The following is a 56,472-nucleotide window of genomic DNA, read 5'->3' as shown; positions in this document are numbered from 1 at the left end:
GAAGCCTTTATGGAACAGGATGAATCTTATCGCGAATCTGTATTGCCCTCTGCTGTGCGTGCTCGTGTAGCGGTTGAAGCCAGCCATAAAGACTATTGGTACAAGTTCATTGGCTTTGATGGCGAGATTATCGGTATGAACACCTTCGGAGAATCCGCTCCGGGCGGCGAGCTGATGCAACACTTCGGCTTTACCGTAGACAACGTAGCCGCAACCGTCGAGAAGCTGGTGAAGTAACTCAGCGCGCTAGCTGGTCGCTCCCTGCTATTGTTTACCGCAGGGAGCGCTCGGTACCTTCCACAATTCCTATCTGGCAGTACTGCTATGACAACCCGACTCGCTATCAATGGTTATGGCCGTATCGGCCGCTCTGTTCTGCGTGCTCTTTATGAATCCGGTGCCCGAGATAACCTACAGATTGTCGCTATTAACGAGCTGGCTGACTGCGCCACTATTGGACACCTGACAAAGTACGATTCCGTACATGGGCGTTTTGCCGGTGAAGTCTCGGTGGAAAATGACATTTTGGTGGTCAATGGTGATTGCATTGCGGTGACACACCACGAACAGCTTGAAGATCTAAATTGGAAGCAGGAAAGAGTCGATATCGTGCTCGAGTGTACAGGCAGTTATAAGGAGCGTAAGCACGCCGAAACCCACTTGGCCACTGGGGCAAAAAAAGTTTTATTTTCCCAACCTGCCAGCCGCGATGTAGATGCCACTATTGTCTACGGCATCAACGACCACACTCTAAACGGCTCCGAAACTATTATTTCTGCAGCCTCCTGCACTACAAATTGCAGCGTGCCAGTGATCGCGGCACTCGACCGGGCATTTGGTATTGAAGCTGGGGTTTTAACCACAATCCACTCCGCCATGAACGACCAGCCAGTAAGCGATGCCTACCATCACACCGATTTGAGAAAAACACGGTCCGCCGTTACCTCAATAATTCCTGTCGATACGGCTCTTGCCCGAGGTATCGAACGCATATTGCCGCATTTATATGGAAAATTTGAAGCCCAGGCTATGCGCGTACCCACAGTCAATGTCTCCGCCATTGATCTGTCTGTTCAATTACAAAAGAATGTAAGTCAAATTGAAGTGAATGCTTTGCTGAAGTCCATAGCCGCAACAGAATTCAAAGGCGTCCTCGGCTTCACCGAAGAACCACTTGCCTCTTGCGACTTTAACCACGACCCTCGCTCAGGAATTATTGATGCCAGCCAGACACGGGTTGCCGGTGACAAATTAGTAAAAATATTAATCTGGTTTGATAATGAGTGGGGGTTTGCTAATCGCATGCTGGATGTCACAGGAGTAATGGCAAAATAAAATTTTATTAATACTCTACATTAGAATATAGGAACATAGCTAAAGTCTAAAATATATCATATATTCCTAGATTAAAACTGATCCGATAAAATCGACTAAGAATTCTATTCCTAGTATTAAACAATACTTTCTAGATATCTATATAAATAAACATTTTATGGTGAGCACTTAAATTACATAATTAACTTTCATACAACCCTTAATGGTATTTAAGGCCTGGAGGTTAACATCTTTAGAATGTCTACTGTACTCCTCTCCAAGCTGATACAACCTCTCTTCTCGATCATATTTATCCAACTCTCCTAACCATTGAGCCGCGTTGTAAAAATTTTCCCAACTACCGCTCTCAACATACAATTGCTTAAAAGCTGGCACCTGAGATTCATACTCAGCGGCTAAGGCAAGAGTGGCATTATTAGTCTTTTCTACATAGGCTTGGTAGCGCGCTGGATTGGGCCAACTTACGGATATTTTCCGATAGCACTGGCGCAGACGTGAAAGCACTAAATTTTTTTGTCCGAGCTTAAAACTATCCGGTTCAGGGGATTTATAAATGGGTTCGAGCTGCTTGCGCGCCATATTCATCAATTGACGCACGGCCATTGTCTCGGCACGGGCTTGGGTAGCTGAACCGGTCAGGCCCTGGCTGGCAAGCCAACCCGGTAGAGCAAGTTCCGAGACGGCAGTTGCGAAACTTTCATTGAATTGTGTATCACCAGAAATATATACACGCCTGTGTGCCAGTTCATGGAATAGCAATTCGGCTAATCTCTCTGGTGACCAATTTACAAAACTAGAGAGTACTGGGTCATCAAACCAGCCAAGGGTGCTATATGCAGGTACCGGCCCCAGATAAGTATCGTAACCCTGCGCCCTTAGACTATTAACTTTTGCAATTGCAGCAGACTTACGAAAATAACCTCGATAGCTGGCGCAACCAGCAACAGGGTAGCACCAGCGTTTTGGGGTTAAAGAAAATTCAGGAGCAGCCAAGACATTCCAGATGGGATATTGATCTTCCAGCTGTACATAAGAGCTGTAAGCTTGACCAACTGGTAAATTCAACTGCTGGGCAGCATAGGCCCGTATCTCCTGCACCAACATTAACTGTCGCCTCAGCTTTTCACTAGTGCCGGGCTGCTGTACCACTTTTTCAATTGGCTGTCGCGCGGACAGAATCCGCAACTGGCCCGCAGCAGCTTGAGCGTAATACCCCACCGTCTCACAACCACAAAGAAACAATGTGATGACTAACAGCCAAATATGCCTGCCATAAGCGCTTAATACTGACCTTAAGGCTCCAATGCTGATATACACTTTTGTCCTATTTTCCTTTTTGTTTAGTATCGTGCCTGTGGATCTATCCAGCTTCCTACAGACCTTCAATGGGTTATAGCATGCTGCCTGTTAGTGCAATCCTAATAGTCTTTGCTTTGGCATTTGCCGCTATAGCCTGGGGGCGGCTCCTGTATATCTGCTTTTCTGATGGGCCTCTAGCGGGCTTCCTTGCCCTGTTTTTACCACCAGTGGCGTTGTTTTTGCTCTTACCCAACTGGCGTGAAGAAAAGGAGCTCTATCAGTTGCTGGGAGCGGCCATAATCTGCCTGATCTTGGGCCTGGCACTTTAAGATTCCCTTATTGAATTAACTCAATTCCGGTTGATTTAGGTCAAGAGACTTACTTCCCAGGCCCATAGACTATATAGGTGAAGCATTGGCGTACTGGAGAGAAAGATGGATGCCTTAATTGATCTATTTACCAGCTTTTCCGGCTTGCTCAGCCTGGCCGTAATCGGGTTTATATTCCTGATGGCATTCTATTTTTATCGCCTGGTTCAAAACAATGTGGAAAAGGCAGTGGCGGAGCAGGAAAGGAAAGAACAAGCGGCAGTTTCCCATAGGAATAAGCCGGCCTGAACTGGAATATCCCGCTTAAGCCCAGGATCTTAGGGTAAATATTTTTGCCGTTAATACAGGCGGCAGCAGGCAATTATGCAGGGTTAACTCCAAAGCGAGCCCGGCACAATTGTCCATTTCCCGGGCTGACCGTCTGGTTTTTGTCGCGATGGGGGCTTGCTAGTAGTGGCACAAAAACCGGAGTCGATCAGCTTCTTTTTGCATGGAACGCAGACTGCCCATATACCTGGGTAACTCTTGTCTTGAGAGCAAAGGGTTACAATCAGGGATAGGGTAGACAAAACAACAGGGCTATTGCCCCGGCAGCTTCGGCTGCCGGGGCACTTTACAGCACAGGGAGGTGCTTATTACGCTCCCGGCTAACAGGCAGCTTATTCGGTTTGCTCTTTCTTGGAACCCCTTTTTATCCAGCGCCCAAATAAAATACCCACCTCAAATAAAAGCCACATTGGCACTGCCAGAAGTGACTGGGAAATCACATCAGGTGGCGTGAGTAACATGCCAATCAGGAAACACCCCACAATCACATAGGGACGCTTGCTACCCAGGGTTTTTGCATCTACCGCTCCGCTCCAGATCAACAGCACAGTGGCGATGGGTATTTCGAAAGCAAAACCAAATGCAAAGAATAATTTCAGCACCAGATCCAAGTAGCTACGCATATCCGGCATCACTTTGATATCTGCATGGGCGGAACCGACAAAGAAATCAAAGAGAATTGGAAATACGACAAAGTAAGCAAAAGCAACACCCGCATAAAAAAGAAAAACGCTGGTGATCAGAATAGGTACCGCAATACGCTTTTCATTTTTATACAGGCCCGGTGCAATAAACGCCCAGGCTTGGTAGAGCACAAAAGGAATCGCAATAAAGAAAGAGACTATAAACGTGGTCTTAAATGGGGTGAGGAACGTTGAAGTCACCTCGGTGGCGATCATCCCAGCATCCCCAACCAGTCTCTCCTGCAGAGGGTTGGCAATAAAATTATAAATCTCTGAAGCGAAAGGCACGAGGCAGGCAAACAAGACGACCACGACCAATAAAGTACGTAACAAGCGGTCGCGCAACTCGATCAGGTGATCGATAAACGGCTGATGACTGTCTTGTGCTTTATCACTCATGGTTGCTTATCTTTTTCTTGTTGTGATTCTTTTTCTTCTTCATCCAATTCGACATTTTCCGGGTGATCGGGGTTCATGTCCGGGTCGCCAAAATCATGCCAGTGCTCCGGATATTCGGGGTCCTGCAACTCCTCCACAGTCTCATCCTGTTCAGGCAGGTAGTCCTCTTTTTCCGCACGGGGGGGCTGGGGTTCTTCGGGGCGCTTCGGGAGGGCATTATCTTTAAGCTCCTTGACCTCCCCCTGTTTGGCATGCTGCTCTGCAGGAGGCTTTTCTTCCGTATCCTCGGTAACCTTCTGCAATGATTCGCTCACTTCACGATTGGTCTCAGTAAAGGTGCGCTCCATTTCCCGGCGACTTTCCTCAATCTCGCGAAGGATGCGCTCATTGTGTAATTCCCGACGAATATCATCCGCACCCACCTCTTTTTCCAACTCTTCACGGGCGCTATGTAAAGTGCGCTTTAAGCCGGACCACCAACGGGCTGTAGTGCGGATGGCATCGGGTAGGCGCTCAGGCCCAACCACGAGCAAGCCCACTACAGCGACCAGCAGCAGTTCAAAAAAGCCAATATCAAACACAGAGCATTACTCGCGTTAACGGTTGCCGAATTATTTATCCTGGGATTGCTTATCTTTTTCCTTGGCGGTACTGCCTTGGTCTGGCTTTTCTTCTTCATCATGCTGCAGGCGCTCGGGATCTTTCTCCTCGTCGGCTTCTTTTTTCTTGTCTTCATCCTTGATCGCTTTGCGGAAGCCCTTAATAGCCCCACCGAGATCGCCACCAAGGTTTTTCAGGCGCTTGGTTCCGAACAGCAGTAGGACAATGACTAGAATAATCAACAGCTGCCAAATGCTAATTCCACCGAATCCCATAATTGTCTCCATGTCATTTAATGCGATAGCCAGACGCTAAGCTGCCACGGGCTATCATTGGTAAACTGCAATTTTGGAAGCCTTCAACTACTACAGCAAAGACTCCTGAATACTTTCGATAAGCGCTTGTTAGCCCTTTTTGGGTCGCGCGGCTTTCTCCACCAGACCTGAAAGGCCAAAACGCCGGCCCAATTCCTCCAGCACATCCTGCGAATCTGCACCCAGATGAGAGAGCATCACCATTGAGTGAAACCATAAGTCCGCCGTCTCGGCGATCATATCCTGATTATCGCCGCTGGACTGTGCGTCTTTCGCAGCGAGAATGGTTTCCGTGGCCTCTTCGCCGACCTTTTCCAGGATTTTATTCAGGCCTTTTTTGTGCAGACTGGCCACATAGGATTTCTCTGCGTCTTCCTCACGCTTGCGACTTTCTAAGACGGCGTCGAGCTGCTGTAACAGGTCACTCATGCAGGGGCTCACTTGTAAATGGCTTTGGGGTCTTGAATCACAGGTTGATTCACCTGCCACTCACCATCCTGTAGTAGGTTGTAGAAGCAGCTGCTACGCCCAGTATGGCAGGCTATACCACCTTCCTGTTCCACCATCAGGAGAACGGTATCTCCATCACAGTCGAGGCGCACCTCGCGCACTTTCTGTAGAAAACCGGAGGTTTCGCCCTTGCGCCATAGGTTCTTGCGCGATCGCGACCAATAAACCGCGTAACCCTCGCTGGCGGTAAGGGCCAGAGATTCGCGATTCATCCATGCCATCATCAATACCCGGCCACTTTTATAATCCTGGGCTATGGCTGGTACCAGGCCGTCACTATTCCAACTGACCTGGTCAAGGAAATCGGTTGTCGCTTTTGCTTGAGTCAATGTCCCTTCCTTCAGAGTTCCAAGTGTAGGTCGGCCCAGACATATCTAGGGCCAGAGCAACAGTACCAGGGCAGCGATACCCAGGGCCCAACCCGAGGGCGGTAACTGCTCCAGCCACTGGGGCTTGCTCAAGACGAGAGCTCCTGCAGCAAGGATTACGCCGCCTACACGGCGCAAGTACTGCCAACGCCCACGACGCTGGCCACTCGCCAGTTTCTCGCCGATATTCTCCAACTGTGGTGCCAGTTCCCGTGACTGCTCCAAGGCGGAATACACCAGTTGCGGCATCTGCGGGAATTTCTCCAACCATTCGGGACCGTAACGCTTAATTTCGCCCACAATGGTTTTCGGGTGGATGCGGTCACGCATCCAGCGTTCCAAAAATGGATGGGCAGTCTTCCACAGATCCAGCTGCGGATAAAGCTGCCGACCCAGGCCCTCGATATTCAACAGCGTCTTTTGCAGCAATACCAATTGTGGCTGCACTGCCATATCGAAACGTCGCGCGGTCTGGAACAGGCTGATCAGCACCCGCGCGAAAGAGATCTCTCCCAGCGGTTTCTCAAAAATGGGTTCGCATACGGCGCGGATCGCCGCTTCAAAAGTATTCACCGGCGTATCGGCCCGCACCCAACCACTCTGTACGTGCAGCTCAGCCACCATTCGGTAGTCGCGGCGGAACATGGCTAAAAGGTTGCGTGCCAGATAGTACTGGTCCTCACGCGAAAGGCTACCGACAATTGCAGTGTCGATGGCAATATACTGAGGACGTTGTGGATGCTCGCGGGAGACAAAAATATTGCCAGGGTGCATATCGGCATGGAAGAAATTGTATTCAAATACCTGTTTGAAAAAAATTTCCACGCCGCGCTCAGCAAGCAGTTGCATATTAGTATCCTGAGCGCGCAACTGTGCCAAATCGGTAACCGGGATGCCCTCAATACGCTCCAGTACTAACACGCTCTCACGTGTGTATTCCCAGTACACTTCAGGGATATACAGCAGTGGAGAGTTATTGAAATTACGCCGCAACTGGGTGCCATTGGCCGCCTCACGCACCAAGTCCAGCTCTCCCTCAATGGTGTGGCGATAGTCCTCCACTACCTCCACCGGGCGCAGGCGTCGCCCATCGGGCACAAAGCGCTCAATACCGCGGGCTAATACCCCCAACAGACGCAAATCTTCCTGGATTATTTCACCAATACCTGGGCGCAGCACCTTTACAACCACTGATTCACCAGTGGTGAGCACCGCAGCATGTACCTGTGCCACCGAAGCCGCAGCCAAGGGCTCGCGCTCAAAGCTCGCGAAAACTTCGTCGACACTGGCCTCCAAGGCCTCTTCAATCAACGAGATACACTGGTCGCTTGGGAAGGGAGGCACCTTGTCTTGCAGGTAATCGAGCTGCTCGACAATATCTGGCGGTAACAGGTCAGGGCGGGTAGAAAGCAACTGACCAAATTTGACGAAAATTGGCCCCAGTTCCTCCAGGGCTCGACGCAGGCGCTCACCGCGCTCCATCTTTGGCTGTGGCAATAGCTTCAGGGGAGCCAGTATCCCTCGCAGCCACAAAGGGCGGCGCTCGGCGGGCAATAGCTGATCGAGACGATAGCGCAGGAAAACCCGCGTGATAGTAAAACTGCGAAAGAGCGGCAAAACTACTCAGCCTCCCTGCGGGAGAACTGCTCTTGCAGCAAACGCACCCGTGCTTCCAGGCGCTCAGTGGCCAGAGACAGCTCAGCGAGATCATCGGCAAAGGCCTCAAATTGCGCCTGTGGTGGGGTCAACTGCCACTCTTCGCTGATGGTTTCCGCAGCCGCAACAGGTGCGCGACTGAGACTGGCGCTCAACCAACTGCCGGCATTGCGCAATACATTGCCGATGGAGTGAGCGGGAATATCGCCTATCAATTGCGCCAGCGGCGCCTCCCAGTCGATATCCAGATCACTCATCATCCACTGCAATTCTGCCAGCAGAGCACTAGAACCACTGATTGAGACCCCCAGGGCCGCGGGCGTGGCATCCGGGTCTTTTAGAAGACGCACAAGAGAAATAGCCGAACCACTGATAGAAGTGGTGACATCTCCCTCCCAATGCTGGCGGACAAATACTTGATCGCCCTCAATGCACAAACAACACTGTAGTTTTGGAGCGGTTAGATCGAGCGCCATAACTTTACCATCCAGCTCCTGCAGACGAGCGCGAGTAGCCGGGTCATATTGCAGGGCGGTATTAATGGCGGTTTCCAGCGCAGCATCAAAACCCGCGCGATAAGTGGGATCGCTCATGGCAGTTATTGGCCTCGTGCCATCACTTGCAGGTAAATCACGTCAAACGCCAGTTAGGGCTTGATGCCACGGTGCAACGCAACAATACCGCCAGTCATATTGTGATATTCACAATCGACAAAACCGGCATCCTCCATCATCTGCTTGAGGGTTTCCTGGTCTGGGTGCATACGAATGCTCTCCGCCAGGTAACGGTAACTTTCCGCATCATTGGCTACCAATTTGCCCATAAATGGCAGTAGGCGGAAAGAATATTGATCGTAGACTTTTTCAAGCAGTTTCGACTCTGGCTTGGAGAACTCGAGCACTAGCAAACGCCCGCCGGGTTTGAGCACCCGTAGCATGGAGCGAAGCGCTAGGTCTTTGTCAGTGACATTACGCAGACCAAAGGCGATAGTTATGCAGTCGAAGGTATTATCCGGGAAAGGGAGGTATTGGGCATCTGCCTGCACTGGCACCACATTGCCGGCGATACCGCGGTCCAGCAGGCGATCGCGACCAACCCGCAACATCGATTCATTGATATCCGCCAGTACCACCTGACCACTGTCACCCACAATACGCGAAAAGCGGGCGGTGAGGTCGCCAGTTCCCCCAGCAATATCCAAAATTTTCTGTCCCGGCCGCGCGCCGGATAATTCGATGGTAAAACGCTTCCAGAGGCGGTGAATCCCCCCAGACATTAAATCGTTCATTACATCGTAGCGCGCTGCCACTGAGTGGAACACTTCTGCCACACGACCGGCCTTTTCCTCCACCGGGACCTCTTGGTAGCCGAAGTGGGTGGTCTTGCGATCCTTCATGCTGTGCTGCCTACTGAGCCAAATTCTGGGGAGCCATTGTACATCTACGAAGCCGGCGGAACACAGCCCATCATCACCCCCTTTGGAAACTCGCTAAAATTGATCCATAGAAACCGGAACGAAATACTGGTCAGGGCTCATGAGTTATCGGCTCGATTGCAACGTACTTCCAGAGCATGGACTTCGGCAAGTTGCCCTGGCGGAAATCAATACTGCAATCAGCCATACAAAACAGCTTCCCAGTGAGCATGCAGTGCACGAATTGCGTAAGCACTGCAAGAAATTACGCGCTCTACTGCGCCTCGTACAACCAGTTTATCCACTCTTATTCCAGAGTGAAAACATTCACTACCGCAACCTGGCCCACAGCCTCGCTCAGAGCCGCGATCCGGTTTCTATTCGAGGAGCCCTACTTGCGATAGCCCCGCCACACCACTTTCCGACAATGCACACACTGCTGCGCCATATGCTGCATTTAAAAATAGATAAAAGGGCCCTGGCACAGGTCGAACCGTTTCTGATTCAAAGACGGGGGCGTATCGGTAACTGGTCATTAGAGGATGTTCGCTGGGCTCATTTAGAACGCGGATACTGTCGAGGTTACCGGCGAGCGCGAAAAGCTTGGTATCAGGTGCAAAAATTGGATAGCGCGGAGAATCTGCACCAATTGCGCAAACGAGTAAAAGACCACTGGTACCACAGCCGACTGCTTGAAGAAAAATTTCCACAGCCAGCCGCATTACGCTGTGAGCCACTAAAACAATTGGCCCAAGTTCTTGGCGATTGGCGCGACGCCTATTTACTTTGCCGCTTGGCAATTGCCACGGGAGAGAGCCTCGGGAAAGAGCTGATACCAATCTTGGAACTGGGTGACTGGCGCAAAATGAGGCTTCGTCGGGAAATAGAGACTCTTTGCTCTGCGCTCTTCATTAAGGCAAAGTTGAAAGTCAGATAGAAAGTAAAACAGCGCAGGGAAATACCTGCGCCATTGCATTGAAACAAATAACCTCCGAATTTATTCGGCGTCCTGCTCCAATAAACCACCTGAGCGTGCCATAACGTGGAATAGGTAGTTCTGCTCATTGGTACCACTCACCAAGTGTGCACCCGGCCCGCGAGCCCATACGCCTACATCCTCTCCAGCGTGAGACTCGCTGCTCATGGGCACCAGTGCATCCTGCTGGTAATCAAGTGCGACAGTGTCAGTGCTTGTGAGATCATGCCGGCTACCGTCATCATTGGAGCTGTAACCCGGGCCATTGGCATAGGTCAAGGTTGTGTAGGGCAGGCCATCTTCAGCTAATGAAGGAGAGGTTTTAGCCTCACCACTGCTGTCATTACCAATCACCTTGCCAAGAATCGGGTTGCCGCGGGTGGGATAACCGGCAATCGTCATCACATGGCTGTGGTCCGCAGTAACGACTATTAGAGTATCTTCTGCACTGGTGTTATCCATTGCATACTGGATAGCCTCTGCAAATTCCACAGCATCGGTCAGTGCGCGGTGGGCGTTGCCAGCATGATGGCCATGGTCAATACGACCGGACTCTACCATAAGGAAATATCCCTTGTCGTTTTTCTGCAGGAGTTCGAGACCTTTAGATGTCATCTCAGTGAGGGAGGGCTCACCCGCAGTATCTTCCTCACGAACAGCTTCATACTCCATGTGGGAAGAGTTGAACAAACCCAGTAACTTGTCGGTTGCAGCGCTGTCTACAGCATTAAAGCCTGTGGTGTCTTCTACGTAAGCAATATTATTCACACCGTCGTTGTAACGTGTCTTCCACTCATCCACCAAGTTGCGCCCGTCTTCTCGACGCCCGGCTTCCCCCTCGATATCTGTGACGTCACTGGGCAAGAAGTTACGGCGGCCCCCTCCCATTACCACGTCGATACCATCACCAGCCTCCAGCTCAACCAGCTGCGCGGCAATATCAGTGCAACCATCAGGAGCAGACGCTTCCCAGCCACGCTCAGGCACCTTGGCATAGGTGGCTGCCGGAGTAGCGTGGGTAATTCTCGCGGTACTGATAATACCGGTGCTTTTGCCCAGATCCTCTGCCAGCTCAATGGCAGTGGTAAGAGGACGCTCCAGACTGGCGGCACAATCGCCGCGCGCTACATCTTCGGCAACACTTAATACGCCGGCCTTGGTTTTAACCCCGGTAACTAGAGCCGTCATAGTGCCAGCGGAGTCCGGAGTTTGCTGGTTGGTATTGTAAGTTTTCACCAAACCAGCAAAAGGCATTTTTTCAAAGCTCAGCTGGTGCTCCTCACCGGCGAGGCCCTGCTGTTGACCGGCGAGGATACGCGCTGCAGTCACTGTAGAAATACCCATGCCATCGCCGACAAACAGGATGATATTCTTTGCTGCGCCAGGAGTATTATTAATTGCCTGTGCCTGCGCAGCCTCTACAGCCTCTTGGCCCTCTTTGAACCAGTCGCTATCGAGCTGCCCCTGGGGAAGGTTCAACACATCTTCTGGCTCTGGCAGTTCAACCGGATTCGAGCTGGACTTGTCATCACTGCAACCAGCGGCCAGCAGGGCTACGGAGAAAGCCAGCAGGGTCTTTTTAAAATGTCTCATGGTGAATTACCCCAATTATTCTTCTGTCAACGACAGGTCAGTCGCAGCAGTCATCACATGGAAAAGCGCACTTTGCTCCAGGCTACCCTGTACCAACTTGGCTCCAGCACCAATGGCATGCAGGCTGATATCTTCACCCGCGTGACTCTCTGATTCCAGGTGAACTAGAGCCTCCTGATGAAAACCCGGTGCCTCGGTGTCTACGCCAGAGAGATCTTTACGGCCGGTATCAACAGCTATGCCATAACGTTCATCCGCATCGGTATTCTCACCCAGGTCGGCAAAGCCCAGACCATTGGCATAGGTCAGCGTGGTAAAAGGCAAGTCGTCCGATGCGGTTTCCAGTTCCGCCTTGGCTGCGCCGCTACTGTCATTCTCAACCACCTTGCCGAGAATGGGGTTACCACGGGTTGGATAACCGGCAATGGTCATCACATGGCTGTGGTCCGCAGTCACCAGGATCAGGGTGTCCTCAAGATCCACCTTATCCAGTGCAGCTTGTACCGCATCCGCAAAGGCAATCGCATCGTGCAATGCGTTGTAAGCATTACCTGCGTGATGGCCGTGGTCGATTCGACCAGACTCCACCATCAGGAAATAGCCATCGCTATCTTTCTGCAGGAGTTCAATAGCAGTACCGGTCATCTCGGCGATACTCGGCTCGTCGCTCTCCTTAGCAATACGGTCCGCATCGTAACTCATATGGCTGCTTGTGAAGAGCCCCAACAGCTTGTCTGTAGAGGCGAGATCCACGCTCGCCAGTTCAGCTCCAGTCTGCACATATTCAGCATTCTGTTCACCTTCATAGCGCTGTAGCCACTCATTGGTAAGATCGCGCCCGTCTTCACGCTTGCCACCTGTATCGGTCGTTGTAAAACTGCGACGGCCGCCACCGAGCATCACGTCGATGCCATCCCCATATTCCAGTTCAATCATTTGCGTGGCGATATCCACACAATTTCCTTCAGCTTCGTACTCCCAGCCACGCTCTGGACTACGCGAATAAGTGGCGGCGGGCGTGGCATGAGTCAGTCGCGCGGTTGAGACGATGCCAGTTGATCTGCCACGATTTTCCATCAACTCGAGGAAAGTATTCAGCTCTTTGCCTTCAGCACTGACGCAATCAGCACGCAATGCATCTTCCTCAATATTAATGACTCCGGCGCGGGTTTTTACACCGGTCATCATCGCAGTCATGGTACCGGCAGAGTCCGGGGTCTGCTGGTTGGTGTTATATGTTTTGATCAGAGCGGAATAGGGAAACTCCTCAAAAGAAAGGGCATTTTCCTCACCATTCTCACCGCGCAGTTGACCCTCAAGAATACGTGCAGCAGTCAACGTGGATATACCCATACCGTCGCCGACAAAAAGAATGACGTTCTTTGCAGTCTTTGCTTCTCTGGAGAGGGCAGTACGCTCTTCCAGACGATCGGCAGCGTCGGTATACCAGTCACTTTTGGTTTGGTAGTCAGGCAGGCTTGCGGCAGAAACCGCTGAAGCGAGAGGAATTAAACAAAAGGCGCTAAGCGCGCGGGCAAGTTTGTTTGCCACGATGAGCCTCCGGAACTCGTAAATTTGGCGAGCATTAGAGTCCGGAAATATGACAAAAGAATTACGCGCCGATTAACTTCTGGCTTTCATCGCCACAAAGCTTAGTACGGGCGTTAAGACTGTAAAAACACAACCACAGCAATATTACAGAATTGCGAAAAAACAGTGAGAGATTATTGTTTTTTCAGTATTTTCAATGGGTGGGGAAATAGACAAGTGCACCGCTATACGGCGCACCCCGTACTAGCCGATAAACTTCACCACACTTTCATCAGGATCGCGTCCCTTACCCTCAGCGCGCAACCGCTGCAGGTAGCTCTCCCAGTTAGCATTATATTTCTCGGCGAGTTCACGCAGGTATTCCCAGGTATAAATACCTGTGTCGTGGCCATCATCAAAATCGATTTTCAGCGCATAGCGACCAGCGGCCTCTATCTTATCGATACCCACGTGCATTTTTCCATCCACCAGAACCGGGGCACTGTTGCCATGACCACGCACCTCGGCACTGGGGGAGTAGACGCGCAAATACTCTGCCGGCAAGGTAAAGTCGCCATCAGCAAATACCAGCTGCAAGTTTTTCTCTGCGCGATTTAATCGGATTTTTTGCGGTTTCATTTACAGGATAAAACGCGAAAGGTCCTCATTTTGGCTGAGCTCGCCCAGGTGGGTATCCACATAGGCAGCATCTACATTCAGGGTTTTGTCTCCGTCACCAGCATCGAAGGAAATCTCCTCCAACAGGCGCTCCAGTACGGTGTGCAATCGACGCGCACCAATATTCTCCGTGCGCTCATTCACCTCGTAGGCCACCTCTGCAATGCGGCGGATTCCGTCTTCAGTAAATTTCAGCTCCAGGCCCTCTGTAGCAAGCAGAGCTCTCTGCTGCTCGGTCAGGGAAGCGGATGGCTCAGTGAGGATGCGCTCAAAGTCTGCCGAAGTGAGCGAGCTTAACTCCACACGGATTGGCAGTCGGCCCTGCAACTCTGGGATCAGATCCGATGGCTTGGACAGATGGAAGGCACCTGAGGCGATAAACAAAATATGGTCTGTCTTGATCATGCCGTACTTGGTGTTAACAGTACTGCCCTCAATCAGTGGCAGTAGATCTCTCTGAACACCCTCACGAGACACATCGGCACCGCCACTCTCCTGACGCTTGGCCACTTTGTCGATTTCATCGATAAAGACAATACCGTTCTGTTCGGCGGCACGAATCGCACTGGTTTTAATATCTTCATCATTAACCAGCTTGGCCGCCTCTTCATCAGTCAGCTGCTTTATGGCCTGCTTAACCGGTAATTTGCGCTTGCGGGTCTTGCCCTGGGACATATTCGAGAACATGCCCTGTAGTTGATTAGTCATTTCCTCCATACCTGGAGGCGCCATAATCTCTACGCCCACTGGCGCAGCTGCCATATCTAACTCCACTTCCTTATCGTCGAGTTCTCCCTCCCGCAATTTCTTACGAAACAACTGGCGGGTACTGGAATCCTTGTCATTGGGCTCAGTGGAGCGCGCTGGCGGCAATAAGGCATCTAAGATACGCTCCTCCGCAGCATCCATAGCACGCTGCTGCACACCGGACATAGCCAGCTCACGCTCCTGCTTCACAGCCATCTCGACAAGATCGCGTACGATCGACTCCACATCGCGGCCAACATAGCCCACCTCCGTGAACTTGGTTGCTTCTACCTTAATGAAGGGCGCATTGGCCAACTTTGCCAGACGGCGGGCAATTTCAGTTTTGCCCACACCGGTGGGGCCAATCATCAGGATATTTTTCGGGGTGATCTCGGCGCGCAAATCCTCGTTCACCTGCATGCGGCGCCAGCGATTGCGCAGTGCAATCGCTACGGCGCGTTTGGCGTCCTGCTGGCCGACTATATGGCGGTCGAGCTCATGGACGATTTCTCTGGGGGTCATCTGGGACATATCAATTCAATTCCTGCAAAACATATCGGCGGTTCCCTTTGAGGGACCGCCCGGCCAATGGCGCCTAAAGAGCGCGAGGCACTTAAAAATTCAATTCTTCGATGGTGTGGTTCTGATTGGTGTAAACACAGATATCACCGGCGATTTTCAGGCCCTGCTCAACAATTGCACGGGCATCCATATCGGTGTTGTCGAGCAAAGCCCGTGCCGCAGACTGGGCAAAAGGCCCACCAGAACCGATGGCGATCAGGTCATCTTCCGGCTGAATAACATCACCATTGCCGGTCACGATCAGGCTGGCAGTCTCGTCGGCTACAGCTAACAGGGCCTCGAGGCGGCGCAGGGCACGATCGGTACGCCAGTCTTTGGCCAGCTCCACAGCGGCGCGGGTCAATTGCCCACCATGGGCTTCCAGCTTGGCCTCGAAGCGCTCAAACAGGGTAAAGGCATCGGCGGTACCGCCGGCAAAACCGGCAATCACCTTGTCCTTATACAGGCGACGCACCTTGCGCGCATTGCCCTTCATAATGGTGTTACCCATGGACACCTGGCCGTCGCCGCCAATCACAACTTTGCCGTTGCGGCGACAGGATAAAATGGTGGTTCCGCGATACTGTTCCAATGGAGACCTCTCGGATTACGCGTGAGCTTCAGCGCAGAAGGTGGTTACCAATCGCGCCGGGAATTTCATTCAGGTTAGATAAGTGAGGACGGCACGCGCCGATTTCAATAAGGAAGGGGCAATTGCTGTACCCGGAACCCAGTATCCACTGTGGTTTTTTGCTTCAAAGCCAAAGCCGCCCACGTTAATTTGACCAAAAGTGAGAGAGTAAATAGCTTTATCTACCATGCTGGGCAGAAAGCCCTGCACATTAATCAGTTGGCTGGACGTTTCAGCACCAGCGGCATCAGTCTGTGTTCAGCCAGTACCTGTCGGGCCTTTGCCATACGCGAGCGGTTGTCGAAAGGCCCAACCAAGACTCTGTGCCAGGTTCCGCGACTATCACTAGCTGACTCGACTTTAACATCCAGATTGGCCAGGGTAAGTTGCACACGCAGGCGCTCGGCTTCAGCCGCCTCACGAAAGGAGGCTGCTTGCAGAATGTAAACCTGTTGTGGGGGTTCACTAACTGCCCCCTGCCCGGTATTGGAATCCTGCTGACGACGAGCGGGCTCGGCCACCTTGGGGGGAGGTACGGAAACCTCGTTTTCCTTCAGCATTGTGTAGAAATCAAAGCGCGGCTGAGTGCGCTCCTCAACCCTCGGTTTGGCCGCCTGTGGTTTGCCACCGCTAGCGCCTTTACCCTCCCCAGCAATACCGTATTGCAGAAGCAGAAATACCGCGAAACCGCCAACAATATTTCCCAGGAAGAACCAGCCCCAGGCGGGTTTTCCCGCAGAACTTTTACTGCGGCGATTGGTTTTGCGACGGCTCATTGAGGATTTCTTCCCTGGGTGATCTGCTCAGCAGGGGAATTGTACCGCCAATTAGGCTGGGGGCATTGAATTCTAGCAAAATTTACGACAATTCCTGTGCATCCATATCTATCGCCCAGCGCAAACGACGGTTTTTATTTCCCTCTGCCCAGATACATAAGCGCGCCAAAAGAGGCTGCAGTTGCGCGCGATTCTGCGCAGCAACCTGTATATAGAAACGGAAACGCCCGGATTTGCGCTCCAACAACGCGGGCACAGGCCCCAGATACTGTAACTGCGGTGAAGGGGGTGCCAGGGACTGCATAAACATTCTCGCATTGTGCAGGAACTCCTCAGCCCAGGAGGGCTCTTCGCACTCCGCCCGCACGAGAGCCATTGCATTGGTAGGGGGCAGCTGCGCCACCGCGCGATCGCGCAGTAATTGGCGCGCAAAGCTACCGTAGCCTTTCTCCAATAACATCTGTAACAGGGGGTGTTCAGGAAATCGACTCTGCACCAGTACCCGACCGCTCAGACTGCCGCGCCCTGCACGTCCAGCCACCTGCTCCAGCAACTGACCAGTACGCTCCGGGGCGCGGAAATCTGCACTAAACAGGCCACCATCCGCATCCTGAACTACTACCAAGGTCACCCGCGGCAAATGGTGACCTTTAGCCAGCATCTGGGTACCCAGGAGCAAACAGGGCTCTCCATCGCGCGCCGGAGCCAACAACCGGTCCAAGGCCAGCTTACTGGTCGTGGTGTCCCGATCCACACGGATTACCGGATATTCGGCAAAGCGCCGCGCCAACAACTCCTCACTGCGTTCAGTACCCCCACCCAGGGCGGAGATAGATCGGCTGTGGCACTGGGGGCAACTATCAACTAGTGAACAACGGTAATCGCAATGGTGGCAACGCAACTGACGCAAGCGCCGATGCATGGTGAGCTTGCTGGAGCAGTGGGGGCAATCGGCCAACCAACCACAATCATCACAGGTGAGGGCGGGAGCGAAGCCGCGCCGGTTAATAAAAACCAAAACCTGTTCACCACGCGCCAGGGTTTCCCCTATATGGCGAAGCACCTGGGGGGAAAATCCCTCCTCCAGCGGCTCGCGCAGAGTGGGTACCACATGGATCTGCGGAGGGCGCGCATCCCCCGCGCGCTGGCGCATGCGCAAATGCTGGTAACGGCCATTCAACGCGTTATGCAGGGTTTCCAGGGAGGGCGTGGCGGAGCCCAATAGCACCGGAACATTGGCATTGCGCGCCACCACCACTGCAAGATCCCGAGCTGAGTAGCGCACACCATCCTGTTGCTTAAAGGAAGCATCGTGCTCCTCATCCACTATCACTATGCCAAGTCTCGGCATTGGCGTCATAATCACCGAGCGGGTGCCAATCACAATATCGGCCTGCCCCGCCACTGCAGCGAGCCAGGACTGGGCCCGCTCGCCTTCAGCCAGGCCTGAATGCAGAGCCGCAAGGCTGCGCTTGGGGAAACGCGAAGCTATACGCCGTAGGGTCTGAGGGGTAAGTCCTATTTCTGGAACCAGGAGTAGCGCCTGGCGCCCCTCAGCCAAAACCCGCTCCATCAATTGCAAGTAAACTTCGGTCTTGCCACTGCCGGTAGTGCCCTCAAGGAGGGAAGCGGAATAGTGGCCGCAATCCACCGAATCCAATACCTTTTGCTGTTCTTCACTCAATTGCGGCGCCGGAACCGGTTCTGCTACCGGTAGCGGTGGTGGAACGGTAGGGCCAGAGCTCCAATTAACAAGGCCGCGCTCCTGCAAGGCGCGCACTATCGTCGATGTATGCCCCAGGGCTTTCAGGTGAGTACGGCTTTGCTTTCCCTCACTGAGCAACAGTTGCAACAGGGCTTGTTGTTTTGGTGCCCGCGCCAATGCTGACTCGGGCAAACCCTTGCCCTCGGTAGTGAGCTGCAACCATTGCTCGGCCCAGTGGTCTGCGGGCTTGCCCTTACGCAGAGCGGCGGGCAGTGCGGCTGCATACACTTCACCAATCGGGGCCTGGTAATAATCGGCGATCCAGGAAAGGAATCCCAGACTGACTCTACTAAACAGCGCCGTTTGGTCAATCAGCTCCAGGGCGGGCTTTAAATGTGCAAACGATGACTTCTGCACAACGTCTACCAATACCGCAACCAGTTTGCGCCCGGCAAAGGGCACCCACAGCCGCTGCCCTGGTATTAATGTCTGCGGATCCAGGCCCTCTGGAGGCAGGTAGTCGAACAGGCGCCGCAACGGTACTGGTACCGCCAAGCGTAAAATGACATTCTGTTGGACTGCCTGTTCCACCTCACCCCCACGAACCTCGGTAAAAGGCGCTAGTGTACTGACTGCTCCGGCAAGATACAGAGGCCGATTACTTTTTTATATGGCAATGTGTAACCACCAGGTCGGTTAGCCTTCCTAAGCCAGGCCCGGCCCTATGCTTACCAACACCCCAAAGAGGCAATACCGAGATATCCAGATAAGTCCATTGGCTGAATAAATAGCAATTTAGTGACTGGCTAGGTCCCGGTATTTGGACTTGAACCCCGACGCTAATCTGATAGTATGCGCCGACTTTTTAATCAGCCTGGAACCGGTCCGGTTCCTGCTCCAACGACGATACCGTGCCCGGCAACAGATCGAGTGGCGGTTTCGAAAAGAGGCAATCATGAAAGCAGATATCCATCCTAACTACACCGACATCACCGCCACTTGCTCCTGCGGCAACGTAGTCAAAACCCGTTCTACCCTGGGCAAAGACCTGCAGATCGATGTGTGCTCCCAGTGCCACCCCTTCTACACTGGCAAGCAAAAGCAGGCTACTACCGGTGGACGCGTGGACCGCTTCAAAAAGCGTTTCGGCAGCCGCATCGGCAAGTAAACCGAACATTGGGATGCCTGGCATCTCGGAAGAGGGCATTGGGGCCACCCCAATGCCTTTTTTTTTACCCTTAATACCTATATCTGCTCAAAGGTATGCCCCACGGGCAAAATCGATTCGAATTGCTTAATGTTGTCGATTTTGACGATAAATTTATCCTTCAAAATCACACATTTGCAACTGATCATCCTGAAATTAGCCACTTACTAAGGGCAAAATAGTAAGAAGTACTAGTTTTAGCCTTCCATTAAGCTTGTGGCTACAAGTGCCCCTCGGTTATTCTCTGGCACCCGCAGTAACCGGGATAGCACCGCAGCGTTATCCCAAGTTTTCGAGAGAATAGCCCCCAAATGACGGATTCATTGCGCCAGGCAGCGCTCGATTACCACGCGCTCCCCACTCCCGGCAAACTTTCAGTTGAGCTGACTACTGCCGCCGAAACCCAAGAGGACCTGTCCCTGGCCTATAGCCCAGGGGTAGCCGAACCGGTACGCGAGATAGCCAAAGACCCAGAGGCCGCTTATCAATACACTGGTAAGGGCAACTTGGTAGCTGTTATTTCTAATGGCAGCGCCATTCTCGGCCTCGGCAATCTGGGGCCATTGGCTTCCAAGCCCGTTATGGAGGGGAAATCACTTCTGTTCAAGCGCTTCGCCGATATCAATTCGGTGGATATCGAGGTGGACGTCAATAGCCCGGAGCAATTTATCCAGACTGTTGCCGCTATCGCCAATACCTTTGGCGGCATCAACCTTGAGGATATAAAGGCGCCGGAGTGCTTCCATATTGAAGAGGCACTGATAGAGCGCTGCCCGGTACCGGTATTCCACGACGACCAACACGGCACAGCTATTGTGACCGTAGCGGGAATGCTCAATGCACTGGAAATCCAGGGTAAAAAAATCAGCGAAGTGCGCATGGTATGCCTGGGCGCTGGCGCAGCTGCTACCGCCTGCTGCAAGCTAATGTTGGCTGCCGGTGCGCGCAAAGAGCAAATCACCATGCTCGACAGCCGTGGGGTAATCCACTCCGGGCGCACCGATATCAACGCCTACAAAGGCGAGTGGGCACGGGATACCGATATGCGCACCCTCGACGATGCCATAGCCGACGCGGATGTGTTCCTCGGCGTATCCGGACCAGACCTGCTATCTGCCGAGCAGCTGCAACGAATGGCACCCAGGCCGGTAGTCTTTGCCTGCTCCAACCCCAACCCGGAAATCAAGCCGGAGCTGGCCCACAGTGTGCGCGAAGACCTGATTATGGCTACCGGGCGTTCGGACTATCCAAATCAGGTCAATAATGTGCTGTGCTTCCCCTTTATTTTCCGCGGCGCTCTGGATGTACGTGCGGCACGGATCAATGAAGAGATGAAACTCGCGGCAATCGAAGCCATCCGCAAAATTGCCCACCTGCCCGTTCCCGACTCAGTTCGTGAAGGCTACGGTGGTATAGAACTAAGCTTTGGCTACAACTATATTTTGCCCAAGCCCACAGACCCGCGCCTGCTGCCCGAGGTCGCTGCTGCAGTAGCCCGCGCGGCAGTGGATAGTGGCTGTGCTCGCCTGCCTTACCCCGAGCACTACCCGCTGAAATCTGTATAGCCATCCCCACCTCACCCCGTGGGAGCGGGCGTTTGCCGCGTTCGCTCTCACGGACTCCTTGAGCCATACAGCACCCGTCGCTAAACTGCCTTTCTGTCACAGCATCAAAGTTGCCCAACATAATGAGTCATGTGTATGTGCTGGCCAATCAGCACCAGCAGTTCCTGAGCAAAAGTGGTGAATGGCTGGATGGCCGTGAGCCCAATAAACTGTTTCGCAGCGAACACAAAGACGTCGCCATCAATCAGATGTTCGAAGCCAACACACGTGATGTCAGCCTGCGCATCGAATTGCTGCAATGTGAGCTGAATAACAAGGGACAACCGCTAGTACCAGAAGAGGCCCTTGCCGACATTTCTACTCTGCAGGGTGACCCGGAAATTGAGCCGAACACGCCAGAGGAAATGCCTGCGCAGGAACCTCCTGAGCTGGAGCCCCAGGCAGAGCCGGAGGTATCCCCGGAACCGGCTCCCGAGGTTGTACCTGAGCAACCCCCAGAAGAAACGCCCGCTCATCCCAGCGAGAAAACATCGGAATCAGAGTCAGCCGCTTGAGCGGTAACTCTCACTGAACCGGCACCAGTCGCTCTATCCAGCGATGCAAGAGAAAGTTCCGGTAGTACCAAGGAGATTCGAGTGCCTATTCCCCATCTGGCCGCCCTGTCTCAGGCCAAACCTGTGCAATTACTCAAGGGCATACGCCGTGGACTCGAGAAAGAGAGCTTGCGGGTTGCCAGTGACGGTACCTTGGCGGCAACCCCCCATGCGCAAACACTGGGCTCAGCCCTCACCCACGAGAGTATCACTACCGATTTTTCCGAGGCGCTGCTGGAATTTATCACACCGCCGGTAGCCACCCCCGAGGAGGCGTTGCGGATACTCGACCGTATCCACCGCTACACCTATAGCCAGATCGGCGATGAGCGCCTGTGGGTCAACAGCATGCCCTGTGTAATCGGTACCGATAATGATATCCCGGTAGCCCGTTACGGCAATTCCCATAGCGGTGCCATGAAAACTATTTATCGGCTCGGTCTTGGCCTACGCTACGGCCGCGCCATGCAGACGATCGCCGGTATCCATTACAACTTTTCTCTGCCCGATGATTTCTGGCTGTGGTTGCACGAGCTCGAGGGCAGCAGCGAGTCCTTGAGTGAATTCAAGACCCGTCGCTACTTTGATTTGATCCGTAATTTCCGCCGCAATTACTGGCTGTTGATTTATCTGTTTGGCGCAGCGCCAGCTGTGTGCTCGTCTTTTGTGGAAGGGCGTGAACACAAGCTTGAGGCGTTTAACGGCGATAGCCATACTTTACACGTCCCCCATGCCACCTCACTGCGTATGGGCGACCTGGGCTACAACAGTGATGTGCAGCAATCCCTGATCGTTTGCTACAACAACCTGCGCAGCTACCTCTCAACATTATGTTCTGCCATCAGTCGTCCCTACGGCCCCTATCAGGAGATGGGAGTGAAAGATGGCGATGAAAATTACCAACAGCTGTCTACCGGCATACTGCAGATCGAAAATGAATTCTATTCGCCCATTAGGCCCAAAAATCCGGCCAAGCGCGGTGAGACAGCCCTGGCTGCTCTGAACAATCGCGGGGTCGAGTATGTCGAGGTCCGCTGCCTCGATCTAAACCCGTTTATGCCTCTGGGTATTGATGCCCAGCAGATGCGTTTCCTCGACAGCTTCCTGCTTCACTGCCTGCTCACAGAAAGCCCCAAAACCAACGATACCGACTATCGCGCTACCCAGGAAAACCAGCAGCGCATTGTCTATCGCGGCAACGAGCCAGGCCTGTTGCTGCGCTCCGGCAATGGCGAGCGCAAACTCGAAGACTGGGCTTCTCAGCTTTTGGGGGAGATGAACTCCGTTGCTGAGCTGCTCGACAGTGCTTGGGGTGGCGACCAGTACCGCTGTGCCGTTGGCGTTCAGCGTGCAAAAGTGAAGGGGGAAATCCCCACTCCTGCGCAGCAGATCTTAGCCGAGATGGATGCGCAGAAACTGAGCTTCTACCAATGGGCCATGGAAAAAGCCGAGCAGCATCGACACTACTTTCTCGAGCGCCCTCTCGACAGCGATTCAGTCCGGGACTTCTCCCGTCAAGCTGAGGAATCGCTGCTCAGGCAAAAGCAGGTGGAAGCGGAAGATAAAGGCTCTTTTGAGGAGTTCCTCAGCCACTACTACGCACAATATATTTGTTGTCAGGACTAGTCGGCCACCGGCGTCTGACCGGGTGTGCGGGCTCGAACGGATCGATAGTATGAACTACCTCGCACACCTGTTGCTGTCCGGCCCCGAAGCGCGCTGGCGCCTGGGTGGACTCCTGGGTGACTTTGTCAAAGGACCACTGGTTGGCGAAAGGCCCGCAGCCATTGAGGCCGGCATCAAGTTGCACCGGCGGATTGATGCGAGTACGGATGAACATACCGCCTACCGCGACGCCCTGGCAAGCCTGGACCCCAGGTGGCGCCGCTATGCCGGTATTGCGCTGGATATTTGGTTCGATCACCTGCTGGCACAAAATTGGCACACATGGCACCCACAGAACCTGGAAGAGTTCTGTACCGAATGCTGGAGAGACTTTCGCAGCGACAGCGCGTATATTCCGCCGCAAGCCAAAGCGTTTATGGCGCGTGCTGAGCAGTTTAAACTGCTGCAGAGCTACCGCGAAGAGCAAGTGGTAGCCCTCACTTTGGAGCGGGTTGGGCAGCGCTTGCGCCGCCCGGTGGCCCTACAGGAAATGCTGCCCGAGCTGATCGCCGGGCGCGAAAAGCTGGAACACAATTTCAATAAACTACTGACCGACTTGAATCTCGAAGCCTCCCGGTTTCGGCAGCATTATTCAGGATCTGATAAATCATGACCTTACCCAACCCACGCATCACTTTTCTGATTGTTTTCCTAATGGTTGCCTTCCTGCTGGGCTCTGCGTTCTACTTGGAATACGTTCGCGGCCTGGAGCCCTGCAAGCTCTGTATCACCCAAAGGGTAATGCTGCTCGGTGTGGGAGTGGTTTCCCTGATTGCCTTCCTGCACAACCCGGCCACCATAGGCAGGCGCGTCTACGGTCTGCTGGTATCCATCTGGGCCCTGGGCGGACTTTACTTTGCCGGCCGCCAGTTATGGTTGCAGAGCCTACCCGAAGACCAGGTGCCCGCCTGTGGTCCCAGCGTGAGTTACATGCTGGAAGTTTTTCCCATGGCCGATGTTCTCAAGGCACTTTTGAGTGGTGACGGTAACTGTGCAGAAGTCCAGTGGACAATGATGGGCCTGAGTATCCCCGGCTGGTCCGCGATCGGCTTTGGCGGCCTGGTCCTATTCGGTGCCTGGCAGGCATTCCGCAAAGCTTGATAAAAAATGGCGGCTCCACCGGGCCGCACTCCAAAATGACTCCACCCGCCCTGAGCAACATATTTCACTGGCTGATTGGCACCGCCATTCTGTTTGGTTGTGAACGCCTCGGCACCCTTGCCAGCACAATGCTCGCACTTCCTGTTCCCGGCGCGGTGGTAGGTATGCTACTGCTACTATTTGGGTTGATGGTGAATGGAGGCATACCACGTGGCCTCGCCCAAATCAGTGCCCAGCTGCTCTTCCTGTTGCCACTACTTTTCCTGCCCGCTGCAGTGGGCGTCTTTTTTCTACGTGACCTTGCCCCCGCAGACTGGCTTGCGCTGATCGCTGCGGTTGTAATCGGCACCCTAATCAGCCTAGTCCTGTGCGCCATGCTACTGCAGAGGCTATTAAACAAGGCCGGTAGTAAATGGTAGTGGCTAACTGGCTGCACAGCTCTCTGTTTGCCTTACCGCTGAGTCTGGTGGCTTTCTGTATCGGCGTGTACTTTTACCGCCGCAGCGGTACAGTACTATTGCACCCAATAGTGACCGCCAGCCTGATAGTAGCGGCGCTGCTCCATACCTTGAATATTCCCTACAGCGATTATCAGCACTCCAGTACACTGCTCTACGCACTACTCGGTCCAGCAGTAGTGGCCCTGGCAGTGCCACTGAAACAGAATCTGGCAGTGATTCGCCGGGCCGGCTGGCCACTGCTGGTAACGATTGCCGTAGGGGCAGTCCTGGCACCGGTTGTCGCTATCATAATCGCCCTTTTATTTGGCGCCGGGGAATCCGTATTACTGGCTCTCAGCGGCAAATCTGTCACTACCCCGATTGCCCTGGCTTTGGCCGAAAAAATCCACGCAGCATTGAGCCTCACCGCGGGCATCGTAGTCCTCACTGGAGTGGTTGGTGCCCTGGCCGGACCACCGTTACTAACTCTGCTCGGTATTCGCGATAAGCGTATCCTCGGGGTGGTTCTAGGTATAAACGCACATGCCGTAGGCACCGCTCGCGCTTTCGAAATCAGTGCCCTTTGTGGCGCCTGCTCTGCCCTTGCCATGGGACTCTGCGGCGCGCTGACTGCACTGGTCCTGCCGCTGATTATCAGTAGCTGAACAGCTTTCAATTCCCCATAATCGAATTCGCACATCTGTCACAGTATTTTGGCGTAGTTTACCCCCTCTATCTTGCTGCCGGCGGGGGAATCTCCTATCTTCCATAAAGTCTTCGACATCGGCAATAAAGCTGGCCACTGCGGCAACAGTAACAAAGGGACATATTGGAGATGCTGGAAAATTGCAAATCGGCGCGGGAGCGCTGGGGTGGTGTAAGCGAAATAATCGACCGCTGGTTACAGTCGCGGCAAAATTTGCTGGTGAGCTTCTATCATCTCTCTGAAAAAAAAGAGTTCAGTGAAGACGACCCTGAAACTGAGGATCGTGTGCGCCAGTTGTGCCAGCTGTTGGTGGATTATGTCTCGGCAGGTCACTTTGAAGTCTATGAGCAATTAATGCGAGAGGGCCAGGCATTCGATGACAAGTCGGGACTTAAAAAAGCCTGTGAGCTGTACAAAGATATCGATACAACGACAGACATCGCCGTCGATTTCAATGATAAGTACTTAGAGACAGATGATCTCTCCAGCCTGGCCCCGGATCTATCCGAACTCGGGGAGGCGTTGGAAACTCGATTTAGCTCCGAAGACAAGATGATCGCCCTGCTGCATACCGCACATAAAAACCAGATTGTCTGAAAGCAGCAATAAAAAACCGCTCTTATAGTTCGCAATTTAACTCCTGTTACTGTGAAACTAAATGTATTTACAATTTTCTATTGGTTATTCGAAAGCGGTTTACTAGCGCTCAAAAGATTCCTACCAAAAAATAAAAAAGGGCGCCCTTTAGGCACCCTTTTTCAGTAAAGTCTAAAAAGTCAGATTATTCAGACTTTGGCTCTTCCTTCTTTTCTTCTTCTTTTTTCTTGGGCTCTTCTTCACCGCCAACATTGGCCTTGTGCAACTCCACTTCAAAAATCAGGGTCGCATTCGGGCCGATTTTGCCACCGGCACCACCGGGGCCATATGCCAATTCAGAAGGAATATAAAGTTCCCACTTGGAACCTTCCTTCATTAGTTGCAGGGCTTCAGTCCAACCTTTGATAACGCCGTTTACCGGAAACTGTACCGGCTCACCACGGGCGTAGGAGCTGTCAAACTCCTCACCGTTAATCAAGGTACCTTTGTAGTCGACTTCAACAGTGCTGCTGGCGGAAGGCTTGCTGCCGGAACCTTCAGTAATCACTTTGTACTGCAGGCCTGAATCAGTGGTAATCACACCTTCCTTTTTCGCATTCTCTTCGAGGAACGCCTTTCCTTCAGTCAGGTTTTTATCAGCAGTTTCCTTAAACTCCTGTTCCTGCTTGGCCAGCATTTCCTGCTGCTTCTTCTGCATCTGCTCCTGGAAAGCAGCAATGGTCTGTTGCTTATCTTCGTCTGTCAGACGCGATTCATGGTCACTGGCAACATCATTGAGTGCCATCAACACCACCTGAGGGTCCAGCTTCACGTCCTGGGCTTGAAGACGCTTGGCCATATCTTCAGCAATGATATAGCTGACCTTCTTCTCCTGGGTATCCAGGGTAACTTCTTTTTCCTGCTTGGATCCCTGTTCGTTACAGCCGGTCAGCGCCAGGCCAAGGGCAATTGCTGCAGCCAAAGGGTATTTATTCATGGATGTTGTCTCTTTGTCCGTATTGCGTTTATGGATTCGCGCTTGACCTTGGTCCAACGCCATCAGCGGTTTCTCGGGCAATGCTGTTGCGGCCTCCAGCCGCTAGGCGCACGCTATCCGCCAGTGCGCTCAAGTCTAACCCAAGGCGACAGCCAGTGCATACCGATGACTTTCACACTGTGCAGGACACCACATTCCCTATGCCAGTTCCGGTCTCTTCCATAAAAAAACGCAACCCGCGCTTTTTTCACCGCACTCGGCATACATTTTTATTAAAAACAGCGCTATTATCGACGAGTCACCGGTTATTGTTCTGGACTGTTTGAGGTGCTTTTCAGTTTTGGGGCAATATTGCAGTGCGCGCGTCTCTTCTTCAGCGGTATCGATCGTATTTAAGGCAAGGCTAGTGCACCACCCGGAAGTGCCAATCGATAATAAACGTCAGGACATTTACTCATGGCTGCCAAACGAAAAGCTGTCAATCCGGTCGCAGAGCTGGAAGCACAAATTTCCAAGCTCTCTGCAAAACTGGATAAAGCCCGCAATAAAAAAGTCACCGATGCCGGCAAGGCGGTATTAAAAGCCGGAAAAGCTCTGACTTCGGCAAAGGAAAAACTGGCCAAGGCCAAAACCAAGCTTAGCGAAGCCCGCGCCGCGGCTAAAACGGCCAAGACCGCCGCTGCACGAAAACGAGTCGATACCGCCAAAGCCAATGTGGAAAAACTCAATGAAGTATTCCAATTGGCTAAGAGTTCGGCAGCGGAGGCCAAAGATAGTCAATCCCTGGCTAAAGCCGAGCTTAAAGCTGCAGAAGCAGTGCGCAAAATCGCAGCCAGAACAGAAAAAGAGCTCGCTAAGAAGCAACCCAAAGCTAAGAAGGCTCCAGTAGTTAAAAAAACTGCTGGAGCTAAAAAGGCTACAGCAAAAACTGCCACTAAAGCTGTGAAAGCAGCTGGTACTAAAACGAGCAAAAAACCAGGAGCTAAAAAAGCTACTGAAAAGAAAGTTGCTACTAAAAAGGCCAGCGTACGCAAAAGCACTGCAAAAGCTACAAATTCCACTGCGAAGAAAGCCGCTGCCAAACCCGCTAAAGTCAGCACTACTCACAAAGCGACAAAGCCCGCCAGCAAAAAAGCAACCTCAGCCAAAGCTGCTTCAACAGCAAAAGCTTCTGTTGCGGCTAAGCCTAGATCTGAAAAGCCTGTGCAGGCAAAAGGCGGTGACTCCGTTACCGTAGAAAAAGCTCCAAAGGAAGCAAAAGCCTTTGTAGCTACCGAAGAGAAGAAGCCGGTGGAGTCCACACCTCCTAACCCAACTATTACACCAACCACTCCCGCCAACAGCCTGTTCTCCTCGGAAAACCGTAGCAGCGAGTGAGGGCTTCAGGCAATTGATTTACTGCGCCCAGCCGACCAACGCTCTCGATTGGCGGCAAGGGCGCAAACTTAGCAGATTTTTGCCTTATGCGACTCCGTTCTCCAGACAGGTCATGTGAGTTCATCCCACAAACAGGTCCCTGTTAAGCCCGGCGCTTATGGACTGTTGGTTTTTGTCTTACCCAGACTTCTCGATTGTGTCATAAAACTCTCTATCAACTCTGACCAGTAGGCCTGCTCTTTTTGTAGCAGACCATACTGCTGCCCAGCCAGCTCCAGGGCAGGACGATCCCCCGGCCACTCCTCAACGCAGATTTTCCAAAGAGCTGCTAACTGCAAGCGCTCAAGATTCAGCTCATAGCGTTTAAATAAATCATAAATCCGCAGGCTGTGGGGGCGAAAGCGCCCCAGCAAGCGTCGCAGGTGACGAACACTCGTGATTATCCTACGCCTCGGCGCCAGGCCACGATCCGCAACACGCCAACCCTCTTCACTCAGCTGATGACCACAGGCAGTGGCATAGCTCGCCCACAGCATCAAGCACACATCCGCACCTTTTTTATCCTGGCAACTGAGTAGGAATTCCTCCACCTCTTCATGGCGGTAAAATTCCAAGCTGAACTGCCACAGAGGGTTTTCCTGAGCAGAAGATGGAGGTGAACTATTTGTCACGTTAGAATCCCGACCTTTTGTTGATCGGCGCTTATGTAGAGGCGGCGATTGAATTCAAATACGTCGAATAGCCTAGCACCCATCGGCCTGTTCATATGAGGTTTTTCCAGTGATCAATTTGCAAGGTGTCTCCCTGCATCGGGGTGAACGTGACCTGTTGGACAGCGCAGATTGCCGTATATTTCCCGGCCACAAAGTGGGAATTATCGGTGCGAATGGCTGCGGCAAGTCAACCTTATTTAAGCTTTTACTCGGCCAGCTGGAAAGCGATGCAGGTCAGGTAGACCTACCGAGCACCTGGCGTATCTCGCATATGGCCCAGGAAGTTGAAGCCAGTGAACAATCCGCCCTTGATTATGTTCTCGATGGCGATCAAGAGCTTCGCCAACTGCAAAGACAATTGGCCCAGGCGGAAAATAGTGATGATACCGATGGCCATAAGCTGGGAGAGCTGCACGAGCGTATGGCCAGTATCGATGGCTACAGCGGGCCAGCGCGCGCCGCACAGCTGCTCGATGGACTGGGATTTTCCCACGCAGATCAACAGCAGCCAGTACGCAGCTTTTCCGGGGGCTGGCGTATTCGCCTCAACCTGGGGCGGGCGCTGATGTGCCCCGCTGATCTGATGTTGCTCGACGAGCCCACCAACCACCTGGACCTAGATGCAACCCTGTGGCTGGAGCAGTGGTTACAGCGCTTTCCCGGTACCCTGCTGATTATTTCCCACGACCGCGATTTTCTCGATGCGGTCGTCGATGGCATTGTCAGTTTTGAACAACAAAAACTGGTGCTCTATAGCGGTAATTACAGCGCCTTCGAGCGCACACGCGCAGAGCGCCTGGCACAGCAACAAATCCAGTTCGAAAAGCAGCAGGTCGAACGTGCGCACATGGAAGACTTTGTGCGGCGTTTCCGCGCCAAAGCGAGCAAGGCCAAACAGGCACAGAGTCGCATTAAGGCACTCGATCGCATGGCCCAGATTGCCCCAGCCCATGTGGACTCCCCCTTTCACTTCACCCTGCCTTCCGCAGAGAAAACCTCCAACCCGCTGATCGATCTGCGCGAAGCGGATATCGGCTATGCCGACAAGGTAGTGGTGAGCAAGGTACAACTGGGTATCCAGCCCGGTCGCCGCATTGGCCTGCTTGGTCCCAACGGCGCAGGTAAATCTTCACTGATCAAAACCCTCGCCGGGGAGCTGCTGCCACTGAGTGGCGAGCGCCAATGTGGAGAACACCTGGCAATTGGCTACTTTGCCCAGCACCAGCTGGAAGCCCTCGACGGAGCCGCCTCGCCACTACTACACCTGCAACGCTTAAGCCCAAATGCCAGTGAACAATCACTGCGGGATTTCCTAGGTGGCTATGGCTTTGTCGGAGATCGGGTTTTTGAAACCGTCGCTGGTTTTTCCGGCGGCGAGAAGGCGCGCCTGGCGTTGGCTATCCTGGCTTGGCAGAAACCCAATCTGCTATTGCTCGACGAGCCCACCAACCACCTCGATCTAGAGATGCGCCACGCTTTAACCATGGCACTTGCGGAGTTTCCCGGTGCGATGGTTCTGGTTTCCCATGATCGTCATCTGCTTGCCAATACTACCGATGAGTTTATTCTGGTTGCCAATGGCCGCGCTGAACCCTTTAGCGGTGATCTCGATGACTACAAACAGTGGTTGCTGAGCTTTAACCGGGATAAACGGCGCGACGAGAAATTCACCGATAATAACGAAATTCCCGAGAGGTCTGCTGAAGACAAAAGAACACAGCGCCGCGCCGCTGCCGCGCTACGAGAACAGCTAAAGCCTCTTACCAATAAGCTGAAAACGATTGAACGGCAAATCTCTACAGCAGAGAAGAAACTGAACCAGGCTCAGGAAAAGCTTGCAGACGAAAATCTGTATAGCGGCGGCCAGCAGGAGGAAATCTCCCGCCTCAATAAAGTGCAGTCAGAGCAGCGCGAAATTCTTGATACCCTGGAAATGGAGTGGCTTGAAATTTCTGAACAGGTGGAAGAGTTGCGTGGAGAGTAACACCTCTACCCACCTATTCTTACAGCCTTAGAAGGGCACTTTGCCCGGATGATGTACCTGAAACCGCCATCACAATGTTACATCACGGGCATCCCTTATCTGGATGGCACCGCGTAAGGCGGTTTTCCAAAAAAGTGGAAACCGCCAGTTTTTAGCTGCGGATACAACCGTATTCATCCACCGCAATACCAATCGGTGTATTCGGACACTGGTCTATATAGGTAGGTACACCATCAAAGTCTGAGTCGATAGGACAACCGTCAGGCCCCACATCCACACCAACTGGTGTCTGTGGACATTGGTCTGTTGCATCAATCACACTATCGGCATCCTCGTCATACCAAAAATCCGGGTACTCAAGCCACTGATAGCCTACTGCGACACTAGCAAAACCATCCAGGCCACCTTCTTCCACCCCTTGAAAAAGACGTATATCAGCACGTGCCTGCCAACGAGGCCCCAGACTGTACTTCACTCCAATACCCAGATTGACCATAGTCTGGCTATCATGCCAATTGCAAACGTACTTTGGGTAGAGGTGCGTATAAGGGTATTTACGTTTGTACTCACAGTCATACCGATACTTGCCGTCTTTATCCCTGTAATGTTTTTTTGGTGCATCATCGTAGTTAATACGAATTTCGCCAATCCCGAAAGCTACGTAGGGTTGCCAGCAAAAGTCGCCGCAGAACTGGCCACCAAATTGATAAAGCAGATCCAAATGGTAATTGTATACTTCAACCTTTTCAGGAATTTCATCTACATTCACTACAAAGTAATCAACCACTCCCTCCATGGCCCAGTAGTTGGTCATATTGAATCCCAGGCCGCCACCGCCACCAGTGGTGTCCCGCAGTTTTAATCCATGAAAGGGTGTCCCATTTAGTCGGTCACTGTTAAACCAATGTTTACCACCATTGGCGTAGAGATTCAGTGTGCCAACAAAATCAGCAGAGGCCCCTGAACTTGTAAAAAGAAGAGAAAATAAAACGCCATACAAAATTGAAAGAAGCGAGAGACGCTTTCTCATTAGAGACACCGAAATTCCTTTTCGAACCAACCCCCCAAGGCTTTTATTCGAATGGGTACTTAGCAACGAAATCGAATTTATTGGTATATTTTTTAAATACTCTTAATACGAATTCGTATTTGATGCCTCGCCCAGTATTAGCATCATAGACTGGAAATAGGAAAAGATAGCGATAAGGACAGGAGAGATAACCGATGCCGACGCCAACAATGTAGTGGCATTCATGGCCATTAACAAACAGTACCTTCGGCGGTCCTGAATGCAATATTTTGCCGCTACACAAAACAGTATTGTGCCTGTGAACTGGATAAGTTTTGGCAGGATTGCCTTTTAGAATCTCCGATGTCAGCGAAGATCGGAAACTACCGGGAAAAACTGGCAGATAATTTTGTAGAGACTGCGATATTTCAAAACTGATCACTGGTGGAACGGGTAATATCACCAGTGACCATACTCTCGCTCTAAGTACTAGAGACTATTCTCCACCAGGATCATAAGTGGAACTGACTTCACTCTCTATGCTAGCCACTCGCTGAGCGGGAGCTTCACCGGACAAACGCCGATACACCAAATCCCAAACACCATGGCCCAGGCGCTGGCCTCGACGTTCGAATTTGGTTTCCGGGCGCCACTCGGGCCGCGCAACATAGTCATTGCTGGCAGATGTATTTTCTAACAACTGCTCCGCCTGGAGTACTTCCAACATATGCACGGCATAGTTCTGCCAGTCTGTCGCCATATGCATCAGCCCGGCGGTTCTTAGTTTGGCACAAATCAAGCGTACAAATTCTGGCTGCACAATGCGACGCTTGTGATGCTTTTTCTTGTGCCAAGGGTCGGGAAAATATAATTGGAACCTGTCCACGATACCCTCACCGATGCAATCGTTGAGAACGTCTACTGCATCAGCCATATAAACACGCAGGTTTTCCAGCCCAGCTTTACCGGCACTATTAATCAACCTGCCGACACCGGGAGGGTGCACCTCGATACCAATAAAATTCTTGTCGGGCTCCGCCTGTGCCATCGCGAACAGGGAGTCCCCCATACCAAAACCAATTTCCAGAACCAGTGGGGCCTCGCGCCCGAAAACTTCACTCGGATTGATAGGACCATCAAACAGGGACAAGCCAAACTGCCCCCAGTAGGTATCAAAAGCGCGGCGCTGCCCTTCAGTCATTCGCCCTGCGCGGATCACGTAACTACGGATGGACTTTTTCTTGTACTCGGTGCGGTAGGGGAACTCTTCCGCGGATTCGTCTTGCATTCTTCACGACCTCTTATGCGAAACGGTTTTCTTATATTCGGGTATTGGGATAAATTGGGCGCCGACTCAAAAATGAATCTGGTCCCGATTATTTGGAGAAATTTGCAGCGGCAATTAACAATGCAACCCAACCGGCAATCATCAGGGTCCCACCAACTGGTGTGACAGGCCCCAGCCACCGCGGCCCTCCAAGGGCGAGGGCGTAGAGACTGCCGGAAAAAAACACTACGCCAAATACAAAGAAAGCTCCGCTCAGGGTGAGTGACAAGTGCACACCCCTGTTCTGGATTAACAGAGCCACGCCAAGCAATGCCAAGGCATGGAGCATCTGGTACTGCACTCCAGTCTTGTAGGCCTCCAATAGGTTCTCTGTCACCTTATCGCGCAGGCCGTGGGCGCCGAAGGCACCCAGGGCAACACCGCTGGCGCCGAACAGTGCGGCGAGCACCAGGTAAAGTTTTGCCATTATTTATCCCTCAACAGTTTCCTTCCTGGTTAGACTCAGGAAATCGATAAATACGGAAATAAAAAAACCGCGCAACTGCGCGGTTTTCTACCGAATAACAAAGATACGGGTTCAGGCCTCCATGGCCGCCCGCACTTTCTTCATGGCATTCTTTTCCAGCTGGCGGATACGCTCAGCGGAAACACCATACTTGTCAGCCAATTCATGCAGCGTGGACTTCTCCTCACTCAACCAGCGTGCCTGGATAATATCGCGGCTGCGCTCATCCAGTTGCTCCATAGCATGGGCGAGGCTACTGAGGTTGGTTTCCTGCCAGTTATCACGCTCCAGCTGGGCGGCTGGGTCGAAACTGCGATCTTCCAGGTAATGCGCCGGTGCCTGCCAGGCAGTATCGTCATCGTCATCTACACCTGCATCGAATGCGGCATCATAAGCAGCGAGACGGCCTTCCATCTCATGGACCTGGGCAACATCCACGTTTAAGTCTTTTGCCACAGCCTTGGCTTCATCATTGCTGAGCCAAGCCAATTTCTTCTTTTGGCCACGCAGGTTAAAGAAGAGCTTGCGCTGCGCCTTGGTGGTGGCGATCTTCACAATACGCCAATTGCGCAGGATAAATTCGTGGATCTCGGCTTTGATCCAGTGAACCGCGAACGAAACCAGGCGCACACCCTTTTCAGGGTTAAAGCGCTTGACGGCTTTCATCAGGCCAACATTACCTTCCTGAACCAGATCGGCCTGATTAAGGCCATAACCGGAGTAGGACTTGGCAATATGCACTACAAAGCGCAGGTGGGACATCACCAGCTGGCGAGCGGCATTAATATCTTCACGATAGTAGAGGTCTTCTGCCAGGCGCTTTTCCTCTTCGGCAGTCAGTACATCAAAGCTACTGACCGTCTGGATATAAGCTCCCAGGTTGGCGCCCGGAGACAGCGTATGCACTGGCTGTAGGCTGGTTCCCATTCAGGTTTCTCCTCTCTTTATTAGTCGACCGGCTCCACCGGCCGCTGTCGTCGAATACTGTTTCCGGCGACAAGCTGGGCTCAGTGTAGCACTTGCACAGGCGGATAAGAAAGTCCGCCGCCAATTGCCGTATTCCGCTGTATTTCGGGCAATTAGAGGGCCGGACAACCCCTGGGGTTCCCACTGCTGCAACAGCTTTACGATTCTTTATGGAACTAACCAGTCAAGTGGGTTCGATAGCCCGAATATGCCGGGTTGCCGCCAGCCAGGCACCCAACAATCCCAAGAGGGCTGCGCCAGCGGTCAGCCCTAAAAAGTAGCTGAATCCAGGGCCTGCCAGAGCGTAGTTACTTCCATAACTGGAAGAAAGGCCTGCAATTGGCCCCGACAACAGCAGTACGCCACCCAGTAACAGCAACCAGGCCAACAACCCGCCACAAAAACCATAGCAGAGCCCGCTGTAGAGAAAGGGCCTGCGCACAAAGGCATTGGTACCGCCCACCAGCTTTACCACCAGAATCTCCTCGCGGCGGCTCTCGATATGTAGACGAATGGTATTGACTACCACCAGGATCACCCCCAGTGCCAACAGGACCGCAAGCCCAGCGGAGAGGCGCTGCCCCAGCTCAGTAAGCTGGGTAAGACGCTGCACCCAAGCTAAATCTAACACCACGGAATCAGTCAGGGCCTGTTGCTGCAAGTTCGCCACCAATATCTGCAACTTGTCATTATCTTGGGTATCCCGTGGGCGCAATAGCAATACCGCTGGTAGAGGGTTCGCATCGAGTCCCGCCAGCACATCACCGAGCCCCGATGCCTGCTCAAACTCAGCCAGGGCCTCTTCCGGGGAGATATAAGTCACTTCGGCTACTGCCGGATCGCTGCGTAGTTTTGCAGCAAAAGATTCCACAGCAGCGTCCCGCGCACCCTTATGCAGGAAAACTGAAATTTGCGGTTGTCCATCCCAACCAGCTACGGCGCGCTGAAAATTCGCTAGCCCCAGTTGCAGGGCAGCAGGTAGGGCTAAAGCTATCGCTATCACCAGTGCAGTCATGATACTAGCCATGGGGGTCGCAAAAAAACGCCGTAGGGATTCCAACGCCACCTCTCTATGATGGCCGAGCCAGCTGCGCCACAAATCGCCAAAATCGGTACGGGCTGCTACTGCCCCGGTACTGCGCGTACGTTTTTCAGCACTGGGATTGGCCTGGCGCTGTGACCTAGACTGGGTTTGCTTCACGGCTCGGAACTCCGTCATAAATCAACTGGCCAGCCTGCAGCGTCAATACTCGCCGACGCATTCGTGCGATCAATTCCAGGTCGTGACTCGCCACCATTACAGTAACGCCCACTGCATTAAAATCCGCGAACAACTGCATAATTTCCTGGGATAGTTGCGGATCAAGGTTACCGGTCGGCTCATCGGCTACCAGGATGGCTGGTTTGTTCACTACAGCGCGGGCTATGCCAACACGCTGCTGTTCACCACCAGACAACATAATGGGGTTTTGCTTTTCCTTGTGCAGGAGGCCCACCTTGTCCAGCGCAGCGCGTACCCGGCGGCCCAGTTCGCGCCTATTACAACCGGCAACTGATAGGGGCAGGGCAATGTTGTCAAACACACTGCGATCAAAGAGAAGTTGGTGGTTTTGGAATACGATGCCCAGGTTGCGGCGATAGTAGGGAACCTGACTATTACGCAGTCGATTGAGGTTTTGCCCGGCAACTAGGATAGTCCCCTTGGTGGGGCGCTCTATAGCAGTAACCAATCTCAGTAGGGTACTTTTGCCTGCACCGGAGTGACCGGTGAGGAACACCATATCCCCGCGGGGAATTTCCAGGCTGATACGCACCAGGGCATCTTGCCCCGATGCATAACGCTTGTTCACATTGTCAAAGGTGATCACGGTTTCTAATTCTTGTTATTCCCTGTGAGGAAAGTCAGGCGGTATCGCGGCCGAACAGTGCCGAAACGAACTCACGTGCCCGGAAAGGCTGAAGATCTTCCGCCTGTTCCCCCACACCGATAAAGCGTACCGGGATGCCGAAACGGCGTGCCAGGGCAAATATCACCCCACCTTTGGCCGTGCCATCTAATTTGGTGAGAACCAACCCGGTAACACCAGCCGCCTCACGGAATTGGGAGGCCTGATTGATTGCATTCTGGCCTGTACCGGCATCGAGTACCAACAGCACTTCATGGGGAGCACTGGGGTCCAGTTTGCCCATCACCCGGCGCACCTTGGCCAGCTCATCCATCAAGTTAGATTTGGTATGCAACCGGCCGGCAGTGTCTGCAATAACTACATCGATGCCGCGGGCCTGAGCTGACTGGACCGCATCAAAGATAACTGATGCGCTGTCTGCACCGGTATGTTGAGCGACAACTGGGACATCGTGGCGCTGGCCCCAAACCTGCAACTGCTCCACAGCAGCAGCGCGGAAGGTATCGCCTGCGGCGAGCATGACCGACTTACCCTCACCGAGAAAGCGATGCGCCAACTTACCGATGGTCGTGGTCTTGCCAACACCATTAACTCCCACCACCAGAATCACATACGGCTTCTTGCCAGTATCAATCATCAGCGGCGCATCGACACTCTCAAGCAGTTCCGCCAGCTCCTGCTGCAGGGCTTGGTACAGGGCATCACCATCGGCAAGCTCGCGACGGGACACGCGCTCAGTCAGGCGCTCAACAATCTCACTGGTAGCCTCAACACCCACATCTGCCATCAGCAACTGGGTTTCCAGCTCTTCAAGTAAATCCTCATCGATTTCCTTGGCACCAAGAAACAGATTGCCCATTCCCTCAACGAACTGATTGCTGGTACGGCTGAGTCCACGGCGAATGCGAGCAAAAAAGCCCTCTTTCTTTTTCTCAACAGGTTTTTCCTGAACCTGTGCAGGTTTCGCTACCGGTTCTGGTACCCGCTCGACAGCGGCTACTTGCTCCGCAACAACCTGCTGCAGCTTGGGTTCAACTTCAGCTTTTTTCTCCGTGACTTCTGCGGGCTTTTGTTCCGCAGTTGATTGTTCGGGAGCTGTGACAGGTTCCTCTCGCCCTACAGCGGTAGGCTTTTCTTCAACTGGGGGAGACACATATCCCGCTAGTTGAGCACCGGTTTCCGAAGTCGAAGGCTCTTTATGGCCTGAGGACTCTTGCTCACTGGAAAGCTCCCCAGAAGCAGCAGCAACTTCCGCATGCTCCTGCTGGGACTCGCTTTGTTCAGGTTTGCGCTTTTTCTTTTTACGCAGGAAATCAAAGATCATTCGTGTATCCGGGTGTACCGCTTGCAGAAAGACGCTAATCTTAGCATCGCTAAGCCCCCAGTAGAGAGTTCCCTTGGCCAGAAGTTCATCACGCAAGCCCACCCCACAACCTCTTTCCCAACTTCGCATCATCGGAGGGCTGTGGCGCGGACGCAAACTGCAGTTCGCACCAGTAGAGGGACTGAGGCCCACGGGCGATCGACTGCGTGAAACCCTATTCAACTGGCTGCAGTTTTATCTGCCAACCGCTCACTGCCTGGATCTATTCGCCGGTTCCGGAGCCCTTGGCCTGGAGGCCTTGTCCCGCGGCGCTGCCTCAGTGGATTTTGTCGAGCTGAATCCCCATGCGGCACGCACCCTCAAGCAGCAACTGCAGTTGCTGGGCGCACAGAGAGCCCAGGTGTATAACTGCGAGGCAGCCGATTTCCTTGCGAGTAGTGATAAGCAATACGATATTGTCTTTATTGACCCGCCGTTTGCCAAAGACCTGTGGCAGGAGAGCTTGAGCGCCCTTGAGGGCCATCTATCTGCGGAGGCATTGATATATATTGAAACCCCTCGCAACACGCCTCCCCCAGTATTGCCAAACTGGCAATTAATCAAAGAAAAACGTGCTGGGCAGGTTTGTATGCGTCTATATAGCGATAGCAGCACTAAACAACGCTCAACTGAATAGCGAGGAGCCAGCGAAATTATATGAATGCATTCGGTTTTGAGCCTTAGCCGTAAATTGTTTACCATTCGCATCCCTTTCGGCCCGCACTAAAAGCCTTGGCGTATGAAAAAAGTCGTCTATCCCGGAACGTTTGATCCAATCACCAATGGCCATCTGGACCTGGTGGAACGGGCCTGCCGCCTGTTTGACCACGTTATCGTTGCTGTGGCCGCCAGCAGTCGCAAAAACCCCTTGTTCACTTTGGATGAGAGGGTAGAGCTGTCCCAGAAGGTACTCGGCCACCTGCCCAATGTGGAAGTTATCGGCTTTGATATTCTACTGGCCGACCTAGTTCGCCAAGTAGATGCCTACGGCGTACTACGTGGCCTGCGTGCAGTATCCGACTTCGAATACGAGTTCCAGCTGGCAAATATGAACCGGCAGCTGGCGCCGAATATGGAAAGCCTGTTCCTGACACCGGCGGAACATCTTTCCTACATTTCCTCATCTCTGGTGAGAGAAATTGCCTCTTTGAACGGTGATGTCACCAAGTTTGTTCCACCGGCAGTACAGAGCGCACTCCAGGAGAAATTCCGCTAAGCCCGGACCTGGTTATTTCTGGTACACTCAAGCGGATTTTTCCACAATCCGCGGAGTGTGTTGTGCGCTACCTTCTCCTCGCCTTTGCCGTCTTAATGACCCCAGCAATAGCCGACGAGCCGCAACCGGAGATCGATACCGGTCGCAGTGCGATCAAGTCGGCCACAGCCAACACCTATATGGCGGTTACCGCCAATCCACATGCCAGTCGCGCAGCTGAGCAGGTTCTCGCCCAAGGAGGTACCGCTGTGGATGCTGCTATAGCCGCACAAATGGTATTGGGGCTTGTGGAGCCTCAGTCATCAGGTATTGGTGGCGGTGCCTTCATGCTCAGTTATGACGCCGACGACAAAGAACTCCAATACTACGATGGTCGCGAGACAGCGCCCGCTGCAGTCGATGAACATTACTTTATGCACGAGGGTAAGCCCCGCTCATTTATCCGAGCGGTTATTGGTGGCTACTCAGTAGGTGTACCCGGCGTTATCCGCATGCTGGAAATGGCACACAAGCGCGATGGCAAACTCCCATGGGAATCCCTGTTCCAGCCCGCTATCGACTTAGCCGAAAACGGATTTGAGATTTCCCCTCGTCTGCACCAGCTCCTGCTCAGGCTTCCGAGCGTTGCCGCCAGGCCGGCTATCGCCAACTACTTCTTCGACAATGATGGAAAGCCTCTGCCTGTGGGGCACAAGCTGAAGAACCATGATTACGCCCAGACATTGCGAATGATTGCCAAAGGTGGCTCAGATGCGTTTTATCATGGCGAAATAGCCAAGGCTATTGTAGAGGCAGTAAATAACGACCCGGAAAACCCCGGTCTGCTCAGCCTGGAAGATATGGCTACCTATAAAGCCAAGCAGCGTGAGCCCTTATGCTCACTATTCCTCGAATATCGCGTCTGTGGTGCCGATGCTCCCTCCTCAGGGGGTACCACTGTGGGTGGAATATTGGGCATGCTGCAGCAGTTTCCGCTGGACAAGATGGAGGCTGGCGACGACCTTCTCACCCACCTGTTTATTGAAGCCTCCGAGCTGGCATTTGCCGACCGCAATACCTACTCCGCCGATGCGGATTTTGTCAGTGTGCCGAGCAAGCCCCTGGTCTCTCCCGACTACCTAAGCAGTCGCGCTGCCTTGATTGACCCAGATAGCGCCAACACCGCCAAGCCAGGCAATCCCTCGGCCGGTACTAGCAAGCGCACAATGGCCCAGTCACCGGAGATGCCCAACACCAGTCATCTGGTAGTGGTGGACCGCTACGGCAATGGTGTCAGTATGACGACCAGCATCGAGACGGGGTTTGGATCACGTTTACTGGTGAAGGGATTTCTGCTGAACAACCAATTAACCGACTTTTCCTTCACGCCAAGGGATGCCGATGGGAATCTGGTAGCCAACCGTATCCAAGCCGAAAAAAGACCCCGTTCATCCATGTCACCCACTATCGTATTCAACAAGGACGGCAGTATGCGCCTGCTGGTTGGCTCCCCCGGTGGATCCCGCATCATCGACTATACAGCTCGAACCATTCTCTATCATTTGGGTCTGGATATGCCGATCGCAGACGCTATAGCCGCCGGTAATATTGGCGCTATCGGCCGGCGCGTGGAACTGGAACCGGGGTTTTTCAGCAGTGAAACTGTAGAAAAGCTGAAGGCACGCGGACATCAGGTAGTCGAGCGCAATCTCAATAGCGGCATTCATGCAATTGCCCTAAAGGATAAAAAACTCCATGGCGGCGCTGACCCCCGTCGTGAGGGGAGCGCCCTGGGGCACTGATCTCAGGTGGGATACTTAAAAGCCTCTGCACATCAGGGGCTTTTTTCATTGGGCAATTTATCGCTACCAAATTCATAAACCAGCCGCCCCTTGTAATAAGTCCGCAGGATATTGGCTTTGTGGATTTCACTTACAGGAATCTGGAATAGATTACGATCCAGCACAATAAAATCCGCCCACTTATCCTTTTCCAGACTGCCTGTTTCCGATTCCAGCCCATGGGCATAGGCTCCATTTATAGTAAAAGTCTCAAGCATCACCTCCAGAGGGATATTGCGCTCTACCCCGGATTGAATCCCAAACAGTGGACTACTCTCCCTACCTGAAGACAATACATACCCAGAAACCAAAGTAACGCCTTCCGGAAAAAAATGTTTACTATTTTCTACATTGAAATTTTTTTTCTGTAGCGGAATTTTGCGCGGATGAACTACCGCTACAATTTTACCCTTTGCAAATTTCTGTAATTCATCGGCATCGGCAATCGTGGCATTGAAGATACTGTTACGCGGGTTTCTTTTTTTGGCCATATCTCCCAGCTGCAAGAGAACTCCTAAAGCCAACTCAGTGCCAACGCGATTATGCACGTAAAGTTGTACAGGGAAATTATGAATATTTGCTCGCTCTACTAGCTGTATTATTGCCGGTAATTTTCCAGTTTCTGAACTATGGCCAACTGCATTCGGAGAGACAGGGGTACTGATACTGACAGAACCTATACGAAAATCTTCACCGGAATACCGTTTGGTAAGAGCCTGTAGCGTCCTAAACTGTGCTGCTGTCATATCAGGCAAAACAGTAAATGAGCTTCTTACCCGCAAGTCCAATGGTTCTAGATCTGAAAATTTATCCAGAATCGTCATTAATTTTCCACCGCTAACCAAAGGGGTATTGGTCTCATAAAGTGTTGTCACACCCCAACTGGGGGCCAGACTATTTATACGTAAAATATCCTTATGGTAATCTGTCGAACGCTTATCTGGGATCAATTTCTGCAATAGTTCTGTCGCACCTCGGCCACGCAATAAGCCTATTGCGATACCATCCTCATTTTTAGCAATAAATCCATTTAGTGGATTTTTCGTATCGTTATCAATACCGGCGGCAGCGAGCCCTTCGGAATTTGTCCAGATACTCGTTCCGTCAGCAGAAACCAGAATAATAGGAATTAAATCATTTATTTGATCGAGAATTTCTTTATGAATTTTATGGTCTGAAAATGCTTGTGGGCGCCATCCTGAACCAACCACAACCTGTTGATCCGGGTTTTCCTGGATATAAACTTCTACCGCCCGCCGGTAATCATCAACCGTATTTCCCGCGTGCAAATCAATGCCAAATGCCGATCCGGCAATTTTTGCTCCCTGAATAAACCCTGGTAAGATCAGTTTTCCCTGTAGGTTCTCAACCTTTGTATCTGGCCCAATGTATTTTTTTGCACCCTGTTCATCGCCAATGTAAACAATATACCCATCCCTGATAACCATGGCCGAGGCAACGGAACGGGATTTATCCAGTGTATAGATATAAGCATTTTCCAAAATCAGCTGAGCAGGAACTAGGCTGGAACTATTCTGTGGAATAGCTTCACCGCAGGACAGCAAAGAAAAACAATATAAAATCAAAACCAAACGCTTCATACGAGCTTCCTTTTTCAGAGGCACCCCAGTCAATCCACGGAAAGTAATTGGCTTTAAAAATAAGCGGCTCGAAAATATTTTTTTGAAATATATGCAACTGTCTTTTATAGGTAAATGTAACAGCCAGTCCAGCACATATAACCCATGGCACTGTCGTAATTGTAGAAAAGGAGAAGCTTTTATGAGCAAGCTTAAGTCCACAACCAGTGATAGCCAAAAGAGCCACTGGTACAGGGCCCCAGGCCGCACTCAAGAAAAACGCCTATCAGATTAACCATGACGATGGTAAAAAAAGCAGTGGCAACAGATTTTTCCACAAAACTGAAACGACGTGGCGCAAAATTGCGCTGGGAAAATCCTAGCATCATGGCAACCCCTGAATAAGCTAGAAGCCCAAAAAAGGCAACAGCTGACCAGGTATAAAGGTGCAGGCCAAAGAAAGCTTCACCAAAGCCCGGGTTGCCAGGAAGGATATGCAGTAGCACTTGTCGCCCAGCCACAGCTAAACCGGCAAGCCCTGATAGTATGACCATTCCATAATGTACAGGCCGCACACCAAAGCGCAGGTTCATCAGCAGTCCAATACCCACCATAGTAAAAGCCACCCTCTGCAGTAAGCATAGAGGGCAGGGTGGCTGATGGAAAAACAGCTCCACGAGGAAAGCAAACCACAATGCCACTGTAATCAGTAACAGAAGCAGGGCGTCGAACCTTCGCACCGTATACACCATGGCGAGCCCCTTTGAGGCCTATTCTTAGAAGGAAAGGTGTAGCTTAGTAGTCCAATGATATGCGAACCAGGCAAGATAAATTGCCAAGGTCACGAGCCACCAGCCAATTGCCGCCCGCGGGTGTCCACTCCAGATGTACCATGCTGACAGTAAGGTGGTGATAAATGGCAATAACATTACCACGGACTATCTCCGTAGACGGCGATAGCTTGATATTAGTATTGCCGTAGACAGTTCCCCAGATTTACTGCAAATTAACGCTGGCAGCTGGAACAGAAGAAAGTGTTTCTCTGGCCCAAAACCATGTCCCGCACCGCTCGTCCACACGAGGGACAAGGCTCACCTGCACGGCCATAAACATTGAGCTGCTGGGCGAAATAGCCCGGCTTTCCATCGCCTCCAATGAAATCCCGCAAGGTCGTTCCACCCTGGGCGATTGCCTGACTCAGAACCTGCTTTATGGATTTGGCCATGCGCTGGTATCGGGCTTTGGAGATGGAACCGGCCTGTCGGTCGGGGCGAACCCCCGCTAGGTATAGGGATTCACTAGCGTAAATATTGCCCACCCCCACAACGATACGGCCATCCATAATGAAGGTTTTAACCGACTGCTTACGCTTTCGCGAAGCTTCAAACAAATAGTCACCACAAAATTCTTCTGAGAGAGGCTCGGGACCCAGGTGGCTGAGCAAATCATGAGTCAGTGGGTCCGCCGCCGTCCACAATAGGGCACCAAAACGGCGAGGGTCGCGGTAACGCAGTGTGAGACCGCTATCCAGGCGCCAGTCGATATGATCATGCTTTTCCGGTGCCAGTGCAGGCTCAACCATACGCAGACTGCCAGACATCCCTAGGTGCCAGATAGCGCAGCCTTTGTCAGTATGCACCAGTAGGTACTTAGCCCGGCGCTCCAGCTTCAGTATTCGGGCATTTCGGATACGACGTTCAAAGTCTGCGTCCACAGTCCAGCGCAATTGGTGCTGACGCACCTTTGCGGAGCGAATTTTGTGCCCCTCCAAGTGAGGTTTCAGACCTCTGAGGGTGGTTTCTACTTCCGGGAGCTCTGGCATCGTCTGGAATACCCTGTCTAAACTGGCTGCTCAATTTCCACAACGCACAAAAAAGCCCGGTTAAAACCGGGCTTTCTGTACAGTAGCGGTAGGCAATTACTTAATTTTGCCTTCCTTGTACATCACATGCTTACGTACAACGGGATCGTACTTTTTGATCTCCATCTTCTCGGGCATGTTGCGCTTGTTCTTGGTAGTGGTGTAGAAGTGGCCAGTACCGGCGCTGGAATTCAGACGAATCTTCTCACGCATTGCTCTATCTCCAATCTATTAGCTGGGTTACAGCTGTTACACTTTTTCGCCGCGGGCGCGCAGCTCAGTCAGGACAGCGTCGATACCTTTCTTATCGATAACGCGCATGCCTTTTGCGGAAACACGCAGTTTCACGAAACGCTTCTCGGACTCAACCCAGAAACGGTGACTGTGCAGATTTGGCACGAAGCGACGCTTGGTGCGGTTCTTAGCGTGGGATACATTGTTTCCGGTGACCGGACGCTTACCGGTTACCTGACATACCTTGGACATCTGTTGGCCTCTTCAAAACGCTTGTGCCCGCATAGCGCCAATCCTGAAGAGGAAAAGGTAGTGCGGGAACATAAAAATCGGGATTCTAATCCGGTTCCTGGATGGCGGCGGAACCTGTGCAGAATCTGGCCCGGCCGCAAAGAGCGGCGTTTTATACCAAAAGAGCCCGTAGGGAGCAAGTTTTGTACAGCAGTTCTGCGCCGATCACGGCATCTTTACAGAAGCCCCTGCTCGGCAAAGGATAAAGCCTTGTCCTCACCAACGATTAAGTGATCTAGAACTTTAATATCGACCAGCTCCAAGGCCTGTACCAAGCGCTCAGTGATCCATATGTCCGCTTGGCTGGGCTCACAGATGCCAGAGGGGTGATTGTGCGCCAGGATTAGCGCTGCCGCATTGCGATGCAGAGCCGTCTGTACCACCTCACGGGGATAGACACTGGCAGCATTGAGCGTTCCCTCAAACAGCTCCTCAAAAGCAATCACACGATGCTGGGTATCCAGGTACAGGCAGCAGAATACTTCCCGTCGGCGGTGGCGCAGCTGCATCGCTAAATAGTCTCGCACTGTAGCCGGGCTGCACAGTGCGCTCCCTTGGCTCACAGTCTCCGCCAAATGGCGCCTTGCCATTTCCAGCGCCGCTTGCAGCTGGACAAACTTGGCATCCCCCAATCCGCGCGCGCGACAAAACTGGTCCCTATCCACTTCTAGCAGCGCTCGTAGACCGCCGAACTCAGTCAGTAGACTGCGTGCCAAGTCCACCGCCGAAACCCCTGGCAAACCCACACGCAGGAATATGGCCAACAACTCCGCGTCCGACAACGCTGCGGCACCTCGCGCCAACAACTTCTCCCGAGGCCTTTCAGCCTCCGGCCAATCCTTGATTTTCATATCCACTTCCCAGCCTTTCCTGGCAGCCTTTTTCTGTGAACCCTCTCACCAACTCACCCCAAACGCGATTTTCGTGTCTATTCTCCGCCTTATAAGTACGGACGCAGAAATGCTAATCTAACCCGCTCGCATATATTCGGAAACTGTATCTATGTCCCCCCTTACCAATAAACGCATTCTTTTGGGTATCAGTGGCGGTATCGCCGCATACAAAAGCGCCGACCTGGTACGCCGTCTGAAAGATCGCGGTGCCGAGGTAAGGGTGGTTATGACTGCCGGAGCCCAAAAATTTGTGCAGCCCCTGACTTTCCAGGCTCTGTCTAGCAACCCTGTTCACTCTGACCTGTTGGACCCTGCCGCTGAAGCAGCCATGGGGCATATTGAGCTGGCCAAGTGGGCCGAGCTAATCCTGATTGCACCCGCAAGCGCCCAGGTGATGGCGAAACTCACCTGCGGCATGGCCGATGATCTGCTCAACACCCTGTGCCTGGCCAGTGAGGCACCCCTGGCGCTAGCACCCGCAATGAATCAGGCCATGTGGCGCCACCCCGCTACAACAGCCAATGCAAAAACTCTGCGCGACCGCGGAGTTCACTTATGGGGTCCAGCGGCCGGCAGTCAAGCCTGTGGAGATGTAGGGCCGGGGCGCATGCTCGAGCCCGCAGAGTTAGTACTACAGGCGGAAACTATGTTCGGCAGTAGCGACTGCCTGCAAGGCAAAAACGTAGTCATCACCGCTGGTCCAACCCGCGAAGCACTGGACCCGGTACGCTATCTGAGCAACCACAGTTCCGGCAAAATGGGGTTCGCACTAGCCAAGGCCGCTCAACAGGCCGGCGCCCAGGTAACATTGATTGCCGGGCCGGTAAACTTGGCCACTCCGGCCCATGTTAAGCGCGTCGACGTTGTCGACGCACGAGAAATGCGCGCTGCTGCCGAGCGCGCAGCGGACCTCTGTGACATCTTTATCAGCGCTGCCGCTGTTGCAGATTTTCGTCCAGCCGCCGCCGCCGAGCAAAAAATCAAGAAGCAGGAAGACCATGATGAAAGCTCTATTGCCCTGATTAAAAACCCCGATATCGTTGCCGGTATCGCTGCACGCGTGGAACGACGCCCATTTACGGTTGGCTTTGCCGCAGAGACCCAACAGGTGGAGCAGTATGCACTGAGTAAGCTGCAGCGAAAAAATCTAGATATGATAATTGCCAATGATGTAAGCCGCGCAGATAGCGGTTTTAACAGCGACCACAACGCGGTCACAGTGATAGATCGAAATGGCAGCGATACTCTACCGCCAGCCTTGAAGACCGATCTGGCCAGGCAGCTTATAGAAATAATTGCCACCAAGGCACAACAGTAAAAAATCTCGGACAGGAATATCTGTGGTTTCCAAGAACAACAGTCAACGCAATTCAGCATTGCACAAAGGACTACTACTACCTTCCCTACTGGCCGCAGTAGCCTGGCTCTGTGGAGCCTATTTAATCATTGAACATCTGGTCAAACCCCATAACCGTTCCCAGGTGGCCAAGGCGGCTGAAAAACAGGGAGAAACATTAGCTCAGGTAATTCAACAGCAACTGATCGAGCGTTCTCGGCGCCTGCAAAAAATCAGTGCGTTACAGACGCCGGCTGCCACTCTTCTCAATACTGCCGAACTGCCAGAGCAATCGAGGGTGCAGGTATTTAGCAGCGCGCAGATTCAGGTCGGAGCCGGCTCAGACCCGAGTCTCAATTTCGCCCTGGTAGATCTGCTCAAACGAACCCGATTGGACGCACAGCAACCCCTGGAAATACTGCGCACAGGCTCCGATAATAGCTGGCAATTACACAACGTCATCAACCTAAGTAGCGAGCAACTGCTGGTAAGCCAACCCTTTACCGTAATAGAAAGCACTCTGGATGACCTTGATAAGGGTCAGGGACAAATTCAGCTCACCCAGAAATTTCCCGATGGGGCTGCACAAACTCTATGGAGCAGCGGGCAGGGTGGGAGCTATACCTCCACTGTGGATATTCAGGGAAGTTATCTGCATGTGAAATTTAGCCCTTCCACTACATTCACCGAACAATACAGCCTGTCGACGCTTTGGATTTATCTCGGTGCCGGTGCCGGCCTGCTGGTTACACTGCTGCTATTGATACGCTTTCTTCCACAAGACACTCGCGCTCCCTGGGAACGCAGCCAAAGAAACACAAAAGACAGCGAGAGGACGAGTAAACTTGGAGAAATAGAGGGTGAGGCCCCACAGCAGGATGGTTCCCTGCCCCAGAGCCTGGCCGCGGCCCCCAGTATCGCTCCACAGGCCACCGAGCAAAGCCATGCAGAAAATACCCCTAAAGAAGTGAACAAGCCGCACTCCTCTCTGGGCACCGAGTTTCCCGCGCACGTATTTCGCGCATACGACATTCGCGGTATTGCCGGCGATGAGATCAACGAGCCTTTCGCATACCAGCTTGGGCGCGCTCTCGGTACCCTAGCCCTACACGCAGGGGAGCATATTCTGCTTGTGGGACGCGATGGCCGAAATAGCAGTGAACTGCTCAGTAATTGTCTGATGGAAGGTATTCTCGATACCGGCTGTAACAGTGTTGACCTGGGCTTGGTCCCATCACCTTTACTCTATTACGCTTGCGCAAAAGGCAAGAACACCACCAGTGGAGTTATAGTAACCGCCAGCCACAACCCCGCCGAATACAATGGATTCAAGATTATACTCAAGGGCCGCCCTCTGGCCGAGGAGAAGCTCCAGGGGCTTTACCAGCTAATGAAAAAGGGCCCTTTCAAGGATGGAGAAGGCAGTAACCGCGAGCAGGATATCAAAGACAAGTATATCGATGAGATCTTCAACAATGTAGCGCTCGCCGGGCAGCCTCACCTAGTAGTGGACGCGGGCAACGGCGCTACTTCCCTACTGGCCCCGCGCCTGTTCGAGCAACTGGGCTGTGCAGTAACACCAATATTCTGCGAAGTGGATGGGAACTTCCCCAACCACCCGCCAGATCCTTCGCGCCCGGAAAACCTCCAGGCTCTGATAGATAAAGTCGCTGAGGCCGGAGCGGACTTGGGCGTGGCTCTCGATGGCGACGGCGATCGGGTTACCCTGGTATCCAGCAGTGGATGTATCGCCTGGGCCGACCAACTGGTTATGTTGTTAGCCAGGGATATTCTCGGCAGGCACCCCGGTGAAAGCATTGTCTTTGATGTGAAAAGCAGTCGCAGCCTGGCGCAATTGGTCAGCCAATATGGAGGCCGACCGGTAATGTGGAAAACAGGCCATGCCCCGATGAAAACCAAAATGCTGGAAACCAAAGCCATTCTTGGTGGCGAATTATCCGGGCATATTTTCATCAAGGATCGTTGGTTTGGCTTTGATGATGGTATTTACGCGGCTGCGCGCATCCTGGAAATTATGGCACTACGTGAACAGAGCCTCGACGAATTGCTGGACACCCTACCCAAAATGCAAAGTACCCCAGAAATCCTGTTACCTGTGGCGGAGCAGGAAAAATTTGCCCTGATTGAAAAGTTACGCGAGCAAGGGAGCTTTACCGGTGCGGACGTCAATACTATCGATGGCTTGCGAATAGAGTTCAACGATGGCTGGGGACTGGTGCGGGCCTCCAATACTACTAGCGTTTTAACCCTTCGTTTTGAAGCTGAAAATGAAGAGGCTCTAGAACGTATTCGCAAACAGGTTATGGATCAGCTCAAAAAAATCGATCCCACTATTACCGTGCCTAACTGGCAGCTTCTCGACTGACGAGTATAAATTGACCTGAATATACTGCGGCACAGATAAGTGCCGCTGCCGACCGGCGGTCGGTATGTTTATATCCACAACATATCCGCGTACCTGCGCGGCACTCTCGGCATAGATTGGGCGGCAGGAGAATTCCGCTCAAACGTGCCTTACTCCAAAGGAATTTCCATGTCCCTCGATAAAAAGTCCGCACTGCGTGTTGCCCAGGTCCTGAATGAGGCATTGCCTTATATCCAGCAATTTACCAGCAAGACCGTTGTAGTGAAGTTTGGCGGAAATGCCATGGTGGACAGGGAGCTTCAGAACAGCTTTGCCCGGGATATTATCCTGATGAAGCTGGTTGGTATGAACCCCGTGGTGGTACACGGCGGCGGTCCGCAAATTGGTCAGCTCCTGAACAAACTGAGTATCGAATCCCGTTTTGTCGATGGTATGCGCATCACTGACAGCGAAACCATGGATGTGGTGGAAATGGTGTTAGGCGGCACCGTCAATAAACAAATTGTCAACTTGATCAACCATAACGGCGGCCGTGCTGTGGGTGTCACCGGTAAGGATGGCTTATTAATCAAGGCACGTAAACTCACCAGGAAAAATGAGAGCGCCGGCCTGCATGCCTCGGAGATTATCGACATCGGCCAGGTGGGCGAGGTAGAAAAGGTCAATACCGATGTTATTGATATGTTGATTCACAGCGATTTTATTCCGGTAATCGCTCCAATTGGGGTCGACAAGGATGGTATTTCATACAATATCAATGCGGACTTGGTCGCCGGTAAAATTGCCGAATGTCTAAAAGCAGAAAAACTGATGCTACTCACCAACGTATCGGGCCTTAAAGATAAAAAGGGAGAGGTACTGACCGGTTTGAGTACACCGCAGGTAGAAGGCTTAATTGCAGACGGTACAATTCACGGCGGCATGCTGCCCAAAATTGCCTGCGCATTGCATGCTGTTAAAGCCGGTGTGACCTCGGCACATATTATCGATGGCAGGGTACCCCATGCGGTATTGCTGGAAATCTTCACAGATACCGGCGTTGGCACCCTAATTACCAACAATGACGCATAAAGCGGACACACAATCGTCCTTGGCAATTGAAGACAGCCGAGCGAATCGGTAGGATTCCGCCGCCGCAATATTAAGGCAACAAGAGCAAAAACCACTGTCCGCTCCCCAAGCGGACTAAAGGCAGTCAATGAGCAGCGAAAAAATCAATCGGCGTCAACAGATCCTGGAAGCTCTGGCACATATGCTGGAAGCCAGTCCCGGCGCACGTATTACAACTGCAGCCCTGGCCAAGGAAGTCGGCTTCTCAGAAGCGGCGCTTTATCGCCATTTCCCAAGTAAATCAAAAATGTTTGAAGGTCTTATCGAATTTATCGAGGAGACAGTTTTCACACGCATTGCAATGATTTTGCAGGAGGAGCCTTCAGCCCTGAACCGTTGCCAGAAAATTCTGCACCTTCTTCTGGCTTTCTGTGAGCGCAATCCGGGTATAACCCGCCTCCTCACTGGCGATGCACTGACAGGCGAAACTGAGCGATTACACGGGCGTATCCTGCAGCTATTCGATCGCCTGGAGACCCAGATCCGGCAAATTCTGCGCGAGGCAGAGCTTCGCGAACACCTCCGCCCAACTCTGCCCCTGGGCGGTGCCGCCAATCTGTTACTGGCCAGTGCCGAAGGCCGTATCGTGCAATACGTACGCAGCGGCTTCAAGCGCAAGCCTACAGAATACTGGGCTGAGCAATGGCCGGTCTTAACCTCGGGGTTTTTCCGTGAGACAGTGGCTGCAGCTCGCTAAATAGCTGCAGCCAAGCCACGGAATAATTTAGAAAAATGACGCCGGTTGGAGCCTGAGGATAAAACTCACTGAGCAATTATCCTCGCGAATTCAGCTTCATTTAGTGTTTAGCCATAAGCTCAGCATAGCGCGCAGCAGCTTTATCAAACTCATCATTGATAGAGACGGCCTCATCAGCGCGCCGGCTGAGCCGCTCACGCAACACTGAAACCTCTTTTTGCAGGTCGGCAATACGCTGCAGCAGTTCCGGGGCCACCTCGCGACCACCGCGCTGGGTACGTGCCGCGCTCGCTTCTTCCTGAGCTATCTGTAGACCGAGGCTATTGATATTCGAGCGCATAATCGCCATGTCCTGCTCGACAATTGCCAACTTGCGTTTACGCGCACTCTCAATATCGGCAACACTGTTGTAACGCTTGAGCAGTTTGCGATCAGCTTCTTTCTGAACCTCCTGCTGACGTTGAACCTCATACTCCTCTGGGCTCAATTGCGGCGGCACCACCTCCAATACTCGACCGGAGTGACTGAGGATCTCATAGCCCCCAGCCACATATTCAGGAGGCACGCTCTCATTGAGCACCAAAATGCCCTGATTATCAGTGTAGCGATAAAGTACCTGCCCCCTGGCTCCGCCTGCGGCATTTGCCAGGATGGAGAGCAGTAAAAGGCCTGGAACCAGTAAACGTGCAATAGGGGCGATTGGCATCGCTCTTCTCACTAAACAGTGCGGCCCGCTGCAGGAAAAGGCCTATTTATTGACCTGAAACCCCATAACGTTGCCGGTAGTCCACAATTTTTTGCAGGGTCTCGCCGTCCTGCGATTCCTGCTCGAGAAAGCTGATCACATTATCCAACTGGACAATGCTGATCACTGGAATATTGTACTGTCTCTCTACTTTCTGAATAGCGGAGAATTCACAATCCTCACCGGCTTTTTCCTGACGGTTCAAACCAATCACTACACCCGCCGGTTCAGCACCATGAGACTCGATAATCTGCATGACTTCACGCACCGCGGTGCCCGCAGTAATCACATCATCGATAATCAAAACCTTGCCATTAAGCGGCGCACCCACTAAGGTTCCGCCTTCGCCGTGATCCTTGGCCTCTTTGCGGTTGTAGCAAAAAGGTTTATCAATGCCTTTCTGGGCCAATGCCACGGCAGTCACCGCACCCAGCGGAATGCCCTTGTAAGCCGGTCCGAAAATGACATCAAACTCCACTCCCGATGCGATAATCGCTTCGGCGTAGGCCTGCCCGAGTGCTGCCAGTGCGGCACCGGTGTGGAATCGGCCGGCATTGAAGAAGTAGGGGCTCTGACGGCCTGATTTCAAGGTGAAGTCGCCAAAACACAACACCTGATGATCCAGGGCCAATTGGATAAAATCGCGCTGATATTGCTGCATGGAAAATTGTTAACTATTGGCTAAGGTGAAGGGAGACCTCCCCGAAGCAATCCCGGGGATAGGCATGCAAATAATGTTTCTAATGATACACAGTCCGCTGGTAAGGGGCTAATAATGCGAATAGTGAGCTTGTCTGTAGACGGCATTCATCAGGCCGCACAACGCGGTCTCTACGATTGGTTGGCTGAGCAGGACGCAGACATTATCTGCCTTCAGGACCTGCGCTCCCTGGAGCCAGAGCTTGACCACCCCATATTCCACCCCGACGGCTATTACAGCTATTTTTTCGACTCGGGCACACCCCATGAAAATGGTGTGGCGATCTATACGCGCAACCAGCCCAAGGCGATTATTTTTGGAATGGGCTTTGCCAATGGCGAAGATATGTACGGACGTTATTTGCAAGCAGACTTCGAACGCCTGAGTGTTGGCTCCCTGCTTGCTCCAGTGGCAACGGATGAAGCATCACTGGAGAAAAAGGTCCAGTTCTTCGACGATATGCAGGCGCATTTGCATAAGATCAGCCGCAAACGCCGCGATTTTATTTTCTGTGGCAACTGGGGCATGGCCCACCGCCGGGCCGATGTGCAGAACTGGCAAGATCACCAGGATAGCCCCGGGTTTATGCGCCACGAGCAGCGCTGGCTGGACCAACTGTTCAATGAGATTGGCTATGTCGATGCCTTCCGCCGCGTAGTCAAAGACACCGATGAATTTTCCTGGTGGCCGAGCGGCGCCGTGGGCGAGGGCGATGGCTGGCGCACCGACATGCAAATCGTGTCGCATGGCTTGAAAAACCGTATCGAATATGGGGCTATCAACAAGAACGTTAAATTTTCCAGTCACCTTCCAGTGATGATGGATTACGACATTGAAGTGTGAATGCTATGAAGCCTGGATTCGTCCAGGCTTCATAGATCAGCTTACTTGTTGGCGACATACAGGACTCGCCATCAGTTACCGGTTGCTACTGATTTAGCGCCTCCTGTTGGAGTGCAATCAGTTCATCAATACCTGCCTTGCCAAGCCCCAGCAGCTGTGCGAACTGCTTCTCAGTGAAAGGCTTGCCCTCTGCTGTACCCTGAACTTCAATCATGCCACCATCTGCTGCCATCACCAGATTCATATCGGTATCAGCCGCACTATCCTCCGGGTAATCCAGGTCGAGTACTGCATCGCCATCATAGATACCAACAGAAACCGCAGCGACCAAGTTGAGCAATGGATCCTCGGTAAGGATTTTTTCTCGCTGCATATAGCGCAGGGCGTCCACCAAGGCCACACAGGCGCCAGTAATAGCGGCCGTTCGCGTACCGCCATCGGCCTGAATAACATCGCAATCCAAGGTGATCTGGTTTTCACCTAGCTTTTCCAAATCTACCGCTGCGCGTAAAGAGCGGCCTATCAAGCGCTGGATCTCAACAGTGCGGCCACTCTGCTTGCCCTTGGCCGCTTCGCGCGGCATACGCGAGTCGGTGGAACGCGGCAGCATCCCATACTCAGCGGTAATCCAACCACTACCTTGACCACGCAAAAACCGCGGCACTTCACTCGACACCGATGCGTTACACAAAACTTTTGTATCGCCGAACTCTACCAAAACAGAGCCCTCAGCGTGACGGGTGTAGTTACGGGTTATTTGAATCTGGCGCAATTGCGCCGCTGCGCGGCCGCTGGGACGCTGCATAGCTCACCTCAGAAAATTATATGAAAGCCCAGCATTATATACCCCAGCATGCCTGTCCGAACGCTGTGCTATGATGCCGAGCCGATAAATACGCCTGCAGGGGATCAGCAATGGCCAATAACCGGGAACAAAACAAAGTGCGGAGCATGACTGCTTTCGGCCGCGCCGAAGGCACTTACGCTACAGGGACCACTATCTGGGAACTGCGCTCGGTTAATCATCGCTACCTAGAGCCCCATTTTCGTCTGCCAGAGGTTGGACGTCCTTTAGAGGCCCAGTTACGTGACACTCTACGCAAAGCCCTGTCCCGCGGAAAGCTTGAACTCACCCTGACCATCAAACCTAACTGTGTGGAGAGTAGCGGCCTCGAAATAAACCAGCCCCTAGCACAGGCATTAATTCAGGCCGCCAAACAAGTGGCTGCAGGTGAAGAGATACAGCCATTAAATCCTCTGCAGCTATTACAGTGGCCCGGAGTGATCAGCGAGCCGGAAGCCGATACCGAGCAGCAGTCAGCAACTATCCTGAAGGCATTTCACGAGGCGTTGCAGCAGTTACGCGCAAATCGCGAACGCGAGGGCGCAGAGCTGGCAAAGTTTATTGAAGTCCGTCTCAAAGGAATTGAAGAGCAGGTGGCTAATGTTCGCGAACTGCTCCCACAAATACTGGAAGCCCAACGGGAAAAGCTACGCAGCCGCCTGGAAGAACTCTCTGTGGACCTGGATAAGGAGCGTCTTGAGCAAGAGATAGTGCTACTGGCTCAAAAAGCCGATGTTGATGAAGAGCTGGACCGTCTGAGTGCCCATACTGCAGAAACCCGCCGCGTGCTCGCCGGCGGTGGCGCAATTGGCCGACGCCTTGATTTCCTGATGCAGGAGTTTAACCGGGAAGCCAACACTCTTTCATCAAAGTCCATTGTGACTGACACCACTCAAGCAGCTGTAGAACTGAAAGTATTAATCGAGCAGATGCGTGAGCAAGTACAGAATATTGAGTAGGAAAACCATAGGGCTTTTACAACTAAAGTGAAGGCTCTATATTCTCCCACCTTCGACAGAACTATTCTTTTTAGTCTTCCCCACGTTAAAAATTAAAATTTATGCGTAAAAGTTTTAAATGGGCTGGAGCAATTTTTTTTGTATTAGCTACTATTGAAATTATCAATATAATTACGGGGCGATCACTAAATCATTTCGGCCTGGTCCCAAGGTCTCTCAGCCATCTACCTCATATTTTTTCCGCTCCCCTGCTACATGGAAGTGTGTGGCACTTTTTATCAAACATAGTAACTCTGTGCGTATTTAGCTTTTTGGTATTACAATATGGAGTTAAAACCTACCTGAAAATAACAATCGCTATTTTAGTTACTACCGGGCTTACCGTTTGGCTATTTGCAAGAGACGGAAACCACCTGGGGGCAAGTTCGATAATCTATGGTTATTTCGGTTTTTTGCTAATGGCTGGATTTATCAGCAGGCAGTTTAGTCGATTAATTGTGTCCATCTTTATAGGGATTTTTTATGGGGGAATGATTATTGGCCTGCTGCCTAAAGGAAATTATA

General features: G+C 52.5%; 61 protein-coding genes (2 of these 61 only partly in view). 26 read left to right on the top strand and 35 right to left on the bottom strand.

The genetic code is table 11. From position 1 onward, the window contains the following. Together tkt and gap are read left to right on the top strand one after the other, a co-directional pair. Positions 1 to 237, top strand: the end of a protein-coding gene (tkt, locus tag ACJJIP_RS21430) for a transketolase (RefSeq protein WP_444945945.1). Its footprint begins 1,764 nt before the window's first position; the window shows 237 of its 2,001 coding nt (coding positions 1,765-2,001); its start codon lies off the left edge, out of view; the stop codon is at positions 235 to 237. Positions 238 to 324: 87 nt separating this feature from the next. Next, on the top strand, positions 325 to 1,335 hold the full coding sequence (gene gap / locus ACJJIP_RS21425) for a type I glyceraldehyde-3-phosphate dehydrogenase (protein WP_444945944.1): 1,011 nt from the start codon (positions 325 to 327) through the stop codon (positions 1,333 to 1,335). Between the two features lie 168 nt (positions 1,336 to 1,503). Here gap and ACJJIP_RS21420 read toward each other — a convergent pair whose 3' ends face one another. Beyond that, positions 1,504 to 2,652, bottom strand: coding sequence for an aminopeptidase (locus ACJJIP_RS21420; protein WP_444945943.1), 1,149 nt, complete (start codon positions 2,650 to 2,652; stop codon positions 1,504 to 1,506). Between the two features lie 80 nt (positions 2,653 to 2,732). Here ACJJIP_RS21420 and ACJJIP_RS21415 point away from each other — a divergent pair, with 80 nt between their 5' ends. Together ACJJIP_RS21415 and ACJJIP_RS21410 are read left to right on the top strand one after the other, a co-directional pair. Next, on the top strand, positions 2,733 to 2,963 hold the full coding sequence (locus ACJJIP_RS21415) for a hypothetical protein (protein ID WP_157533540.1): 231 nt from the start codon (positions 2,733 to 2,735) through the stop codon (positions 2,961 to 2,963). Positions 2,964 to 3,068: 105 nt separating this feature from the next. Beyond that, positions 3,069 to 3,251: a DUF3149 domain-containing protein gene (locus tag ACJJIP_RS21410; protein WP_020414028.1), complete on the top strand. Its 183-nt coding sequence runs from the start codon at positions 3,069 to 3,071 to the stop codon at positions 3,249 to 3,251. 371 nt (positions 3,252 to 3,622) lie between these two features. Here ACJJIP_RS21410 and tatC read toward each other — a convergent pair whose 3' ends face one another. The 8 genes from tatC to ubiE all read right to left on the bottom strand — a co-directional run bounded on the left by tatC (position 3,623) and on the right by ubiE (position 9,216). Next, complete coding sequence (gene tatC / locus ACJJIP_RS21405) at positions 3,623 to 4,372, bottom strand: twin-arginine translocase subunit TatC (RefSeq protein ID WP_020414027.1); 750 nt, start codon at positions 4,370 to 4,372, stop codon at positions 3,623 to 3,625. Further along, the gene (gene tatB, locus ACJJIP_RS21400; RefSeq protein ID WP_444945942.1) at positions 4,369 to 4,953 is read right to left on the bottom strand and encodes a Sec-independent protein translocase protein TatB; all 585 of its coding nucleotides are present in this window, start codon (positions 4,951 to 4,953) and stop codon (positions 4,369 to 4,371) included. The genes tatC and tatB overlap by 4 nt, the downstream gene beginning before the upstream one ends. Before the next feature lie 30 nt (positions 4,954 to 4,983). Then, complete coding sequence (gene tatA, locus ACJJIP_RS21395) at positions 4,984 to 5,247, bottom strand: Sec-independent protein translocase subunit TatA (protein WP_020414025.1); 264 nt, start codon at positions 5,245 to 5,247, stop codon at positions 4,984 to 4,986. A gap of 129 nt (positions 5,248 to 5,376) precedes the next feature. Continuing rightward, the gene (locus ACJJIP_RS21390) at positions 5,377 to 5,715 is read right to left on the bottom strand and encodes a phosphoribosyl-ATP diphosphatase (RefSeq protein WP_020414024.1); all 339 of its coding nucleotides are present in this window, start codon (positions 5,713 to 5,715) and stop codon (positions 5,377 to 5,379) included. An 8-nt stretch (positions 5,716 to 5,723) separates the two neighbouring features. Next, entirely contained in the window at positions 5,724 to 6,125 is a 402-nt protein-coding gene (hisI, locus tag ACJJIP_RS21385) for a phosphoribosyl-AMP cyclohydrolase (protein ID WP_020414023.1), read from the bottom strand. 45 nt (positions 6,126 to 6,170) lie between these two features. Then, entirely contained in the window at positions 6,171 to 7,781 is a 1,611-nt protein-coding gene (gene ubiB, locus ACJJIP_RS21380; protein ID WP_020414022.1) for a ubiquinone biosynthesis regulatory protein kinase UbiB, read from the bottom strand. A gap of 2 nt (positions 7,782 to 7,783) precedes the next feature. Continuing rightward, on the bottom strand, positions 7,784 to 8,413 hold the full coding sequence (locus ACJJIP_RS21375; protein WP_444902458.1) for a ubiquinone biosynthesis accessory factor UbiJ: 630 nt from the start codon (positions 8,411 to 8,413) through the stop codon (positions 7,784 to 7,786). Between the two features lie 53 nt (positions 8,414 to 8,466). Then, entirely contained in the window at positions 8,467 to 9,216 is a 750-nt protein-coding gene (ubiE, locus tag ACJJIP_RS21370) for a bifunctional demethylmenaquinone methyltransferase/2-methoxy-6-polyprenyl-1,4-benzoquinol methylase UbiE (RefSeq protein ID WP_282952107.1), read from the bottom strand. Between the two features lie 139 nt (positions 9,217 to 9,355). Here ubiE and ACJJIP_RS21365 point away from each other — a divergent pair, with 139 nt between their 5' ends. Further along, on the top strand, positions 9,356 to 10,171 hold the full coding sequence (locus ACJJIP_RS21365; protein WP_020414019.1) for a CHAD domain-containing protein: 816 nt from the start codon (positions 9,356 to 9,358) through the stop codon (positions 10,169 to 10,171). Positions 10,172 to 10,231: 60 nt separating this feature from the next. Here ACJJIP_RS21365 and ACJJIP_RS21360 read toward each other — a convergent pair whose 3' ends face one another. The 7 genes from ACJJIP_RS21360 to ACJJIP_RS21330 form a co-directional block, all read right to left on the bottom strand. Continuing rightward, positions 10,232 to 11,803 carry an alkaline phosphatase gene (locus ACJJIP_RS21360; RefSeq protein WP_282952106.1) on the bottom strand — a complete coding sequence of 524 codons (1,572 nt, stop codon included), beginning with the start codon at positions 11,801 to 11,803 and terminating at the stop codon, positions 10,232 to 10,234. Between the two features lie 15 nt (positions 11,804 to 11,818). After that, the gene (locus ACJJIP_RS21355; protein WP_444945941.1) at positions 11,819 to 13,354 is read right to left on the bottom strand and encodes an alkaline phosphatase; all 1,536 of its coding nucleotides are present in this window, start codon (positions 13,352 to 13,354) and stop codon (positions 11,819 to 11,821) included. A 243-nt stretch (positions 13,355 to 13,597) separates the two neighbouring features. Further along, positions 13,598 to 13,972, bottom strand: coding sequence for a gamma-butyrobetaine hydroxylase family protein (locus ACJJIP_RS21350; protein ID WP_020414016.1), 375 nt, complete (start codon positions 13,970 to 13,972; stop codon positions 13,598 to 13,600). Further along, on the bottom strand, positions 13,973 to 15,289 hold the full coding sequence (gene hslU, locus ACJJIP_RS21345) for an ATP-dependent protease ATPase subunit HslU (protein ID WP_444945940.1): 1,317 nt from the start codon (positions 15,287 to 15,289) through the stop codon (positions 13,973 to 13,975). Between the two features lie 82 nt (positions 15,290 to 15,371). Then, positions 15,372 to 15,911, bottom strand: a complete 540-nt coding sequence (hslV, locus tag ACJJIP_RS21340) for an ATP-dependent protease subunit HslV (RefSeq protein WP_020414014.1) — start codon at positions 15,909 to 15,911, stop codon at positions 15,372 to 15,374. A gap of 254 nt (positions 15,912 to 16,165) precedes the next feature. Next, the gene (locus tag ACJJIP_RS21335; RefSeq protein WP_020414012.1) at positions 16,166 to 16,726 is read right to left on the bottom strand and encodes an SPOR domain-containing protein; all 561 of its coding nucleotides are present in this window, start codon (positions 16,724 to 16,726) and stop codon (positions 16,166 to 16,168) included. Positions 16,727 to 16,808: 82 nt separating this feature from the next. Beyond that, positions 16,809 to 19,022 (bottom strand): primosomal protein N', encoded by a 2,214-nt coding sequence (locus ACJJIP_RS21330; protein ID WP_444945939.1) that lies wholly within the window; start codon positions 19,020 to 19,022, stop codon positions 16,809 to 16,811. 364 nt (positions 19,023 to 19,386) lie between these two features. On the opposite strand from ACJJIP_RS21330, the gene rpmE reads away from it, so the two are divergent. The 9 genes from rpmE (at position 19,387) to ACJJIP_RS21285 (ending at position 26,305) form a co-directional block, all read left to right on the top strand. After that, entirely contained in the window at positions 19,387 to 19,599 is a 213-nt protein-coding gene (gene rpmE / locus ACJJIP_RS21325; RefSeq protein WP_083922744.1) for a 50S ribosomal protein L31, read from the top strand. A 350-nt stretch (positions 19,600 to 19,949) separates the two neighbouring features. After that, a complete protein-coding gene (locus tag ACJJIP_RS21320) occupies positions 19,950 to 21,203 on the top strand; it encodes a malic enzyme-like NAD(P)-binding protein (protein WP_020414009.1) in 1,254 nt (417 codons plus the stop codon). A gap of 122 nt (positions 21,204 to 21,325) precedes the next feature. Further along, a complete protein-coding gene (locus ACJJIP_RS21315) occupies positions 21,326 to 21,757 on the top strand; it encodes a hypothetical protein (RefSeq protein ID WP_282952101.1) in 432 nt (143 codons plus the stop codon). Between the two features lie 81 nt (positions 21,758 to 21,838). Next, positions 21,839 to 23,422 (top strand): glutamate--cysteine ligase, encoded by a 1,584-nt coding sequence (gene gshA / locus ACJJIP_RS21310; RefSeq protein WP_020414007.1) that lies wholly within the window; start codon positions 21,839 to 21,841, stop codon positions 23,420 to 23,422. 49 nt (positions 23,423 to 23,471) lie between these two features. Continuing rightward, positions 23,472 to 24,074, top strand: coding sequence for an acyl carrier protein phosphodiesterase (locus ACJJIP_RS21305; protein WP_020414006.1), 603 nt, complete (start codon positions 23,472 to 23,474; stop codon positions 24,072 to 24,074). Then, the gene (locus ACJJIP_RS21300) at positions 24,071 to 24,562 is read left to right on the top strand and encodes a disulfide bond formation protein B (protein WP_020414005.1); all 492 of its coding nucleotides are present in this window, start codon (positions 24,071 to 24,073) and stop codon (positions 24,560 to 24,562) included. The genes ACJJIP_RS21305 and ACJJIP_RS21300 overlap by 4 nt, the downstream gene beginning before the upstream one ends. Before the next feature lie 35 nt (positions 24,563 to 24,597). Beyond that, entirely contained in the window at positions 24,598 to 24,981 is a 384-nt protein-coding gene (locus ACJJIP_RS21295) for a CidA/LrgA family protein (protein WP_157533537.1), read from the top strand. Beyond that, positions 24,975 to 25,667 carry an LrgB family protein gene (locus ACJJIP_RS21290; protein WP_020414003.1) on the top strand — a complete coding sequence of 231 codons (693 nt, stop codon included), beginning with the start codon at positions 24,975 to 24,977 and terminating at the stop codon, positions 25,665 to 25,667. The genes ACJJIP_RS21295 and ACJJIP_RS21290 overlap by 7 nt, the downstream gene beginning before the upstream one ends. Before the next feature lie 170 nt (positions 25,668 to 25,837). Then, a complete protein-coding gene (locus ACJJIP_RS21285; protein WP_020414002.1) occupies positions 25,838 to 26,305 on the top strand; it encodes an Rsd/AlgQ family anti-sigma factor in 468 nt (155 codons plus the stop codon). Positions 26,306 to 26,489: 184 nt separating this feature from the next. On the opposite strand, the gene bamJ is transcribed toward ACJJIP_RS21285, so the two are convergent. Continuing rightward, a complete protein-coding gene (gene bamJ / locus ACJJIP_RS21280) occupies positions 26,490 to 27,281 on the bottom strand; it encodes an FKBP-type peptidyl-prolyl cis-trans isomerase (RefSeq protein ID WP_020414001.1) in 792 nt (263 codons plus the stop codon). 456 nt (positions 27,282 to 27,737) lie between these two features. Between bamJ and ACJJIP_RS21275 the strand changes: the two genes are divergently transcribed. Continuing rightward, entirely contained in the window at positions 27,738 to 28,658 is a 921-nt protein-coding gene (locus ACJJIP_RS21275; protein ID WP_020414000.1) for a hypothetical protein, read from the top strand. Positions 28,659 to 28,813: 155 nt separating this feature from the next. Here ACJJIP_RS21275 and ACJJIP_RS21270 read toward each other — a convergent pair whose 3' ends face one another. Then, entirely contained in the window at positions 28,814 to 29,329 is a 516-nt protein-coding gene (locus tag ACJJIP_RS21270) for a TIGR02444 family protein (RefSeq protein WP_444945938.1), read from the bottom strand. A gap of 109 nt (positions 29,330 to 29,438) precedes the next feature. Here ACJJIP_RS21270 and ACJJIP_RS21265 point away from each other — a divergent pair, with 109 nt between their 5' ends. Then, entirely contained in the window at positions 29,439 to 31,355 is a 1,917-nt protein-coding gene (locus ACJJIP_RS21265; RefSeq protein ID WP_444945937.1) for an ATP-binding cassette domain-containing protein, read from the top strand. Positions 31,356 to 31,506: 151 nt separating this feature from the next. Here the strand turns inward: ACJJIP_RS21265 and ACJJIP_RS21260 are convergent, their stop codons facing one another. The 7 genes from ACJJIP_RS21260 to ftsY form a co-directional block, all read right to left on the bottom strand. Next, positions 31,507 to 32,385, bottom strand: coding sequence for an outer membrane beta-barrel protein (locus ACJJIP_RS21260; protein ID WP_020413996.1), 879 nt, complete (start codon positions 32,383 to 32,385; stop codon positions 31,507 to 31,509). Positions 32,386 to 32,860: 475 nt separating this feature from the next. After that, the gene (gene trmB / locus ACJJIP_RS21255) at positions 32,861 to 33,652 is read right to left on the bottom strand and encodes a tRNA (guanosine(46)-N7)-methyltransferase TrmB (RefSeq protein ID WP_444945936.1); all 792 of its coding nucleotides are present in this window, start codon (positions 33,650 to 33,652) and stop codon (positions 32,861 to 32,863) included. Between the two features lie 88 nt (positions 33,653 to 33,740). Continuing rightward, entirely contained in the window at positions 33,741 to 34,118 is a 378-nt protein-coding gene (locus ACJJIP_RS21250) for a DUF423 domain-containing protein (RefSeq protein WP_444945935.1), read from the bottom strand. A gap of 111 nt (positions 34,119 to 34,229) precedes the next feature. After that, entirely contained in the window at positions 34,230 to 35,084 is an 855-nt protein-coding gene (rpoH, locus tag ACJJIP_RS21245; RefSeq protein ID WP_020413993.1) for an RNA polymerase sigma factor RpoH, read from the bottom strand. Positions 35,085 to 35,307: 223 nt separating this feature from the next. Further along, positions 35,308 to 36,324 (bottom strand): permease-like cell division protein FtsX, encoded by a 1,017-nt coding sequence (gene ftsX / locus ACJJIP_RS21240; RefSeq protein ID WP_020413992.1) that lies wholly within the window; start codon positions 36,322 to 36,324, stop codon positions 35,308 to 35,310. Next, on the bottom strand, positions 36,305 to 36,991 hold the full coding sequence (ftsE, locus tag ACJJIP_RS21235) for a cell division ATP-binding protein FtsE (protein WP_020413991.1): 687 nt from the start codon (positions 36,989 to 36,991) through the stop codon (positions 36,305 to 36,307). Before ftsE ends, ftsX begins: the two co-directional genes overlap by 20 nt. A 34-nt stretch (positions 36,992 to 37,025) precedes the next feature. Then, a complete protein-coding gene (gene ftsY / locus ACJJIP_RS21230; protein ID WP_211214942.1) occupies positions 37,026 to 38,054 on the bottom strand; it encodes a signal recognition particle-docking protein FtsY in 1,029 nt (342 codons plus the stop codon). 373 nt (positions 38,055 to 38,427) lie between these two features. Here ftsY and rsmD point away from each other — a divergent pair, with 373 nt between their 5' ends. The 3 genes from rsmD (at position 38,428) to ggt (ending at position 41,390) form a co-directional block, all read left to right on the top strand. Then, positions 38,428 to 39,030, top strand: coding sequence for a 16S rRNA (guanine(966)-N(2))-methyltransferase RsmD (gene rsmD, locus ACJJIP_RS21225; RefSeq protein WP_444945934.1), 603 nt, complete (start codon positions 38,428 to 38,430; stop codon positions 39,028 to 39,030). A gap of 102 nt (positions 39,031 to 39,132) precedes the next feature. Further along, the gene (gene coaD, locus ACJJIP_RS21220) at positions 39,133 to 39,609 is read left to right on the top strand and encodes a pantetheine-phosphate adenylyltransferase (RefSeq protein ID WP_020413988.1); all 477 of its coding nucleotides are present in this window, start codon (positions 39,133 to 39,135) and stop codon (positions 39,607 to 39,609) included. A gap of 62 nt (positions 39,610 to 39,671) precedes the next feature. Next, positions 39,672 to 41,390 carry a gamma-glutamyltransferase gene (gene ggt, locus ACJJIP_RS21215; RefSeq protein ID WP_444945933.1) on the top strand — a complete coding sequence of 573 codons (1,719 nt, stop codon included), beginning with the start codon at positions 39,672 to 39,674 and terminating at the stop codon, positions 41,388 to 41,390. A gap of 32 nt (positions 41,391 to 41,422) precedes the next feature. Here the strand turns inward: ggt and ACJJIP_RS21210 are convergent, their stop codons facing one another. The 7 genes from ACJJIP_RS21210 to radC all read right to left on the bottom strand — a co-directional run bounded on the left by ACJJIP_RS21210 (position 41,423) and on the right by radC (position 46,246). After that, complete coding sequence (locus ACJJIP_RS21210; RefSeq protein WP_444945932.1) at positions 41,423 to 43,030, bottom strand: amidohydrolase; 1,608 nt, start codon at positions 43,028 to 43,030, stop codon at positions 41,423 to 41,425. Between the two features lie 191 nt (positions 43,031 to 43,221). After that, positions 43,222 to 43,761 (bottom strand): disulfide bond formation protein B, encoded by a 540-nt coding sequence (locus ACJJIP_RS21205; RefSeq protein ID WP_282952091.1) that lies wholly within the window; start codon positions 43,759 to 43,761, stop codon positions 43,222 to 43,224. Positions 43,762 to 43,785: 24 nt separating this feature from the next. Then, positions 43,786 to 43,938 (bottom strand): DUF5993 family protein, encoded by a 153-nt coding sequence (locus tag ACJJIP_RS21200; RefSeq protein WP_282953647.1) that lies wholly within the window; start codon positions 43,936 to 43,938, stop codon positions 43,786 to 43,788. Positions 43,939 to 44,015: 77 nt separating this feature from the next. Further along, positions 44,016 to 44,831: a bifunctional DNA-formamidopyrimidine glycosylase/DNA-(apurinic or apyrimidinic site) lyase gene (gene mutM, locus ACJJIP_RS21195; protein WP_020413984.1), complete on the bottom strand. Its 816-nt coding sequence runs from the start codon at positions 44,829 to 44,831 to the stop codon at positions 44,016 to 44,018. 96 nt (positions 44,832 to 44,927) lie between these two features. Beyond that, positions 44,928 to 45,083: a 50S ribosomal protein L33 gene (rpmG, locus tag ACJJIP_RS21190; RefSeq protein ID WP_020413983.1), complete on the bottom strand. Its 156-nt coding sequence runs from the start codon at positions 45,081 to 45,083 to the stop codon at positions 44,928 to 44,930. A gap of 36 nt (positions 45,084 to 45,119) precedes the next feature. Further along, a complete protein-coding gene (gene rpmB, locus ACJJIP_RS21185; protein ID WP_020413982.1) occupies positions 45,120 to 45,356 on the bottom strand; it encodes a 50S ribosomal protein L28 in 237 nt (78 codons plus the stop codon). A gap of 215 nt (positions 45,357 to 45,571) precedes the next feature. Continuing rightward, positions 45,572 to 46,246: a RadC family protein gene (gene radC, locus ACJJIP_RS21180; RefSeq protein WP_444945931.1), complete on the bottom strand. Its 675-nt coding sequence runs from the start codon at positions 46,244 to 46,246 to the stop codon at positions 45,572 to 45,574. A gap of 151 nt (positions 46,247 to 46,397) precedes the next feature. On the opposite strand from radC, the gene coaBC reads away from it, so the two are divergent. The 4 genes from coaBC to slmA all read left to right on the top strand — a co-directional run bounded on the left by coaBC (position 46,398) and on the right by slmA (position 51,817). Further along, on the top strand, positions 46,398 to 47,606 hold the full coding sequence (gene coaBC / locus ACJJIP_RS21175) for a bifunctional phosphopantothenoylcysteine decarboxylase/phosphopantothenate--cysteine ligase CoaBC (protein ID WP_353375879.1): 1,209 nt from the start codon (positions 46,398 to 46,400) through the stop codon (positions 47,604 to 47,606). Between the two features lie 22 nt (positions 47,607 to 47,628). Further along, positions 47,629 to 50,010: a phosphomannomutase/phosphoglucomutase gene (locus tag ACJJIP_RS21170; protein ID WP_444945930.1), complete on the top strand. Its 2,382-nt coding sequence runs from the start codon at positions 47,629 to 47,631 to the stop codon at positions 50,008 to 50,010. A 168-nt stretch (positions 50,011 to 50,178) separates the two neighbouring features. Then, positions 50,179 to 51,081 carry an acetylglutamate kinase gene (gene argB / locus ACJJIP_RS21165; protein WP_282953646.1) on the top strand — a complete coding sequence of 301 codons (903 nt, stop codon included), beginning with the start codon at positions 50,179 to 50,181 and terminating at the stop codon, positions 51,079 to 51,081. Between the two features lie 127 nt (positions 51,082 to 51,208). Further along, positions 51,209 to 51,817 carry a nucleoid occlusion factor SlmA gene (gene slmA, locus ACJJIP_RS21160; RefSeq protein ID WP_020413977.1) on the top strand — a complete coding sequence of 203 codons (609 nt, stop codon included), beginning with the start codon at positions 51,209 to 51,211 and terminating at the stop codon, positions 51,815 to 51,817. A gap of 100 nt (positions 51,818 to 51,917) precedes the next feature. Here the strand turns inward: slmA and ACJJIP_RS21155 are convergent, their stop codons facing one another. Both ACJJIP_RS21155 and pyrE read right to left on the bottom strand, forming a co-directional pair. After that, entirely contained in the window at positions 51,918 to 52,523 is a 606-nt protein-coding gene (locus ACJJIP_RS21155) for a hypothetical protein (RefSeq protein WP_020413976.1), read from the bottom strand. 46 nt (positions 52,524 to 52,569) lie between these two features. Beyond that, positions 52,570 to 53,223: an orotate phosphoribosyltransferase gene (gene pyrE, locus ACJJIP_RS21150; RefSeq protein ID WP_020413975.1), complete on the bottom strand. Its 654-nt coding sequence runs from the start codon at positions 53,221 to 53,223 to the stop codon at positions 52,570 to 52,572. A gap of 114 nt (positions 53,224 to 53,337) precedes the next feature. Between pyrE and ACJJIP_RS21145 the strand changes: the two genes are divergently transcribed. Further along, on the top strand, positions 53,338 to 54,105 hold the full coding sequence (locus ACJJIP_RS21145; RefSeq protein WP_020413974.1) for an exodeoxyribonuclease III: 768 nt from the start codon (positions 53,338 to 53,340) through the stop codon (positions 54,103 to 54,105). Between the two features lie 85 nt (positions 54,106 to 54,190). Here ACJJIP_RS21145 and rph read toward each other — a convergent pair whose 3' ends face one another. Then, a complete protein-coding gene (gene rph / locus ACJJIP_RS21140) occupies positions 54,191 to 54,910 on the bottom strand; it encodes a ribonuclease PH (RefSeq protein WP_444945929.1) in 720 nt (239 codons plus the stop codon). Positions 54,911 to 55,020: 110 nt separating this feature from the next. On the opposite strand from rph, the gene ACJJIP_RS21135 reads away from it, so the two are divergent. Then, positions 55,021 to 55,908, top strand: a complete 888-nt coding sequence (locus ACJJIP_RS21135; protein WP_444945928.1) for a YicC/YloC family endoribonuclease — start codon at positions 55,021 to 55,023, stop codon at positions 55,906 to 55,908. Positions 55,909 to 56,009: 101 nt separating this feature from the next. Further along, on the top strand, positions 56,010 to 56,472 hold the 5' portion of the coding sequence (locus ACJJIP_RS21130) for a rhomboid family intramembrane serine protease (protein ID WP_026305159.1). Its footprint extends 92 nt past the window's final position; only the first 463 of its 555 coding nucleotides appear in the window; its start codon is at positions 56,010 to 56,012; its stop codon lies beyond the right edge, outside the window.

Source organism: Microbulbifer variabilis (assembly GCF_052467165.1).
The sequence above is the reverse complement of the archived record's forward strand: the minus strand, read 5'-3'. Positions and strand labels throughout refer to the sequence as shown.

Bases quoted from the DNA above. Each gene is read 5' to 3' on its own strand.
- gap (WP_444945944.1), top strand. From the start codon at position 325: ATGACAACCCGACTCGCTATCAATGGTTATGGCCGTATCGGCCGCTCT.
- ACJJIP_RS21415 (WP_157533540.1), top strand. From the start codon at position 2,733: ATGCTGCCTGTTAGTGCAATCCTAATAGTCTTTGCTTTGGCATTTGCC.
- ACJJIP_RS21410 (WP_020414028.1), top strand. From the start codon at position 3,069: ATGGATGCCTTAATTGATCTATTTACCAGCTTTTCCGGCTTGCTCAGC.
- tatC (WP_020414027.1), bottom strand. From the start codon at position 4,372: ATGAGTGATAAAGCACAAGACAGTCATCAGCCGTTTATCGATCACCTG.
- tatA (WP_020414025.1), bottom strand. From the start codon at position 5,247: ATGGGATTCGGTGGAATTAGCATTTGGCAGCTGTTGATTATTCTAGTC.
- ACJJIP_RS21390 (WP_020414024.1), bottom strand. From the start codon at position 5,715: ATGAGTGACCTGTTACAGCAGCTCGACGCCGTCTTAGAAAGTCGCAAG.
- ACJJIP_RS21375 (WP_444902458.1), bottom strand. From the start codon at position 8,413: ATGAGCGATCCCACTTATCGCGCGGGTTTTGATGCTGCGCTGGAAACC.
- ubiE (WP_282952107.1), bottom strand. From the start codon at position 9,216: ATGAAGGATCGCAAGACCACCCACTTCGGCTACCAAGAGGTCCCGGTG.
- ACJJIP_RS21365 (WP_020414019.1), top strand. From the start codon at position 9,356: ATGAGTTATCGGCTCGATTGCAACGTACTTCCAGAGCATGGACTTCGG.
- ACJJIP_RS21360 (WP_282952106.1), bottom strand. From the start codon at position 11,803: ATGAGACATTTTAAAAAGACCCTGCTGGCTTTCTCCGTAGCCCTGCTG.
- ACJJIP_RS21350 (WP_020414016.1), bottom strand. From the start codon at position 13,972: ATGAAACCGCAAAAAATCCGATTAAATCGCGCAGAGAAAAACTTGCAG.
- hslU (WP_444945940.1), bottom strand. From the start codon at position 15,289: ATGTCCCAGATGACCCCCAGAGAAATCGTCCATGAGCTCGACCGCCAT.
- ACJJIP_RS21335 (WP_020414012.1), bottom strand. From the start codon at position 16,726: ATGAGCCGTCGCAAAACCAATCGCCGCAGTAAAAGTTCTGCGGGAAAA.
- rpmE (WP_083922744.1), top strand. From the start codon at position 19,387: ATGAAAGCAGATATCCATCCTAACTACACCGACATCACCGCCACTTGC.
- ACJJIP_RS21320 (WP_020414009.1), top strand. From the start codon at position 19,950: ATGACGGATTCATTGCGCCAGGCAGCGCTCGATTACCACGCGCTCCCC.
- ACJJIP_RS21315 (WP_282952101.1), top strand. From the start codon at position 21,326: ATGAGTCATGTGTATGTGCTGGCCAATCAGCACCAGCAGTTCCTGAGC.
- ACJJIP_RS21305 (WP_020414006.1), top strand. From the start codon at position 23,472: ATGAACTACCTCGCACACCTGTTGCTGTCCGGCCCCGAAGCGCGCTGG.
- ACJJIP_RS21300 (WP_020414005.1), top strand. From the start codon at position 24,071: ATGACCTTACCCAACCCACGCATCACTTTTCTGATTGTTTTCCTAATG.
- ACJJIP_RS21295 (WP_157533537.1), top strand. From the start codon at position 24,598: ATGACTCCACCCGCCCTGAGCAACATATTTCACTGGCTGATTGGCACC.
- ACJJIP_RS21290 (WP_020414003.1), top strand. From the start codon at position 24,975: ATGGTAGTGGCTAACTGGCTGCACAGCTCTCTGTTTGCCTTACCGCTG.
- ACJJIP_RS21285 (WP_020414002.1), top strand. From the start codon at position 25,838: ATGCTGGAAAATTGCAAATCGGCGCGGGAGCGCTGGGGTGGTGTAAGC.
- bamJ (WP_020414001.1), bottom strand. From the start codon at position 27,281: ATGAATAAATACCCTTTGGCTGCAGCAATTGCCCTTGGCCTGGCGCTG.
- ACJJIP_RS21275 (WP_020414000.1), top strand. From the start codon at position 27,738: ATGGCTGCCAAACGAAAAGCTGTCAATCCGGTCGCAGAGCTGGAAGCA.
- ACJJIP_RS21260 (WP_020413996.1), bottom strand. From the start codon at position 32,385: ATGAGAAAGCGTCTCTCGCTTCTTTCAATTTTGTATGGCGTTTTATTT.
- trmB (WP_444945936.1), bottom strand. From the start codon at position 33,652: ATGCAAGACGAATCCGCGGAAGAGTTCCCCTACCGCACCGAGTACAAG.
- ACJJIP_RS21250 (WP_444945935.1), bottom strand. From the start codon at position 34,118: ATGGCAAAACTTTACCTGGTGCTCGCCGCACTGTTCGGCGCCAGCGGT.
- rpoH (WP_020413993.1), bottom strand. From the start codon at position 35,084: ATGGGAACCAGCCTACAGCCAGTGCATACGCTGTCTCCGGGCGCCAAC.
- coaD (WP_020413988.1), top strand. From the start codon at position 39,133: ATGAAAAAAGTCGTCTATCCCGGAACGTTTGATCCAATCACCAATGGC.
- ACJJIP_RS21210 (WP_444945932.1), bottom strand. From the start codon at position 43,030: ATGAAGCGTTTGGTTTTGATTTTATATTGTTTTTCTTTGCTGTCCTGC.
- ACJJIP_RS21205 (WP_282952091.1), bottom strand. From the start codon at position 43,761: ATGGTGTATACGGTGCGAAGGTTCGACGCCCTGCTTCTGTTACTGATT.
- ACJJIP_RS21200 (WP_282953647.1), bottom strand. From the start codon at position 43,938: ATGTTATTGCCATTTATCACCACCTTACTGTCAGCATGGTACATCTGG.
- mutM (WP_020413984.1), bottom strand. From the start codon at position 44,831: ATGCCAGAGCTCCCGGAAGTAGAAACCACCCTCAGAGGTCTGAAACCT.
- rpmG (WP_020413983.1), bottom strand. From the start codon at position 45,083: ATGCGTGAGAAGATTCGTCTGAATTCCAGCGCCGGTACTGGCCACTTC.
- rpmB (WP_020413982.1), bottom strand. From the start codon at position 45,356: ATGTCCAAGGTATGTCAGGTAACCGGTAAGCGTCCGGTCACCGGAAAC.
- radC (WP_444945931.1), bottom strand. From the start codon at position 46,246: ATGAAAATCAAGGATTGGCCGGAGGCTGAAAGGCCTCGGGAGAAGTTG.
- coaBC (WP_353375879.1), top strand. From the start codon at position 46,398: ATGTCCCCCCTTACCAATAAACGCATTCTTTTGGGTATCAGTGGCGGT.
- argB (WP_282953646.1), top strand. From the start codon at position 50,179: ATGTCCCTCGATAAAAAGTCCGCACTGCGTGTTGCCCAGGTCCTGAAT.
- slmA (WP_020413977.1), top strand. From the start codon at position 51,209: ATGAGCAGCGAAAAAATCAATCGGCGTCAACAGATCCTGGAAGCTCTG.
- ACJJIP_RS21155 (WP_020413976.1), bottom strand. From the start codon at position 52,523: ATGCCAATCGCCCCTATTGCACGTTTACTGGTTCCAGGCCTTTTACTG.
- pyrE (WP_020413975.1), bottom strand. From the start codon at position 53,223: ATGCAGCAATATCAGCGCGATTTTATCCAATTGGCCCTGGATCATCAG.
- ACJJIP_RS21145 (WP_020413974.1), top strand. From the start codon at position 53,338: ATGCGAATAGTGAGCTTGTCTGTAGACGGCATTCATCAGGCCGCACAA.
- rph (WP_444945929.1), bottom strand. From the start codon at position 54,910: ATGCAGCGTCCCAGCGGCCGCGCAGCGGCGCAATTGCGCCAGATTCAA.
- ACJJIP_RS21135 (WP_444945928.1), top strand. From the start codon at position 55,021: ATGGCCAATAACCGGGAACAAAACAAAGTGCGGAGCATGACTGCTTTC.